Origin of the sequence: Actinoplanes sp. NPDC024001 (assembly GCF_040638955.1) — a bacterium.
Classification (GTDB): Bacteria; Actinomycetota; Actinomycetes; order Mycobacteriales; family Micromonosporaceae; genus Actinoplanes.
In genome coordinates, this window is the sequence record NZ_JBEZZB010000096.1 from 1 (window position 1) to 40,652 (window position 40,652).

Consider the following 40,652-nt stretch of genomic DNA (forward strand, 5'->3'; position numbering starts at 1 on the left):
TCGACGTCATCTGGGCACTGCTGCGCGACGGCCGTGAGTTCCACCCCTCACCGCCGATCACCGCGAACGCGGCTTGACATGGTCATTGAAACTCCCTCGCCGGTTCTCCCTCCAGCGTGATCCGCGTCGATGTCTGTCGGGCAGTGCGGCACGGCCCGTCGGAACGGGCCGAAAGACCTTCGCGGTGCCGCCGGCTCAGGCGCGGGCGCGGGCGCGAACCGGGACCCGGGCCCGCGCCCGGTGCGGGTCACGCATGTCGCGCAGCGACACGCCGAGACCGTAGGTGACGTAGTGGCCGGTCGGGCGGATCTCCAGGACCGCGCAGCCGGCCCGCCGCCCGGGCGGGATCAGCCGGGCCAACCGCGGCACCCGGTCGAGGATCGCGGTGTGGTGGACGGTCGCCACCGCCGGGAAGCTGACGGTCGCCGGGGGAATCGGCGCCAGCAGCGACATGATGCCGCCGCGGCGGATCGGGACGGTGACGGCGATCAGCCCGGCGTCGGTGATGTGCCGGGCCTTCCAGCTGTTCTCCGCGACGGCCACATACATGTGGTCGCCCTGGCAGACGTAGAGCACGCCGCTGGAACGCGGCACGCCGGACGGGGTCACATGGCTGAGGACGGCGAACGACGCGTGGGCGACTGCGGCCCAGACGTCGCGGGCGGTCAGCGCGCTGCGGGTGGACATGGGGCACCTCCTCCTCCATGCCTACCGAGGTGGTGGCGCCGCCCGTAGGGCCGCAGGTCCCGGCCATGGGCCCGGGGCGCCGGGACGGTCGCCTCTGCCGCGTGGCCCCCGCCGGAACCTAGCGTGGCGGTGGAGGGATGTGTGATGAGGACCTGGCATGTCAGTGACGTGATGACCGCGGACGTGATCGCGGTCGGCCCGGATGCGACGTACCGCGAACTGGTGGACCTGCTGGCCGCCCGCAGCATCAACGCGGTGCCGGTCGTGGACGACGATCGGCGAGTTCTCGGCGTGGTCTCTGAATCGGACCTGCTCCGCAAGATCGAATATGTGGGCGCGGACGAGCCGCACTGGTTCGAGCGCCGCCGCCGCGCCCAGCTGCGCAAGGCGGCCGGGCGCACCGCCACCGGCCTGATGACGGCGCCCGCCGTCGTCGCGCTCACCAGCACCAGCGTCCGCAGCGCGGCTCGCCGGATGGACGCGGCCGGCGTCAAACAGCTATCGGTCGAGGACGGCCTGGGCCGGCTGGTCGGCATCGTCACCCGCGGCGACCTGCTCAAGGAACACCTGCGTACGGACCAGCAGATCGCCGCCGACGTGCGGGCCGCGGTGCACGCGATCGTGCTCGCCGAGAACGTCTCGGCCGTCAGCACGCGGGTCGAGCGGGGCGTCGTCACCCTGGCTGGCCGGGTCGAGCGGTGGTCCACCGCGACTCTGGCCGTGCGCTCCGCGCGCCTGGTGCCCGGCGTCGTCGAGGTCCGGGACCGGCTCACCTTCGACTACGACGACCACCGGCTGGCCGACCCGGTGCCGGCCGGCTTCGTCGCCTGAACCGCGACGGACAGCCAGCCGCCGACGAACCGTTCGGACGTCACGTCCGGACGGTTCGTGGCGACGGAGAGGACACGGTATGCCGGACCGGATGGCAAGGTGCTGGCGTGTCACGCCGGCTCGATCCCGGCCGGCGCGGCCCTTGATTTCGTGATGGCCGTGCTGCTCCACACCCTCCGCCCGGTGCTGGTGGTGCCTGACCGTCACTCGCCGCGCCGGCCGCTGATGAGGTAGGCGACCGGACCGACCGGCTGGATGAGCAGAACCGGCCACCAGAGCGCCTTCGGGCCGCGGACGCGGGCCCGGGGACGGCGGGCCAGGTCGACGGCGGCGAAGGTGGTCAGCGCCAGCTCCAGCGGCGCCAGCACCATGACCGCCCGGCGTTGCCAGACGGGCATGTCCTGCCAGGATGTGTGAGCCATGGGAAACCTCCACGAGGCTCCGGACGGTCGCGTCCGCGACCGTCCGGTAGGGATGCCGTTCCGATGGTGTCAGATCAGCCAGGGGTTGCGCTGGACGATGGGCAGTCGGGCCCACTGCCGGCCGAGGCCCCAGGTGTGCCCGGCGTAGGTGAGCGCGGTGACGACGGCGCCGATCGCGTAGATCAGGTGGTAGTCCATCACCGGGTTGGTCGAGTGGGTGGCCTCGCCGGAGGCGTTGGTCTGCGCCGGCGGGAAGTCGGCGAACCACATGAGCACCAGCATCAGCGTGGCGGCGCCGGCGGCGATGCGCATGCCGATGCCGAGGGTGAGCGCGACGCCGATGCCGAGCAGGCCGAGCATGAACAGCCAGTCGGCCCAGGCCTGGCCGGCGATGTCGTTGAAGAAGCCCTGGAAGGGGCCGACCTCGACGCCGGACAGGAAGCCCTTGGTGGGCGAGCCGCCGTTGACCCAGGCGCGTTCGGCGGGGGTGGCGTAGTTCCATCCGAAGGTCTTGTCGAAGAACGCCCACAGGAAGACGAACCCGAGCGAGATCCGCAGGACGGCGAGCGAACGGGCCGCCGTGGTGGTGAGCATCGAACCCGGCGCGGGCGCGTGTTCGAGATGGCTGGCCGCGTCGCGGCCGATGGTAGTCATTGTTTCCTCCTCACTGATGTCTCTCTATGGCTGACTATCCGCCGCGGGACCGGCCGCCACCCGGGCTGTCGGGCCCGAGTGTCCCGGGCCGAACGTCCTTTCACGCGCGCGGACCAACAGCTCTGTGAACCCCGGATCCTTCGCGGTCTGATGGGGAAGACCGCAAAGGAGGTACGCGATGACGCGCACTCGAACCTGGACCGTCGAGATCACCATTGACGAACATGAGGACGAACGGCGTACCCGTGCTGTCGCGGTGTTGCGCACCGAGGCGCGCCCGCAGGTGCGCGGCGAGGGTGTCGCCCGGCGCTCGCCCCGCGACCGGGAGGTGCCCGAGATCGGCGACGAACTGGCCGCCGCACGGGCCCTCGCGGATCTGGCCTACCAGCTGCTCGACGTGACCGCCGGCGACATCGAGGCGGTCGTGCACCGGCCGGTTCACCTGACCAGCTGACCGCGTGCGTTGCGGCGGGGCACCATGCCGGTGCCCCGCCCCGCGGCCGTCCTGGTGCCCTGACCGTCAGCCCTTCGGCGCCTGATCGCGCCGCACCACCAGCACCGGGCAGCCGGCCTGGTGCAGCAGCCGCAGGCCGGTCGAGCCGAGCACGGCTCCGGCGGCCACGCCGCGGCCGTGGCTGCCGATGACGATCAACTGTGCGCTGTGCGAGGCGCCGACCAGCGTCGACGAAGGGCTGTCGTGTGACAGCAGGGTGTCCACCGGCACCGCCGGGTACTTGGCTCGCCACGGCGCGAGCTGGGCGGCCAGGCATTCGCGTTCGACCGCGTCCTGCTGGGCCGTGTCGACGCGCTCGATCGGGATCCGGCCGAGCGGGAGCGCCAGGGCGGGCCGGTGAGAGCGGACGGCCACCAGGGTGGTGCCGCGGTCGTCGGCGGCGGTGAACGCCGCCTCCAGGACGGTGTCGGCGGTCTCGGAGTCGTCCACCCGACCGCGATCGGGCCGGCGACGTCGTCGCGGCCGCGGACCACGACGACCGGGCAGTGCGCGTGCTTGGCCACCCGCTGGCTCACCGAGCCGAGCAGCAGCCCGGCGAACCCGCCGCGGCCACGACTGCCGACGACCAGCAGGGCGGCGTGGCGCGACAGGTCGAGCAGCCGGGCCACCGCGGGCCCGATCAGCACCTGATATCCGACCTCGACACCGGGAGCGATGGCACTGGCCCGCAGGGCCGCGTCGTTGGCGAGCGTCGTGGCCAGCCGGCGGGCCGTCTCGAAGTGGTCACCGCCGACATCGTCACGCGATGCCGTCCAGTCCCAGTCGAGGACGTGGACGACGGACAGCGGTTGCCGTCGGCGTTCGGCTTCCCGGACGGCCCACCGTACGGCGGCGGTGCCGGGCTCGGAGCCGTCGGTGCCGACGACGATGGCCGGGATGTGCATGATTGCCTCCCTTGCGGGTCCTCTCCATCGATCGTCATGCGAGCCGACGGGGGAAATCAGGACGGATGCGGCCGGAAGGCCCGTCACGCGCGGCGCTGGGAACCCACCGCGCTGCGGCGGCCGAGACTGCCGATCAGGTCGATGGCGAGACAGACGAACAGAGCCACGCCCAGCTGTTCCACGGTCCCCACGCGGCGACGTCCGGAGTGCCCTGGATCAGCCAGACGATCAGCCAGATCACCGACATGGCGCACCTCCCGCTTCTCTTTCCACCGTGCCGGCCGACCGAGCCGGGCGGCAGGGCCGTTCGGCACTGATGCCGTCACCAGGTGCGGGCGAACGCTGAAGGAATGGCACAGACGATGACGGCCCCGGCCGAGGTCGACGAACGCCCAGTTCACCCAGCCGCTCGCGGTCCTGCTCATGGTGGCTGCGGTGCTCGCCTGGGCCGGGTTCGGCACGGCCGCGCTCGGCGCATCGGAACTGGCGTTGCCGGCGCTGTTCCCGCCGCTGGTGTGGGGCGTCGACGAGATCTACCGCGCGCGGATGCACCGCCGCGGGACCACCTGCGATCGAGGAGGAATCATGCGAGTCCGTGACATCATGACCAGCGCGGTCCACGTCGTCGCGGCCGACGCGCCCGTGGAGAGCGCGGCCGATCTCATGACCATGCACGCGGTGACCGCCCTGCCCGTACTGGACGGCGACGGCCTGCTCGTCGGCATGGTCAGCGACAGCGACCTGCTGTGGCACCGGGTCCCCGCGGAGCCCACGACGGACGTCCGCGGCCATCCCGACACCGACCCGGCGGCCCGGCCCGGCCTCGTCATGGAGATCATGTCGGAGTATCCGCTGGCCACGACGCCGGGCGCGGATGTCGCCGACGTGGCCCAGGTGATGCTGGACCACGACGTGCGCAGCCTGCCGGTGATGGAGAATCGCACGGTCATCGGCATCGTCAGCCGCCGCGACATCGTGAAGGCGATGGTCCGCGACGATCACGTGCTCACCGCCGACGTGCAGCAACGCCTCGACGAGTACTCCGGGCGCCGGGGCTGGTGGACGGCCACGGTCCAAGCCGGGACCGCCGTGGTCACCGGCCCGTTCCCGAACGAGCAGCAGCGCCGCATCGCCGCCGTGCTGGCCCGTGCCGTTCCCGGCGTGGCCGCCGTCCGGCTGGACCCCAGGCCCGGGACGAACGGCACTGTCACCCGGAGCAAGGCGGTGATGGCATAGAGGTAGAGGCGCCGGCGCGTCGCCGGCGCCCCGGCATTGGTGAAGAGGCGCCGTGATGACCGACCTGAGCAGGTTCCGGGCGGAGACCGAGGCCCGCCGCGCCGCCGGTGAGGTGCGGCACCCGAACCGCTACGGCGAAGTGATCAACCGTTACCTCGGCGCGGTCGACTACCCCGACCCGTACGCCGCCGGGCCGAAGCCGGCTCCGGCGATGCGGCCGCATCCGGTGTATGCCGCCACCGGCGTCGTGCTGGTCGGTGTGGACGACAGCCCGATCAGCTGCGTCGCGGTCGACCACGCCGCGATCGAGGCCGAACTGCACGGCTGGCGGCTGCACATCGTCACCGTGCGGCGCGGCGGCGCCGACCGAGCCGGGGCGGACCTGCTGCGGCGGCTCACCGACCGGGTGCACGCCAGTTCCCCGACGGTGCCGGTCACCAGCCGGCTCATCGCCGCCGCCCACCCTGCCCAGGCGCTGCTCACCGAGGTCGGCGACGCCGGGCTGCTGGTGGTCGGCCACCGGCACGAGGCCACCGCGACCGCGCTCGGCCGCAGTGTCGCTGACCGTGTGGGCCGGCACCACAGCGGGCCCGTCCTGGTGGTCCGGATGCCGGGCTGGCCATCCGGCGCTGAGTTCGGCGCACGGCCGCTGGTAGCTGCCGTCGACGGCTCCGGCCCGTCGCGGGCCGCCGTCGAGTTCGCTCTCGCGGAGGCGCGCAGCCGCGGCTGTGACGTCACCCTGCTGCACCTCGTGGGTGACCGGATGGACCTGGCCCGCCGCCTGGAGACCCGCGACGGCGTGCCGGTGCACCACCGGATTCTCAACGGCGACCCGATGACCGCGCTGGTCGAGGAGTCCAGCCGGGCCGCCGCGGTGGTGGTCGCCCGGCACGCCCACCCGGCGTTGTCCGGCTCACTGCTCGGCTCGGCCGCGCACCTGCTGCCGCACCGGGCGCTGTGCCCGGTGTTCCTGGTCGGTTGAGCCGCCCGCGAGTGGTCTCAGGCCGTCGTGGCAGCGCGGACAGCTACGGGTAGTGGCCACACGCAGCACAGGAGAATGGCCAGGATCGGCACCAGGGACAGGATGGCGAGCGGCTCGGCCCCGTAGATCACGAAACCGCCCCAGTACACCGAGGGCCCGGGGCCGTTGCGATGGGTGTTGGCCAGCAGAGACCCGGTCGAGGTCGGGATGTTGCCGAGACAGGCCGGGGCAAGCATCAGCAGCGTGGCGACGCAGAGCCCGGAGTACGCGCGCTGCCTGCCCCGGCTGTAGCGGCGCATGCGCCTGGAGGTGTAGAGCCCGAGCAGGGCGCCGAGCAGCGCGCCGGCAAGACCGCCGAGAACGGTGTCGCGCAGGTGGCCCGGCGGCTCGGCCCACATCAGGTTGAGTTCCAGGGTGGGCAGGTTGTATCCGTCGGCCTGGGTGAACTGCACGGCGGCGAGGTATCCGCTCCGCGTGCCGGTCACGTCGGCGATCACGGAGGGCGAGGTCGGTGGCCCGTTCCGCTGGACGGTGACCCGGACGTCCTGCCAGCCCTGTGCGCGCATGTGCTGGGTGACGGCGGCGGTGACCTGCTCGGCGCCGGCCTGCGGGGGTACGGTGCCGGTCACGTGGGCCCGGCCGGCCCGGACGCCGGTGCCGCCGTGCAGGGTGTTGTTGCTGTACGGGTTCCAGAAGGTGTGCCGCCCGAAGTGCTCGACGTCGCCGTGGACGGGAACCGGCAGGACCGTGCGGGCGAGTTGCGCCGCGGTGGCCTTGTCCGGCGCCATCGGGTCCACGTCGCGCCAGGCCAGCCACGAGCCGAGCGCGATGCCGCTGAGCCCGCCGAGCACGGCGGCGAAGGCGGCGACCACGAACGCCCGGCGCCCGAACTCGGCGGCGCGCCTGCCCAGGCCAGCCCTCAGCCGGTCGAGCGCCGCACGGGGCGTGCCGGCGGCGAGGGTGGGGAAGATCGGTCGCGGCATGCCGGCCAATATACAGTTGATCGTGCTATCGGCGAAGGCAGGCGTCGATGTCTCCGCCGGCTGCCGTGGGTTCCGCAAACGGCCGTCGGCCACCGCACGGTCCGAGGTTGTTTGCACAACGCTCAGACGATCGTGCGGTGGCCGAAGCTGGTTCTGACGGCGGCCGCCGGGTCAGACGCGGCGGCGGAGCCAGAAGAATCCGAAGCCGGCCAGCAGGGCGGTGATACCGACGTAGAGGGCCAGCTCGATCCACTGGAAGGACCAGTACCGGTTCGCCGGCTGGTAGGTGTACTCGAAGTGCAGGTTCTGTGCGGCCGTGCAGGCGAAACCGTCCGCCAGGTCGCCGGCGTTCGCGAGGCAGGGTTTCGCGTCGTCGCCGGTGTAGGGCGAGCCGTCCGGCTTGTAGAGCGGAGACGCCTCCTCCAGCGGCCAGCCGCCGGGGACGGTGTAACCGCGGATCTCGAAGGTGTTGTCCTGCTTCAGGTTGAGGCCGACCCCGCGGTTCATGACGGAGCTGTCGACGGTGACGGTCTTGGTGACCGGCGGCATCAGGTTCTGCCGCACCATCGTCGGGACCAGCAGCTGCAGGGTCGCGAAGACGGCCAGGGTGATCGCCATCGCCGGGATGGTGCGTCGCACGATCATGCCGACGACCGTGCCGAGGACGAACGCGAACAGGCCGTACCCGATCGGGACGATGTTGCGCGAGTCGAAGCTCAGCGCCGCGAACCGCTCGCCGATCACCTGGTCGTACCGGCTCGCGCTCCAGGTCAGCAGGAGGCTGAACAGGCCGGTCAGCACGGCGCTGGCCAGGCCGATGACGGTGAGCTTGACCGCCAGCCACCGGGTCCGGGTGACGCTCTGGTTCCACGCCAGCCGGTCGGTGCGCTCCTCCAGCTCCCGGGTGACCAGCGGGGCACCCCAGAAGATCCCGATCAGAGCGGGTACGGCGATCAGGGCCGCGCCGACGCCGAGTACCGCGTCGCCGTACTCGGCGCGAAGATCCAGCCGGGCGATGAAGCACGCGTCGGCCGCACAGTTGGCGATCCGGGAGTCGTAGAAGGCGCGGATCTCGTTGCCGAGATAGACGAGGTAGAGCGCGAGCAGCACCAGTGCGCCGCCGGCGGCCAGGGTCTGAGCGCGGAACTGTCGCCAGGTCAGCCAGATCATCGGATTGCTCCCGTCATGAGCGCGGAGGAGATGCTCGCGCCGGGGTTCGTGGCGCGAGTCAGGTAGGCGAGGGTCATGTCTTCCAGGTCGACGGCGGTGCCGCCGGGAACCGGCTCGGGTGAGCGGACGATCATCGAGGTCTCGCCCCGGGTCTGCTCGGTGTGGATCAGCTCGGCGCCGTCCGGGAGCAGGTGCGTGTCGGCCGAACTGCCGGTCAGCCGGTAGTGGATGGCCAGCAGGTCCGAGACGTCACCGGAGATCTGCACCCGGCTGTTGGCGAGCACGATCAGGTGGTCGGCGACCTGCTCCAGGTCACCGAGCAGGTGCGAGGAGAGGATGACGCTGACCTTCAGTTCGTCGACGAAGTCGAGCAGGTCGCGCATGAATCCGCGGCGGGCCAGCGGGTCCAGGGCGGCCACCGGCTCGTCGAGGACGAGCAGGTCGCCGCGCTTGGCCGCGGCGAGGGTCAGGGCGAGCTGGGCGCGCTGACCGCCGGAAAGCGAGCCGGCCTTCTGCTTGAGGTCCAGGCCACGCTGGCGGATCCGCCGCTCGGCGAGCTCGGCGTCCCACTTGGGATTCATCCGGGCGCCCAGCTTCAGGTGGTCGGCCACGCTCAGCCGGGTGTAGATCGGCGCGTCCTGGGCGACGAACCCGACCCGGGCGAGCTGCTCGGCGCTGTCCGCCGGCTGGTGCCCGAGCACCTTGATGCTCCCGCTGGTCGGCGTGATCATGCCGCAGACCAGCCCGAGGAGCGTGGACTTGCCGGCTCCGTTCGGGCCGACCAGGCCGATGATCCGTCCGGCCGGGACGGTGATCGTGCAGTCATCCAGCGCGAGATGACGGCGATACTTCTTGCTGAGGGCTTCCGTCTGGATGACCGGTGTCATCGCTTCCTCCTACGTTCGGTTCCGGACTCGCTTTGTCTGGGTCTCTTTGTACTGAGCGGCCGGTCACAGCACGGTCCGTGGCGCTGTGACCGCACTGTGACTGAAGTCCAATTAGCTTCGAATCGCGCCGGTCGTTGAGACTGGGCGTACAGAAGCCGGAGAGCCGCTGGTGCGGAAAGGGCGTGTGATGCGGGTACTCGTGGTCGAAGACCAACCGGACCTGGCCGACTCGGTGGCCCGGGTGCTGCGGCGGGAGGGTATGGCCGTCGACGTCGTCTACGACGGAGGGTCGGCGCTGGAGCGCACGTCGGTGGTCGATTACGACGTCGTGGTTCTCGACCGGGACCTGCCCGTGGTGCACGGTGACGAGGTGTGCCGCACGCTCATCAACGCCGGGTCGACGAGCCGGGTGCTGATGCTGACCGCCTCCGGCACCGTCGCGAACCGGGTGGAGGGGCTGGGCCTGGGCGCTGATGACTACCTGCCCAAGCCGTTTGCGTACGCGGAGCTGGTGGCCCGGATCCGCGCGGTGGCCCGGCGTTCCCAGCCGGCCGCGCCGCCCGTGCTGGTCCACGGCGACCTGCGCCTGGACCCGGCACAGCGGACCGCCACCCGGGCCGGCGCCCGCCTTCCGCTGAGCCCGAAGGAGTTCGCCGTGCTGGAGTACCTGATGAGTTGCGGCAGCCGGGTGGTGCCCGCCGAGGAGTTGCTCGACCGGGTCTGGGACGAGGCGGCCGACCCGTTCACCACGACGGTGAAGGCCACCATGAACCGGTTGCGGGCCAAGCTCGGCGACCCGCCGCTGATCGAGACGGTGCCCCGCGCCGGATACCGGATCTGACCATGCCGTTCGGACAGCACCCTCTCCGGTTGCGGCTGACGCTGCTCTACTGCCTCGTCTCGGTGATGTCGAGCGCGGTCCTGCTGGGCATCATGTGGGCACTGACCGGCAGTGTCCATCCGGGCGGGGGACCGCCGACGGCTCCCGCGCCGGTCGCCCCGCCCGCCCCGAACCCCTGGGCGAGCGGCGCCCCCACCGCCCCGGGGGCGGCGCCCGTGATCGAGTCCGGTTCCGCGTCGGGTGGGCTGGTCCAGCCCCTGATCGCGTTGGCCATCATGGCGCTGTTCTCGGTGGTCCTCGGTTGGCTGATCGCCGGCCGGGTGCTGCGCCCGGTGCTGACCATGACCCAGCGCCTGCGCCAGATCACCGATCGCAACGTGCACGAACGGCTGGCGATGCCGGGCCGGCGTACCGAGTTGAAGAATCTGGCGGACACCGTCGACGAGTTGCTCGGACGGCTGGAGGCCGCGCTGGACGGGCACAAACGGTTCGTCGCGAACGCCGCCCACGAGATGCGTACGCCGCTGACCGTCGAACGTGCGCTGCTCGAGGAGCCGCTGATCGACCCGGATGCCAGCCTGGAGTCGTTCCGGTCGAACTTCGAGCGGCTGCTGACGATCAGCGAGCAGCGCGGGCAGATGCTCGAGTCGCTGCTCACGCTCTCCACCAGCGAGCACGGCCTCGGCTCGGACGAGGTGGTGGACCTGGCCGGCCTGGTCGAGCTGACGTTGCGCGAGCGGGCGGCGGAGATCGAGCGGCGGGGACTGCGGGTCGAGACCGCGCTCGAGCCGACCCGGGTGCCGGGTGACCAGGTGCTGATCGGCCGGCTGCTGGTCAACCTCTGCGACAACGCGATCCACTACAACGTTCCCGGTGGCACGGTCGAGGTCACCGTGCAGCGCAAGACCGGCCGGGTGGTGCTCGCGGTGGCCAACTCCGGTGAGGTCATCCCGTCCGACCAGGTCGATCGGCTGTTCGAGCCGTTCCAGCGGATGCGCCGGACGGCCGACGACGGGCACCACGGCCTGGGCCTGTCGATCGTGCGCGCGATCGCCCAGGCGCACAGCGCGACGCTCACGGCTTCCCCGCGCCCGGGCGGCGGCCTCGTCGTGGAGGTGGCCTTCTCGCTGCTCGGCGCGGAACCGGTGGACGCCTCCGAGGCGTACTGAAGTTCGCCGGCGGGGTGGGACGAGCCGGGCCGCGCGACGTCGTGCGGCCCGGGGGAGCGTGCTCGTGGACACTCGGCCTCCTGGTCGATGCGCGGATGTGCGACTGCCGCTCCGGCGCGGTTGCACAGCGGAATTCGAGCCAGCATAAGCAGTTCGCCGGAAATGTAGAAAGCGTCGGCGCATTTCCATTGCGGTGGGTGTTCGACTGAGGCATTGGCCGCAGTTGAACACCCACGGTGCGGTTGCGCACCATGACCGGCATTGCGTTTATCGCGTCCCGTCTGTGAGGCTGCGCGACGTAACAAAAACCACGTCGCTCCGTGTTCGGGAGGCATCATGGCGGCACGGCAGATCGCATTCATCGAGATGTACACGAGCGAGCAGAAGACAACTGTCGACTACCTCGGTTCCGCGCTCGGTTTCACCCGGGTGGCTCAGTCGTCGGACGACGAGTCCCACTCGGTTCTGCTCCGTCAGGGGCAGTTGCAGATCGTGGTCACCGCCGGTCAGCGGGCCGTGGCGTTCCTCGACCAGCACGGTGACGGCGTCGCCGACATCGCGTTCGGATGCGACGACGTCGCGGCCACGTACGCCACGGCGGTCGCCGCCGGCGCCACCGATTTCGGCTCGTCCCGGGGTAACCCGGTCGTCTCCGGTTTCGGGCCGGTCCGCCACACGCTGGTTCCGGCGAGCGAGGACGTGCTGCTCCCGCCCGGTCGCGACTGGACGCCGCTGCCCGCCGAGAGGGCGCCGCAGCAGCGGATCAACCTGCTCGACCACGTCGCGATCTGTCTGGAGACGGGCACGCTCGACCAGCACGCCGACTTCTACACCAACGCGTTCGGGATGAGCCGCTACTCGTCGGAGTTCGTCGACGTCGGCGGCAGCTCGATGGACTCGGTCGTCGTCCGCAGCGACTCGGCCGAGGTGACGTTCACCCTGGTGGCGCCCGGTTCGGCGACCGGATCGGGGCAGCTCAACGCGTTCCTTCAGCGCAACGGCGGACCCGGGGTGCAGCATCTGGCGCTGCTGGTCGACGACATCATCACGGCGGTGTCGGAGGCCACCGAGCGGGGTGTCACGTTCCTGCAGACGCCCGGGTCCTACTACGACGGGCTCGGCGAGCGGTTCCCGGAGATGTCCACGGTGATCACCGGGCTGCGTGACACCAACGTGCTGGCCGACCGGGACGAGTGGGGTTATCTGCTGCAGCTGTTCACCCGGTCGCCGTACCCGCGGAACACCATGTTCTACGAGCTCATCCAGCGGCAGGGGGCCCGCGGTTTCGGCAGCGCCAACATCCGGGCGCTCTACGAGGCCGTCGAGCGCGACCGGCTCGCCGCCGCCGCCGACTGAGCCAGTCCCGTCCGTCCGCGCGCCCCATCCGCGCGGCGAACCGCGGCCCGGTCGACGGCGACCGGGCCGCTTCGTATGAAACGTCACCTGTCAAGTCGTGTTCAACTATTCCGTTCCGTTGCGGTTGAACAGTGTGCACACCGTTCGAGTGCTGCCTTGTTCGATTGCCGGTAATGCGTTGGAATTCTGGCCACCGGTTGTGTCCCGCGCGCCTTTTCACGCCCGCTCCGCGGGTGAATTCTTTCCGCTGCGCGACAAGCTTTTAGGGAGATGCGTTGATGATTCGGTTGTCGTATGCGCAGCGGCGCCTGTGGTTCCTCAACCAGATGGAAGGCCCGAACCCGACATACAACAGCGGCGTCACCGTACGATTCCGGGGCGCCATCGACGTCGACGCGCTGAGCGCCGCGCTGCGGGACGTGCTCGGCCGTCACGAGTCGCTGCGGACGGTCTTCGACGTGGTGGACGGGGAACCGTTCCAGCGGATCATCGACCTGCCGGACCTCGACTGGGACGTGCCGGTCGTCGCCACGACCGCCGAGGACCTGTCCGGCGCGATCGCGCGGGCCGAGGCGCACGCGTTCGACCTGGCCTCCGAGATCCCGGTCCGGGCCAGCCTGCTCCACCCCGGCGCGGACGAGTACGTGCTGGTGCTGGTGGTGCACCACATCGCCATCGACGCCTGGTCGCAGGCCCTGCTGTGGCGCGACATCTCCACGGCGTACCGGGCCCGCCTCGCCGGCGAGGCCCCCGGCTGGGAGCCGCTGCCGGTGCAGTACGCCGACTACACGCTGTGGCAGCGCGAGCTGCTCGGCGATGAGTCCGACCCGAAGAGCCTGCTGTCCAAGCAGGTGGCGTACTGGCGCGAGGCGCTCACCGGCGCGCCGGAGGAGCTGGCGCTGCCGACCGACCTGTCCCGACCGGCGGTGGCCTCGCACCGCGGGCACCTGGTGCCGGTCCGGGTGCCGGCCGAGGTGCACCAGCGGCTGCTGGACCTGGCCCGCGCCGAGGGCGCCACCCCGTTCATGGTGTTGCAGGGGGCGCTCGCGGTGCTGCTGTCTCGCTTGGGCGCCGGCACCGACATCCCGATCGGGTTCCCGGTCGCGGGCCGCCACGACGAGGCCCTCGACGACCTGATCGGGTTCTTCGTCAACACGCTGGTGGTGCGGACCGACCTGTCCGGCGACCCGGCGTTCACCGAGGTGCTGCGGCGCGCCCGGCAGGCCGGCCTCGGCGCCATGGCGAACCAGGACGTGCCGTTCGAGCGGCTGGTCGAGGAGCTGGCCCCCACCCGGTCCCTGGCGCGGCACCCGCTGTTCCAGGTGTCGCTGACGCTGCAGAACACGGCCGGTGTGGCACTGGAGTTCCCGGACGTGCACGCCGAGATCGTGCCGAGGGCCACGCCGGTCGCCAAGTTCGACGTCGAAGTGAACATGGTCGAGACGTTCGACGCCGAGGGCCGGCCGGCCGGGCTCGACGGCATGCTCATGATCGCGGCGGATCTGTTCGAGGTGTCGAGCGCGCAGCGGTTGGCGCAGCGGTTCGTGCGGGTGCTGGCGGCGGTGACCGCGGACCCGCAGCTGCGGCTGCGCGCGGTCGATGTCCTGGACGCCGACGAGCGTGAGCAGGTCGTCGTCGAGTGGAACGCGGCGGGCACGGACCCGGTCGACGCCACGGTCGTGGAGTTGATCGAGCGGCAGGTGGCGGCCACCCCTGACGCGGTCGCGGTCGTCGCGGACGGTGTCCAGCTGTCCTACCGGGACCTCGACGCGGCGGCGAACCAGGTGGCCCGGTATCTGCGCGGGCAGGGTGTGGGCGCCGGGTCGATGGTCGCGGTGGCGATGGACCGTGGCGCCGGCCTGGTGGTGGCGCTGCTCGGAATCTGGAAGGCCGGCGCCGCGTATCTGCCGGTGGACCCGCAGTATCCGGTGCAACGGGTCGCTTTCATGCTCGCCGACGCCGATGTGGCGGGCGTGCTGGTGTCGGCGTCGTGTGAGGCGCTGATCGGTGAGGCGTCGGCAGACCGGCCGGTGCCGGTGAGGGTCCTCGACGACCCGGCCACGGTGGCCGAGCTGGCCGGTCTGGACAGCGGGCCGCTGGCGGGTCCCGGTCTGGGTGATCGGGCGTATGTGATTTACACGTCCGGGTCGACGGGTGCGCCCAAGGGGGTGGCGGTCAGCCACCGCAACGTGGCCAGCCTGTTCGCGTCGACGGATCAGGACTTCGCCTTCACGGCGGATGACGTGTGGTCGTGTTTCCACTCGTTCGCGTTCGACTTCTCGGTCTGGGAGTTGTGGGGCGCGCTGGTCCACGGGGCCCGGGTGGTCGTGGTCTCCTACGAGGTTTCCCGGTCGCCGCAGGACTTCGCCCAGCTGATCGGGCGGGAGCGGGTGACGGTGCTCAGTCAGACCCCGTCGGCGTTCTACCAGCTCCTCGCGGTGGACGGCTTCGTGCCGGGCGGGTTGCGGTATGTGGTGTTCGGTGGTGAGGCGCTGGACCCGGCCCAGCTCGACAGTTGGTGGTCGCGGGATCCGGGTGCGGCGCGGCTGGTGAACATGTACGGCATCACCGAGACCACGGTGCACGTCACCTTCCGCGAGCTCGGTGCGGACGACACCAGTAGTGACAGTGTGATCGGCCGGGCCATCCCGGGCTGGCGGGTCTTCGTCCTCGACGACGGTTTGCAGCCGGTCGCGCCGGGTGTGGTCGGTGAGCTGTATGTCGCCGGCGCGGGGGTGGCGGATGGCTACGTGGGCCGTCCGGAGCTGACCGGGCAACGGTTTGTGGCGTCGCCGTTCGGGTCCGGTGAGCGGATGTATCGCACCGGTGACCTGGCGCGGTGGACGGCGGACGGACAACTGGTGTTCGCGGGCCGGGCGGATGAGCAGGTGAAGATCCGCGGGTTCCGGATCGAGCTGGGTGAGATCGAGGCGGTGCTGCGGGCCCATTCTGGGGTCGGTCAGGTCGCGGTGGTGGTGCGTGAGGACACCCCGGGCGACAAGCGCCTGGTCGCCTACGTCGTGCCCGGGGACGGCGAAGTCACCGGGCTGCGGGAGTTCGCGGGCCAGCGGCTGCCGGAGTACATGGTGCCGTCCGCGGTCGTGGTGCTGGACCGGTTGCCGCTGACGGTGAACGGCAAGCTGGACCGCAAGGCGCTGCCGGCACCGGACTACACCACGCAGGCAGGCGCCGGCCGCGGTCCGGCGACCGCGCGGGAGGAGATCCTGTGCGGGGTGTTCGCCGAAACCCTGGGCCTGGAGCGGGTCGGCGTCGACGACGACTTCTTCCGGCTCGGCGGGCACTCGCTGCTCGCCGTACGACTGGCGTCGCGTGTCCGCGCGCTGCTGGATGTGGAACTGCCGCTGCGCGTGCTCTTCGAGACCCCGACCGTGGCCGGGCTGGCAGCGTGGCTGTCCGGCGACGCCACCGGCCGGGTGCGGCCTGCCTTGCGGGCCGGTGAACGCACCGAACGACCGGTGCTGTCGTTCGCGCAGCACCGGCTGTGGTTCCTCGGCCAGATGGAGGGCCCGAGCCCGCTCTACAACATCCCCCTCGTGGTACGGCTCGACGCCGGGCTCGACATCGACGCGTTCGAGGCGGCGCTGCGCGACGTGATCGGCCGCCACGAGTCGCTGCGCACGGTGTTCCCGACCGCCGGCGGCGAGCCGTACCAGAAGGTGCTGGACCCGGCCGCACTCGACTGGGCCCTGCAGGTCCGGACGGTGACCGCGGACGAGCTGCCCGGCGCGGTGGACGAGGCCACCCGGTACGCGTTCGACCTGACCACCGAGGTGCCGATCCGGGCCTCGCTGCTGCGGACCGCGACCGGCGAGACCGTGCTGGTGCTGCTGCTGCACCACATCGCCGGCGACGGCTGGTCGATGGCGCCGCTGAGCCGCGACCTGGCCACGGCGTACGAGGCGCGGCTGCGCGGTGCGGCCCCGGCCTGGGCGCCGCTGCCGGTGCAGTACGCCGACTACACCGACTGGCAACGCGAACTGCTCGGCTCGGACGCCGACCCGGACAGTCTGCTGTCGACCCAGGTCGCCTACTGGCGGGACACGCTGGCCGGCGCGCCGGAGGAGCTGGCGCTCCCGGTCAGCCGCCCTCGTCCCGCGGTGGCCAGCCACCGTGGGCACCGGATCCCGCTGCGAGTGTCCACCCCGGTGCACGAGCGGCTGTCCGAGGTGGCCCGCGCCGAGGGCGTGACCACGTTCATGGTGCTGCAGTCGGCGCTGGCCGTGCTGCTGTCGCGGCTGGGCGCCGGCACCGACATCCCGATCGGGTTCCCGGTCGCCGGCCGCAACGACGAGGCCCTGGACGACCTGGTCGGCTTCTTCATCAACACGCTGGTGCTGCGGACCGACCTGTCCGGTGACCCGACGTTCACCGAGGTGCTCGGCCGGGTCCGGCGGGCCGGCCTGGACGCCCTGGAGCACCAGGACGTGCCGTTCGAGCGGCTGGTCGAGGAACTGGCCCCGAGCCGTTCGACGGCCCGGCACCCGCTGTTCCAGGTCATGCTCACCCTGCAGAACACCGACCGCGGAACGCTGAAGCTGCCCCGCATCGGGGAGACGACCCTCGACAGCGACGGCCCGCAGGCGGCCTCGGCGTCCGCGAAGGTCGACCTGTGGCTGGTCGCCGAGGAGGCCTTCGACGAGCACGGTCACCCCGCCGGGATCTACGGCGCGATGACCGCGTCGGCGGATCTGTTCGACGAGGCGACCGCCCAGCGGCTGGCGGACTGGTACGTGCGCGTGCTGGACGCCGTGACGGCTTCCGCGCACGCGCCGGTGCAGACCGTCCGGGTGATCGACGCCGAGCAGCGCGAGCAGGTCCTGACCGGCTGGAACGACACCGCCGCCGAGCTGCCGGAGCAGTTGCTGCCCGCTCAGTTCGTCGCGCAGGTGGCGCGGACCCCGGACGCGACCGCGCTGGTGGCCGACGGAGTCTCGGTGTCCTACCGGGAACTGGACGCGGACGCGAACCGGCTGGCGCACTACCTGGTGAGCCAGGGCGTCGGCGCGGAGTCCGTGGTCGGTCTCTGCCTGCCCCGCGGCGCGCAGATGATCACGGCGATGGTGGCCGTGTGGAAGGCGGGCGCCGCGTACCTGCCGGTCGACGCGAAGCTGCCGGCGGACCGCATCGCGTTCATGCTGGCCGACAGCCGGGCGGTGCTGCTGCTGGGCACCGAGGAGGTCCTGGACGACCTGCCGGCCGGCCGCGTCCGGATGCTCGCTCTCGACGAGCGGATGGTCGCGGCCATGGTCGCCGCCCAGCCCGACACCGATCCGGCGGTGGCGATGGAGCCGGCCGGTCTGGCGTACGTGATTTATACGTCGGGGTCGACGGGTGTGCCGAAGGGTGTGGCGGTCTCGCACGGTTCGCTGGCGAACTATGTGGTGTCGGTGTCGTCACGGCTGGGTTGGGGTGTGGCCGGGGCGCGGTATGGGTTGTTGCAGCCGCAGGTGACGGATCTGGGTAATACGACGGTGTTCATCAGTTTGGTCTCTGGTGGGCAGTTGCATGTGTTGGACGCGTCGGCGGTGATGGATCCGCGGGCGGTCGCCGATTATCTCGCCGCGCATCGGATTGATTTCGTGAAGGCGGTGCCGTCGCATCTGGCGGCGTTGTCGGCGGGTGCTGGTTTTGAGGCGGTGTTGCCGGCGGGGTCGCTGGTGTTGGGTGGTGAGGCGGCGTCGCCGGAGTGGGTGGATCGGTTGGTGGCGGCGGCCGGGGATCGGCCGGTGTTCAACCATTACGGGCCGACGGAGACCACGATCGGGGTGGCGACGGCGCGGTTGTCCGGTGGTGGTGTGGTGCCGGTCGGTTCGCCGATCGCGAATACCCGGTTGTTCGTGCTGGATGAGGCGTTGCAGCCGGTGCCGGTCGGGGTGGCCGGTGAGTTGTATGTCGCGGGTGTCGGGGTGGCGCGCGGTTATGTGGGTCGTGCGGGGCTGACGGCGGAGCGGTTTGTGGCGTCGCCGTTCGTGGCCGGTGAGCGGATGTATCGCACGGGTGATCTGGCGCGGTGGACCTGTGATGGTGAGGTTGTCTTCCTGGGCCGGGTCGATGAGCAGGTCAAGGTTCGTGGGTTCCGGGTCGAGTTGGGTGAGATCGCTGCGGTGTTGCGGGCGCATCCGCAGGTGGAGCAGGCGGCGGTGGTGGTCCGTGACGAGCGGCTGGTGGCCTATGTCGTGGCGGACGATGATGAGGTCGCCGGGCTGCGGGAGTATGCGGGGCAGCGGCTGCCGGAGTACATGGTGCCCTCGGCGGTGGTGGTGCTGGATCAGTTGCCGCTGACCAGCGCCGGCAAACTCGACCGCCGCGCCCTACCCGCCCCCGACCACTCGACCGCCGTCGGCCGGGGCCCGGCAACCGTGCAGGAGGAGATCCTGTGCGGGGTGTTCGCCGAGATCCTCGGCCTCGACCAGGTCGGCGTCGACGACGACTTCTTCATGCTCGGCGGGCACTCGCTGCTGGCCGTACGCCTGGTGTCGCGGGTCCGCGCCATCCTGGACATCGAACTGCCGCTGCGGGAACTGTTCGCCACGCCGACGGTGGCCGGCCTGGCCGCCTGGCTGACCGGACCAGGGGTGGGCCGGGCCCGAACAGCCCTGCGGGCGGGACAACGACCGGAGCGGCCGGCACTGTCGTTCGCCCAGCAGCGGCTGTGGTTCCTCGGCCAGCTCGACGGCCCCAGCCCGCTGTACAACGTCCCGTTCGTCACCCGGCTCACCAGCGAACTGGACGTCACGGCCCTGGACGCCGCGCTGCGGGACGTGATCGGCCGCCACGAGTCGCTGCGCACGGTGTTCGCGGTGGCCGACGGCGAGCCGTACCAGAAGATCCTGGACCCGGCCGAGCTGGACTGGGCCCTGCGGGTCGAACTGGTGGACCCGGCCGAGCTGGATCGTGCGGTGGCCGAGGCGATCGGCTACACGTTCGACCTCGCGGTCGAGGTGCCGATCCGCGCGCTGCTGTTGCACACCGGCGATGCCGCCGACGGATACACGCTGGTGCTGGTGACCCACCACGTCGCCGGTGACGCCTGGTCGCGGCGGCCGATGGGCCGCGACCTGTCGACGGCGTACCAGGCTCGGCTGCGCGGTGCGGCGCCGGTCTGGGAGCCGCTGCCCGTGCAGTACGCCGACTATGCGATCTGGCAGCGGGAGCTGCTCGGTGCGGCGTCCGACCCGGACAGTGTGCTGTCGAACCAGGTGGAGTACTGGCGGCAGGCGCTGGCCGGCGCGCCGGAGGAACTGGACCTGCCGACCGACCGGCCGCGCCCGGCGGTGGCCTCGCACCGCGGGCACCGGGTGCCGCTGCAGGTGCCGACCGAGGTGCACCAGCGCCTGGCCGAGATGGCCCGCGCCGAGGGTGTCACCACCTTCATGGCGCTGCAGGCGGCCTTCGCGGTGCTGCTGTCGCGGCTGGGCGCCGGCACCGACATCCCGATCGGCTTCCCGGTCGCGGGCCGGCAGGACGAGGCCCTCGACGATCTGGTCGGGTTCTTCGTCAACACCATGGTCTTGCGTACGGACCTGTCCGGCGACCCGACGTTCACCGAAGTTCTGGGCCGGGTGCGGCGGGCGAGCCTGGAGGCGCTGGAGCATCAGGACGTGCCGTTCGAGCGGCTGGTGGAGGAGCTTGCCCCGGTCCGGTCGCTGGCCCGGCACCCGCTGTTCCAGGTCGTGCTGAACGTGCACAACACCGAGCGCGGCACCGTGGACCTTCCGGTGTCCGGGGCGGACGACGCTCCGGGGATGGCGGCCTCGGCCGCCATGGCGCGCTTCGACCTGGAAGTGAACGCCGTCGAGTCGTTCGACGACCAGGGGCACCCGGCGGGGCTGCAGGGTTCGGTGATCGCCGCCGCCGATCTGTTCGACGAGTCGACCGCGCAGCAGGTTGCGAACTGGTTCGGGCGAGTGCTGGCGACGGTGACCGCCGAGGCCGGGACCCGGTTGCTCACGGTCGACCTCCTCGACGCCGAGCTGCGGGAGCAGGTGCTGGTCGGGTGGAACGACACCGAGGCCGAGGTTGCCGACGCTTCCGTGGTGGAGCTGTTCGCTCAGCGAGTGGCGGAGTCGCCGGACGCGGTCGCAGTGATCGCCGACGGTGTCGAGCTGTCCTACCGGGAGTTGGATGCGGCCGCCAACGGTCTGGCACAGCGTCTGGTGGACCACGGCGTCGGCGCGGAGTCGGTCGTCGGTTTGTGCCTGCCGCGTGGTGCGGAGCTGATCATCGCGATCGTGGCGGTGTGGAAGGCCGGCGCCGCGTATGTGCCGGTGGATCCGAGCCTGCCGGCGGACCGGGTGGAGTTCATGCTGGCGGACGCCGGGGTGAGCGTGGTGGTCGGTAACCGCGATGGTTCGGTGGTGCGGCTGGATGATGTGCAGCCCTCGGACGTGCCGGTGGCGGTGCCGGTGGACGCGGCCGGTCTGGCCTACGTGATCTACACGTCCGGGTCGACCGGTGTGCCTAAGGGTGTGGCGGTCACGCATGGCTCGCTGGCGAATCTGGTGTCGGTGTTCGGGCCGTTGCTGGGCGCGGCGCCGGGTGTGGAGATGTTGCAGTTCGCGGCGTTCAGCTTCGACGCGTCGGTCCTGGACGTGGCGGTGGCGCTGGCGTGCGGTGCGACGTTGGTGATCGCCAGTGCTGAGCAGCGGGAGCAGCCGAAGTTGCTGCGGGAGCTGACCGGGTTGCGGGCGGCCAGTGTGGTGCCGTCGCTGCTGGAGGTGCTGGAGCCGGCCGACCTGGCGTCCGTCGAGGCTTTGGTGGTCGGTTCCGAAGCGGTCAGCGAGGCGGTGGCCCGAGCCTGGGCGCCGGGTCGCCGGATGGTGCACGCCTACGGGCCGACCGAGACCACGGTCATCGTCGCCACCCACGTCGTGGACGGCCGGGACGGTCAGCTGCCGATCGGTGGACCGATCGCGAACACCCGCCTTTATGTCCTCGACGAGCGACTGTCGCCGGTGCCGCCGGGTGTGGCCGGTGAGCTGTATGTGGCCGGGTCAGCGTTGGCGCGCGGGTATGTGGGCAGGCCGGGTCTGACCGGTGAGCGGTTTGTCGCGTGTCCGTTCGCTTCGGGTGAGCGGATGTATCGCACTGGTGACCTGGTCAAGCGGGCGGCGGACGGGCAGCTGTTGTTCGTCGGCCGCGCGGACGAGCAGGTCAAGATTCGCGGGTTCCGGATCGAGCCCGGCGAGATCGAGGCGGTGCTGCAGGCACATCCGCAGGTCGCGCAGGTGGCGGTGATCGCCCGCGAGGACGTGCCGGGTGACAAGCGGCTGGTCGCCTACGTGGTGCCGGTCGACGGCGAGGTTGCCGGGCTACGGGAGTTCGCGGGTCAGCGGCTGCCGGAGTACATGGTGCCGTCCGCGGTGGTGGTCCTGGACCGGCTCCCGTTGACCGCCAACGACAAGCTGGACCGGCGTGCACTGCCGGCACCGGAGTACGCGACGGGTTCCGGCCGGGCCCCGGCGACCGTGCAGGAGGAGATCCTCTGCTCGGTGTTCGCCGACGTCCTCGGCCTGGACTCGGTCGGCGTCGACGACGACTTCTTCCGCCTCGGCGGGCACTCGCTGCTGGCGGTGCGGCTGGTGTCCCGGGTCCGGGCACTGCTCGGCGTCGAGCTTCCCCTGCAGGTCCTGTTCGACGCCCCGACCGTGGCCGGCCTGGCGGCCTGGCTGGCCGGGGCGAACGCCGGCCGGGCCCGACTCGCCCTGCGGGCGGGGGAGCGGACGGAACGGCCGGTGCTGTCGTTCGGACAGCAGCGGCTGTGGTTCCTCAACCAGCTCGAAGGCCCCAGCCCGCTGTACAACCTGCCGGCAGTGGTCCGGCTGGACGCCGGCGTGGACCCCGCGGCACTGGACGCGGCGCTGCGCGACGTGATCGGACGCCACGAGTCGCTGCGGACCGTGTTCGCGGTGGCCGACGGCACGCCGTACCAGAAGGTCCTGGACCCGGCAGAGCTGGACTGGACCCTGCAGCTCCAGGCGGTCAGCGCCGGCGACCTGGACCGGGCGGTGAGCGAGGCGACCCGGTACACGTTCGACTTCGCCACCGAGGTGCCGATCCGGGCATGGCTGTTCCGGACCGATGCCGACGAGTCGGTCCTCGTGCTGGTCGTACACCACATCGCCGCTGACGGCTGGTCGATGGCCCCGTTCGGCCGGGACCTGTCGGCCGCCTACGAGGCGCGGCTGCGCGGCGAGGCGCCGGTCTGGGAGCCGCTGCCGGTGCAGTACGCCGACTATGCGGTGTGGCAGCGGGAGCTGCTGGGCTCGGAATCGGATCCGCAGAGTCTGCTGTCGGCGCAGGTCAAGTATTGGCGGGAGGCGTTGGCCGGTATCCCGGAGGAGCTTGCTCTGCCGGCTGATCGGCAGCGTCCCGCGGTCGCTTCGCATCGCGGGTATCAGGTGCCGTTGCAGGTGCCGGCCGAGGTGCACCAGCGCCTCGCCGAGCTGGCCCGGGCCGAGGGTGTGACCACGTTCATGGTGTTGCAGGCCGCGCTTGCGGTGCTGCTGTCGCGGCTCGGCGCGGGCACCGACATCCCGATCGGCTCGGCGGTCGCCGGCCGCAACGACGAGGCCCTCGACGACCTGGTCGGGTTCTTCGTCAACACCCTCGTCATCCGCACCGATCTGGCCGGAGACCCGGAGTTCCGGCAGGTGCTGGCCCGGGTGCGGGAGACCACGCTCGGGGCGCTGGCGCACCAGGACGTGCCGTTCGAGCGGCTGGTCGAAGAGTTGGCGCCGGTCCGGTCGATGGCGCGGCACCCGCTGTTCCAGGTGCTCCTGACGCTGCAGAACGTCGAACGCGGCACGGTCACCCTGCCGCAGGCCGACGCCGGCGCCGGGCGGCTGTCGACCGGCGCGGACAGCGCGACCGTACGGTTCGACCTGGACGTCACGGCCGTCGAGTCCTTCGACGAGCAGGGCCGTCCGGCGGGTCTCGGCGGGCAGGTCACGGTGTCCGCGGATCTGTTCGACGAGTCGACCGCGCAGCGGATCGCCGAGTGGTTCGCTCGGGTGCTGGCGACGGTGACCGCTGAGGCGGGGACCCGTCTGCGTGACGTCGACCTGCTCGATGCCGGGCAGCGTGATCGGGTGCTGGCCGGGTGGAACGACACCGCCGCTGAGATCACCGCCGGGACGACGGTGGCGCTGTTCGAGCGGCAGGTGGCGGCGACTCCGGACGCGGTCGCGGTGGTCGCCGACGGTGTCGAGCTGTCATATCGCGAGCTGGATGCGGCGGCGAACCGGGTGGCCCGGTACCTGGCCGGTCAAGGTGTCGGCGTCGAGTCGGTGGTCGCGGTCGTGATGGACCGCGGCGTCGACCTGGTGGCCTCACTGCTGGGTGTGTGGAAGGCGGGCGCGGCGTATCTGCCGATCGATCCGCAGCAGCCGGCTCAGCGCATCGAGTTCATGCTGGCCGACAGCGGCGCGGCACAGGTGCTGACGGCACGCCCCGACGATGCGGGGATCGATGACAGCCCGCTGTCCGACAGCGAGCGGCACGGCCGCCTGACGGCGGACAGCGCGGCGTACGTGATCTACACGTCCGGGTCGACCGGCACGCCGAAGGGCGTCGTCGTCCCGCACCGCGGCGCGGTGAACCTGGGACTGATGCACAGCCGGACATGGGGCATCGGTCCGGACGCCCGCGTCCTGCAGTTCGCCTCCATCGGCTTCGACGCCGCCACCTGGGAACTCCTGATGGCGCTGTGCTGCGGCGGCGCGCTCGTCGTGGCCCCGGCGCAAGAACTGAAGCCGGGTTCGGGTCTCGAAGAGGTCCTGCTCCGGCACGCGGTGACACATGTGACGTTGCCGCCGGCGGTGCTCGGTGTGATGGATCCCGCGGTGCTGTCGCGGGTGGGCACGGTGGTGTCGGCCGGTGAGTCGCTGGACCGGGCGGTGGTGGATCGGTGGGCGCCGGGCCGGAGTCTGGTGAACGCGTACGGTCCGACCGAGACGTCGGTGTGCGCGACGATGTCGGCGCCGCTCGAGGTGGGCCAGGTTCCGACGGTGGGTGGGCCGATCGCCAACACCCGGGTGTACGTGCTGGACGACGCGCTGCGGCCGGTGCCGCCCGGCGTCGCCGGAGAACTGTACGTCGCGGGCTCGTCGCTGGCGCGCGGCTATGCCGGCCGAGCGGGGCTGACAGCGGAGCGCTTCGTGGCGTCCCCGTTCAGCGCCGGCGAGCGGATGTACCGCACCGGTGACGTCGTCAGGTGGACCACCGACGGGCAGCTGATGTTCACCGGCCGCGCCGACGACCAGGTCAAGGTGCGCGGCTTCCGGATCGAGCCCGGCGAGATCGAAGCGGTTCTGCTGGCGCATCCCGACGTGCTGCGGGCCGCGGTGCTGGTCCGGGAGGACGTTCCGGGCGACCGGCGCCTGGTCGCCTATGTGGTGCCGGTGATCAGTGAGGTCGCCGGGCTGCGGGAGTTCGCGGGCCAGCGGCTGCCGGAGTACATGGTGCCCTCGGCTGTCGTGGTCCTGGACCGGCTGCCGCTGACGGTCAACGGCAAGCTCGACCGCAAGGCGCTGCCCGCGCCGGAATACGAGGCGGGTACGGGCCGGGCCCCGGCGACCGCACAGGAGCAGATCCTGTGTGACGTCTTCGCCGAGCTGCTGGGTCTGGACCGGGTCGGCGTCGACGACGACTTCTTCCGCCTCGGCGGGCACTCGCTGCTCGCCGTGCGGCTGGTCGAACAGCTGCGCGCCCGGGGTATCGCGGTGTCGGTGCGGGCCCTGTTCGAAACCCCCACACCGGCCGGGCTGGCCGCGGCGGGAGCCGGTGGAACCGGCGCGATCGTCGTCCCGGACAACCTGATCCCCGAGGGCGCGGACCGGATCACCCCGGACATGCTGCCGCTGGTGACGCTCTCCGAGACCGAGATTGATCGGGTCGTCGCCGGTGTCGACGGTGGCGCGGCCAACGTGGCCGACGTCTATCCGCTCGCGCCGCTGCAGGAGGGTCTGCTGTTCCACCACCTGATGGCCGAGGGCGGCGAGGACCCGTACGTATCGGTTTCGGTCATGCGGTTCGACTCCCGGGAGCGGCTCGACGGCTTCGTGCGGGCGTTGCAGCAGGTCGTCGACCGGCACGACATCTACCGCACCGGGCTGGTGTGGGACGGGCTGCCCGAACCGGTCCAGGTGGTCCGGCGCAACGCCACGGTGCCGGTCACGACGGTCGTCCTCGACGGCGCGCACCCGAACCCGGCGAAGCAGCTGATCGAGCTGGTCGGCACGGCGATGGACCTGAACCGGCCGCCGTTGATGGACGTGCACGTGGCCCAGGCCGGCGACGGCTGGCTGGGACTGCTGCGAATGCACCACACGATCCTCGACCACCAGGGCATGGAGGTTCTCCAGCGCGAGGTGCAGGCCACCCTCGACGGGCGCAGCGACGAGCTGGCGCCGGCGCTGCCGTTCCGCAACTTCGTGGCGCAGGCGCGCAGTGTGCCGCGGGAGGAGCACGAGCGGTTCTTCGCCGAGCTGCTCGGTGACGTGACGGAGCCGACCGCGCCGTACGGGCTGATGGACGTTCGCGGTGACGGCACTGAGTCGTCGGCCGTCACGATGCCGATGCCGCAGCAGGCCGCGGACCGGCTGCGGGACGTCGCACGTGAGCTGGGCGTAAGCACGGCGACGGTGCTGCACGTGGCGTGGGCGCGGGTGGTGTCGGTGCTCTCCGGCCGCGACGACGTGGTCTTCGGCACCGTGCTGTTCGGCCGGATGAACGCCGGGGCGGGCGCCGATCGGGTGGTGGGTCCGTTCATCAACACGCTGCCGGTGCGGGTGCGTACCGGCAGGACCGGGGTGCGGGCCGCGGTCGAGCAGATGCGGGCCCAGCTGGCCGCGCTGCTGGAGCACGAGCACGCGCCGCTGGCGGTGGCGCAGCAGGCGAGCGGGATCGCGGAGAACTCGCCGCTGTTCACGTCGCTGTTCAACTACCGGCACATCGCGCAGGGCCCCGCAGGCTCCGACGCCCGACCGGCGCCGGACGGCATCCAGGGAGTGTTCGCCAAGGAGCGGACGAACTACCCGCTGACCGTGTCGATCAACGACCAGGACGCCGGTGGCCTCTCGGTGAGCGTCGAGGTGGCCGGCGGAGTCGACCCGCACACGGTGGGGCAGCTGCTCTGCACGGCGGTCGACGAGCTGGTCGCCGCTCTGACGGATGGTCCGGAGACTCCGGTCGGTGCCGTGCGGGTGCTGAATGCGGACCTGCGAGAGCAGGCGCTGGCCGGGTGGAACGACACCGCGGCCGAGGTGGCCGACGCGTCGGTGGTGGACCTGTTCGCCCGGCAGGTGGCAACGACCCCGGACGCGGTCGCGCTGGTATTCGACGGTGCCGAGATGTCCTACCGCGAACTGGACGCGGCCGCCAACGGCCTGGCGCAGCACCTGGTGGACCACGGCGTCGGCGCGGAGTCGGTCGTCGGTTTGTGCCTGCCGCGTGGTGCGGAGCTGATTATCGCGATCGTGGCGGTGTGGAAGGCCGGCGCCGCGTATGTGCCGGTGGATCCGAGCCTGCCGGCGGACCGGGCGGAGTTCATGCTGGCGGACGCCGGCGTGAGCGTCGTCCTGGCCAGCCGTGACGTGCCGGTCAGCGCCTCCGGTGTGTCGGTGATCTGGCTCGACGAGGCGCAGCCCTCCGACTCCGCGGTTGCCGCGTCGGTGGACGCTGCCGGTCTGGCCTACGTGATTTACACGTCCGGGTCGACCGGCGTGCCGAAGGGCGTAGCGGTCACCCACGGCTCACTCACGAACCTGGTGTCGGTCTTCGGGCCGCTGCTGGGCGCCGCACCCGGGGTGCAGATGCTGCAGTTCGCGGCGTTCAGCTTCGACGCGTCGGTCCTGGACGTGGCGGTGGCGTTGGCGTCGGGTGCGACGTTGGTGATCGCCAGTGCTGAGCAGCGGGAGCAGCCGAAGTTGCTGCGGGAGCTGACCGGGTTGCGGGCGGCGAGTGTGGTGCCGTCGCTGCTGGAGGTGCTGGACCCGATTGATCTGGTGTCGGTGGAGTCGCTGGTGGTCGGCTCCGAGGCGGTCAGCGAGGCGGTGGCCCGAGCCTGGGCGCCGGGCCGGCGGATGGTGCACGCGTATGGGCCGACCGAGACGACGGTGATCGTCGCGACCCATGTGGTGGATGGTCGGGATGGTCAGTTGCCGATCGGTGGGCCGATCGCGAACACCCGTCTGTATGTGCTGGATGAGGCGTTGGAGCCGGTCCCGGTCGGGGTGACGGGTGAGCTTTACATTGCCGGGTCCGCGCTGGCGCGCGGCTATGTGGGCCGTCCGGGTCTGACCGGTGAGCGGTTTGTCGCCTGTCCGTTCGCTTCGGGTGAGCGGATGTATCGCACTGGTGACCTGGTCAAGCGGGCGGCGGACGGGCAGCTGCTGTTCGTCGGCCGCGCGGACGAGCAGGTCAAGATCCGTGGGTTCCGGATCGAGCCCGGCGAGATCGAGGCGGTGCTGCAGGCACATCCGCAGGTCGCGCAGGTGGCGGTGATCGCCCGCGAGGACGTGCCGGGCGACAAGCGCCTGGTCGCCTACGTGGTGCCCGTCGACGGTGAAGTGTCCGGGCTGCGGGAGTTCGCCGGGCAGCGGTTGCCGGAGTACATGGTGCCGTCCGCGGTGGTGACGCTGGACCGGCTGCCGCTGACCGCTAACGACAAGTTGGACCGGCGGGCACTGCCGGCACCGGAGTACGCGACGGGTTCGGGTCGGGCTCCGTCGTCGGTGCAGGAGGAGATCCTCTGCTCGGTGTTCGCCGACGTCCTCGGCCTCGACCAGGTCGGCGTCGACGACGACTTCTTCCGCCTCGGCGGGCACTCCCTGCTCGCCGTGCGGCTGGTGTCGCGGGTGCGAGCCGTGCTCGGCGTCGAACTGCCGCTGCGGGTGCTCTTCGAGACGCCCACGGTCGCGGCCGTGGCGTCCTGGCTGGCCGGGGCGACTCCCGGCCGGGCCCGCCTGGCGCTGCGGGCGGGGGAGCGGACGGAACGTCCGGTGCTGTCGTTCGCGCAGCAGCGACTGTGGTTCCTCGGCCAACTGGAAGGCCCGAGCCCGCTCTACAACATCCCGGCGGTCCTCCGGCTCGGCGGCGACCTCGACGTGGACGCCCTGGACGCCGCGCTGCGCGACGTGATCGGCCGCCACGAGTCGCTGCGCACGGTGTTCGCGGTGGCCGACGGCGAGCCCTACCAGAAGATCCTCGACCCGGCGGAGCTGAACTGGTCGCTGGACGTTCGCCGGACAAGCGCGGACGACCTGGACGACGCGGTGGCCGAAGCGACCCGGATCGCGTTCGACCTGGCCACCGAGGTGCCGATCCGAGCACTGCTGTTCCGTACCGATGCGGACGAGTCCGTGCTGGTCCTCGTGGTGCATCACATCGCGAGTGACGGCTGGTCGATGGCGCCGCTGGGCCGGGACCTGTCGGCCGCCTACGAGGCGCGGCTGCGCGGCGAGGCCCCGACCTGGGAGCCGCTGCCGGTGCAATATGCGGACTACGCGGTGTGGCAGCGCGAGCTGCTGGGCTCGGAATCGGACCCGGACAGCTTGCTGTCGGCGCAGGTGTCGTACTGGCGCAACGCCCTGGCCGGTGCGCCCGAAGAGCTGACGCTGCCGACCGATCGGCCGCGGCCGGCGGTGGCCTCGCACCGCGGGCACCAGCTGCCGTTGCAGGTGCCCGCCGAGGTGCACCAGCGCCTCGCCGAGATCGCCCGCGCCGAGGGTGTCACCACCTTCATGGTCCTGCAGGCGGCCTTCGCGGTGCTCCTCTCCCGGCTGGGCGCCGGCACCGACATCCCGATCGGCTTCCCGGTCGCGGGCCGGCAGGACGAGGCCCTCGACGATCTGGTCGGGTTCTTCGTCAACACCATGGTCTTGCGTACGGACCTGTCCGGCGACCCGACGTTCACCGAGGTTCTGGGCCGGGTGCGGCAGACCAGCCTGGAGGCGCTGGAGCATCAGGACGTGCCGTTCGAGCGGCTGGTGGAGGAACTCGCCCCGGTCCGGTCGATGTCGCGTCACCCGCTGTTCCAGGTGATGCTGACCCTGCAGAACCTGGAACGCGGCACGGTCAGCCTTCCGCAGGCCACCACCACCGGAAATGGTCAGCGGCCCGCTGGTGCGGTCAGCGTCGACTCGCGGTTCGACCTCGAGGTGACCGCGGTCGAGGCCTTCGACGCCGAGGGCCGGCCGGCCGGGCTGCACGGCACCGTGGTGGCGTCGGCCGACCTGTTCGACGAGTCCACCACGCAGCGAGTCGCCGAGTGGTTCGTGCGGGTGCTCGAAGCGGTGACCACCGCGACCGGGACCCGTCTGCGCGAGGTCGACCTCCTCAGCGCGGACCTGCGGGAGCAGGTGCTGCTCGGGTGGAACGACACCGCGGCCGAGGTGGCCGATGCCGCGGTGGTCGAGCTGTTCGCCCAGCACGTGGCGGCATCGCCGGACGCGATTGCGGTGGTTTCCGACGGTGTCGAGCTGTCGTATCGCGATGTGGACGCGGCGGCCAACGACCTCGCGTGTCACCTGGTGGCTCAGGGAATCGGCGCGGAGTCGGTGGTCGGGCTCTTCCTGCCCAGAGGTGCTGAGCTGGTGACCGCGATCGTGGCGGTGTGGAAGGCCGGCGCTGCGTATCTGCCGGTGGACCCGGGCCTGCCGGCGGATCGGGTGGAGTTCATGCTGGCCGATGCCGGGGTGAGCGTGGTGGTCGCTCACGGCGATGGCCCGGCTGGTGTGTCGGTGGTGCGGCTCGACGAGGTGCAGCCGTCGGATGCGGCGGTTGCGGTGCCGGTGGACGCGGCCGGTCTGGCGTATGTGATCTACACGTCGGGGTCGACGGGTGTGCCGAAGGGTGTGGCGGTCTCGCAGGGTTCGCTGGCGAATCTGGTGTCGGTGTTCGGGCCGTTGTTGGGTGCGGCGCCGGGTGTGCGGATGTTGCAGTTCGCGTCGTTCAGTTTCGATGCGTCGGTGTTCGATGTGGCGGTGGCGTTGGCGTCGGGTGCGACGTTGGTGATCGCCGGTGCCGAGCAGCGGGAGCAGCCGAAGCTGCTGCGTGAGCTGGACGGACTGCGGGCGGCAAGTGTGGTGCCGTCGCTGCTGGAGGTGCTGGATCCGGCGGATCTGGCGTCGGTGGAGACGCTGGTGGTCGGTGCCGAGGCGATCAGTGAGGTGACGGCCCGGGCGTGGTCGGCCGGCCGGCGGTTGGTGAATACGTATGGGCCGACCGAGGCGACGGTGATGGTCGCGGCCGGCCTGGTCGACGGGCAGCGGCAGGGGCCGGTCCCGGCGGGCTCGCCGATCGCGAACACCCGCTTCTACGTCCTGGACGGTGGACTGTCGCCGGTGCCGCCGGGGGTGGCCGGTGAGTTGTATATCGCCGGGGCCGGGTTGGCGCGCGGCTATGTGGGCCGGCCGGGTCTGACCGGTGAGCGGTTCGTGGCGTGTCCGTCGGGTTCGGGCGAGCGGATGTATCGCACCGGTGACCTGGTGAAGTGGACCGCGGACGGGCAGTTGATGTTCGCCGGCCGCGCCGACGAGCAGGTCAAGATCCGCGGGTTCCGGATCGAGCCGGGTGAGGTTGAGGCGGTGCTGCGGGCGCATCCGCAGGTCGCTCAGGTGGCGGTGGTCGCCCGCGAGGACGTTCCGGGTGACAAGCGGCTGGTCGCCTATGTGGTGCCGGTCGATGGTGAGGTTGCCGGGCTGCGCGAGTTCGCCGGGCAGCGGCTGCCGGAGTACATGGTGCCCTCGGCTGTCGTGGTGCTGGACCGGCTGCCGCTGACGGTGAACGGCAAGCTGGACCGCAAGGCGCTGCCGGCACCTCAGTACGAAGCGGGCACGGGCCGGGCACCGGCAACTGTGCAGGAGCAGATCCTGTGCGAGGTGTTCGCCGAGCTGCTGGGTCTGGACCGGGTCGGTGTCGACGACGACTTCTTCCGCCTCGGCGGGCACTCACTGCTCGCGGTGCGGCTGGTCGAGGAACTGCGCGGCCGCGGCGTCACGGTGTCGGTGCGGGCGCTGTTCGAGACCCCGACACCGGCCGGGCTCGCCGCCGCCACCGGAACGGACGCGATCGTCGTCCCGGACAACCTCATCCCCGAGGGCGCGCAGCACATCACGGCGGACATGCTGCCGCTGGTCCAGTTCACCGACGCTGACGTGGAGCGCGTCGTCGCCGGTGTCGACGGTGGCGCGGCCAACGTGGCCGACGTCTATCCGCTCGCGCCGCTGCAGGAGGGTCTGCTGTTCCACCACCTCATGGCCGAGGGTGGTGCTGACCCGTACGTGCCGGTGTGGGTGTTCGAGTTCGACAGCCGGGAGCGGCTTGACGGGTTCACCCGGGCGTTGCAGCAGGTTGTCGATCGGCATGACATCTACCGCACCGGTGTGGTGTGGGACGGGCTGCCCGAGCCGGTCCAGGTGGTCTGGCGCACCGTGGTGCTGCCGGTGACCATCCATGTGCTGGAAGCCGGCCACCCGGATCCGGCCGAGCAGCTGATCGAGCTGGTCGGCTCGGCGATGGACCTGAACCGGCCGCCGCTGATGGACGTGCACGCCGCCCAGGTCGGCGACGGCTGGCTGGCGCTGGTCCGGATGCACCACATGCTCCAGGACCACCACGGCATGGACGTGCTCCAGCAGGAAGTGCAGGCCACCCTCGACGGGCGGGCGCACGAGCTGGCGCCGGCGCTGCCGTTCCGCAACTTCGTCGCCCAGGCGCGCAGCGTGCCGCGGGAGGAACACGAGCGGTTCTTCACCGAGCTGCTCGGCGACGTCACCGAGCCGACCGCGCCGTACGGGCTGATGGACGTCAGCGGCGACGACAGCGAGTCGGTGGCCACCACGATGCCCGTGCCCACCGAGGTCGTGGACCGGCTGCGGGACGTGGCGCGTGAGCTCGGCGTCAGCTCGGCGACCGTGCTGCATGTCGCGTGGGCCCGGGTGCTGTCGGTGCTGTCCGGCCGCAACGACGTGGTGTTCGGCACGACCCTGTTCGGCCGGATGAACGGCGGGGCGGGCGCGGACCGGGTGGTGGGTCCGTTCATCAACACGCTGCCGGTGCGGGTGCGTACCGATGGGGTGGGGGTTCGTGCCGCGGTCGAGCAGATGCGGGCGCAACTGGCCGCATTGCTGGAGCATGAGCATGCGCCGCTCGCGGTGGCGCAGCAGGCCAGCGGGATCGCGGAGAACACGCCGCTGTTCACCTCGCTGTTCAACTACCGGCACATCGCGCAGGGCACTGCCGGGCCGGACGCCGGCCGGGCGCCCGAGGGCATCCGCAGCCTCGTCACGAAGGAGCGGACGAACTATCCGCTGGCCGTGTCGGTCAACGACCTGGACGCCAGGGGACTCTCGCTGACCGTGCTCGCGGTCACCGCGATCGACCCGGACGCGGTGGGCCGGTTGCTGTGCACGGCGGTCGACAACCTGGTCAGCGCGCTGGCCGACAGCCTGCACGAGCACCCGGAAACGCCGGTGGACAGCGTGCCGGTGCTCGACGCCGGCCTGCGGCAGCAGGTGCTGCTCGGATGGAACGACACCGCGGTCGCGACCCCGGCCGAGACCGTGGCGGAGCTGTTCCACCGGCAGGTGGCGGCGACTCCGGACGCGGTGGCCGTGGTCGAGGACGGCGTCGAGACGTCGTACCGGGAGCTGGACGCGGCGGCGAACCGGCTGGCGCACTACCTGATCAGCCAGGGCGTCGGCGCGGAGTCCGTGGTCGGGCTGTGCCTGCCCCGCAGCGTCGAGATGGTCACCGCGATCCTGGCCGTGTGGAAGGCGGGGGCGGGATACCTGCCCATCGACCCGCAACTGCCGGCCGACCGGATCGCGTTCATGCTCGCCGACTGCCGGGTGGCGCTGCTGCTGGGCACCGAGGAGGTGCTGGACGACCTGCCGGCCGGCCGGGTGCGGATGGTCGCCCTCGACGACCGGATGGTCACGGCAATGGTCACCGCCCAGCCGGACACCGACCCGGCCGTGCCGGCCGACCTGTCCGGGCTGGCCTACGTGATCTACACGTCCGGGTCGACCGGAACGCCGAAGGGTGTGGCGGTCACGCACGGCGGGCTGACGAACTATCTGGTCTGGGCCGTCGACGCCTACCGGATGGTGCCCGGTGGCGGCGGCGCGCCGCTGCACTCCTCCCTGGCGTTCGATCTGACCGTCACGAGCGTGCTGGCGCCGCTGGTGTCGGGATCGGCGGTGGTGGTCAGCCGCGCCGGCGACGCCGACGGACTGGCCACGCTGCTGTCCGAGCGCGGCGGCTTCGGGCTGGTGAAGGTCGTCCCCGCGCATCTGCCGCTGCTGGTCGCGTCACTGCCCGACGAGCAGGTGGCGGCAGCGGGGCGGACCTGGGTGGTGGGCGGCGAGGCGCTGCCCGGCGCCTCGGTGCGGGCCTGGCTGGAGCGTGCGCCCGGATCGGTCGTGGTCAACGAGTACGGCCCGACCGAGACGGTGGTCGGCTGCTGCGTGTTCGAGGTGGCGGCCGGTGACGAGGTCGGTGACACGGTGCCGATCGGCCGGCCGATCGCCAACACCCAGCTGTACGTCCTCGACGAGCGCCTGCAGCCGGTGCCCCCGGGAGTGGCCGGCGAGCTGTACATCGCCGGCGCCGGTGTCGCCCGGGGATACGTGGGCCGGGCGGCACTGACGGCGGAGCGGTTCGTGGCGTCGCCGTTCGAGTCCGCGGAAACGGCCGGCAGCCGGATGTACCGCACCGGCGACGTCGCCCAGTGGACCGCCGACGGGCAGCTGCTGTTCCTCGGCCGCGTCGACGAGCAGGTGAAGGTTCGCGGGTTCCGGATCGAGCCCGGTGAGATCGAAGCGGCTCTCAGCGCGCACCCGAACGTGGACCAGGCCGCGGTGATCGTCCGGGAGGACACGCCGGGTGACCGGCGGCTGGTCGCCTACGTGGTGCCGGCCGAAGCGGACACCGAGGTCACCGGCCTTCCCGAATTCGTGGGACAGCGGCTGCCGGACTACATGGTGCCGTCCGCGGTGGTGGTGCTGGACCGGTTGCCGCTGACGAGGAACGGCAAGCTGGACCGGCGGGCGCTGCCGGCGCCGGAGCACGCCGCCGGCACGGGCGCCGGCCGGGCCCCGATCACCGTGCAGGAGGAGATCCTGTGCGGGGTGTTCGCGGAGGTCCTGGGCCTGGAGCGGGTCGGTGTCGACGACGACTTCTTCCGCCTCGGCGGGCACTCACTGCTCGCGGTGCGGCTGTCGTCGCGGGTGCGGGCGGTGCTCGGCGTCGAACTGCCGATGCGGGCGCTGTTCGACACCCCGACCGTGGCGGGGCTGGCGGCGTGGCTGGCCGGCGGCGACGCCGGCCGGGCGCGGCTGGCGCTGCGAGCCGGGGAACGCGCGGAGCGGCCGGTGCTGTCGTTCGCGCAGCAGCGGCTGTGGTTCCTCGGTCAGCTGGAGGGTCCGAGTCCGCTGTACAACATCCCGACCGTGGTCCGGCTCGGCGCCGACCTCGACGTGGACGCCCTGGACGCCGCGTTGCGGGACGTCATCGGCCGCCACGAGTCGCTGCGGACGGTGTTCGCGGTGGCGGGCGGAGAGCCGTACCAGAAGATTCTGGATCGTGACGAGGTGGCCTCGGTCCTCGAGGTCCGTGCGGTGGGCGCCGACGAGCTGGGCCGGGCGGTGGCTGAGGCGACCGAGTACGCGTTCGACCTCGCGACCGAGATACCGATCCGGGCGTGGCTACTCGAGAACGGCGCCGGCGAGTCCGTCTTCGTGCTGGTGGTGCACCACATCGCCAGTGACGGCTGGTCCACGGCTCCGCTGACCCGGGACCTGTCGACGGCGTACGAGGCGCGGCTGCGCGGCGCGGCGCCGGTCTGGGAGCCGCTGCCGGTGCAGTACGCCGACTACGCGGCCTGGCAACGGGCGCTGCTCGGGTCGGACTCCGACCCGGACAGCCTGCTGTCGACCCAGGTCGGGTACTGGCGGGACCGGCTGGCCGGCGCGCCGGAGGAGCTCACGCTGCCGGTGGACCGGTCGCGTCCCGCGGTGGCCTCGCACCGGGGGCACCAGGTGCCGTTGCAGGTGCCGGCCGAGGTGCACCAGCGCCTCGCCGAGCTGGCCCGGGCCGAGGGTGTCACCACGTTCATGGTGCTGCAGGCCGCGCTCGCGGTGTCGCTGTCGCGGCTGGGTGCGGGCACCGACATCCCGATCGGATCGGCGGTCGCCGGTCGTACCGATGAGGCCCTGCACGATCTGGTCGGGTTCTTCGTCAACACCCTCGTCATCCGCACCGATCTGTCCGGCGACCCGGAGTTCCGGCAGGTGCTGGCCCGGGTGCGGGAGACGACGCTCGGGGCGCTGGCCCATCAGGACGTGCCGTTCGAGCGGCTGGTCGAGGAACTCGCGCCGAGCCGCTCGCTGGCCCGGCACCCACTGTTCCAGGTCGTGCTGACCGTGCAGAACACCGAGCGCGGCGCGCTGAACCTGCCCCGGGCAGGCTCGGGCGCAGCGCCGGGAACGGGCATCGAGACGACCATGGCGGCCCGGTTCGACCTGGACCTGGTGATCGCCGAGACGTTCGACGGGGACGGCCGGCCGGAGGGTCTGCGCGGTGGGCTGATCGCGTCGGACGACCTCTTCGACCGGGCGACCACCGAGCGGCTCGTGACCGTTCTGCAGCGGGTGCTGGCGGCCGTGGTGGCGGCGCCGGAGGTGCGGCTCGGCGCGATCGAGGTCTTGGATGCTGACGAGCGTGCCCGGGTGCTGTCCGAGTGGAACGTTCCGACCTTCGGTGTGCCGGAGGGCACGGTGGTGGAGCGGGTCGCGCAGCGGGTGGCGGCGACGCCGGATGCGGTCGCGGTCGTGGCCGACGGGGTGTCGCTGACCTATCGGGAGCTGGACGCTCGGGCGAATGGTCTGGCCCGACATCTTGCCGGTCTGGGTATCACGCCCGGCTCGGCGGTGGGTGTGGTCTTGGAGCGTGGCGCTGATGTGGTGGTGTCGCTGCTCGCAATCATGAAGGCCGGCGCCGCCTATGTGCCGGTCGACCCGCGATCGCCGGCGCAGCGAGTCGGCGCGGTGCTGGCCGATGCGCACGCCGCGGTGGTCGTCACCTCGGCCGTCTGCGCGCCGCTGGTCCCTGAAGCGGTGCCGACGGTGCTGCTGGACAACCTGACGGACCTGTCGACCGAGCCGTTCGCGGTGACGGTGTCCCCGGACTCGGCGGCCTACATGATCTACACGTCGGGGTCGACCGGCACGCCGAAGGGTGTGGTGGTCACTCACCGCAACGTGCTGGGTCTGCTCGACGCGGCCCGCGACTCCTTCGAGCTGGCCGCGACGGATGTGTGGGCGTGTTTCCACTCGTTCGCGTTCGACGTGTCGGTGTGGGAACTGTGGGGTGCCCTGGTCCACGGGGCCCGGGTCGTGGTGGTGTCCTACGAGGTCTCCCGGTCGCCGCAGGACTTCGCTCAGCTGATCGAGCGTGAGCAGGTGACGGTGCTGAGTCAGACGCCGTCGGCGTTCTACCAGCTGCTGACCGCGGCCCCGACGCCGATCGGCCGGGTCCGGCTGGTGGTGTTCGCGGGCGAGGCGTTGGAACCCGCCCGGGTGTACGGCTGGCTGACCGAGGGTGGTCCGCAGCTGATCAACATGTATGGGATCACCGAGACCACGGTTCACTCGACGATCTGGCAGCTCACCGGCGCCGAGGCCGGCAGTGTGGTCGGTCGCGGTCTGGCCGGCACGTCACTGTTCGTCCTTGACGAGCATTTGCAGCCGGTGCCGCCGGGCGTGGTCGGCGAGCTGTATGTCGCCGGTGTGCAGGTTTCCCGTGGCTACATGGGTCAGCCTGGTCTGTCGGCGAGCCGGTTTGTGGCGTCGCCGTTCGGGGTCAGTGAGCGGATGTATCGCTCGGGTGACCTGGCGAAGTGGTCGGCGGACGGGCAGTTGGTGTTCGCCGGCCGCGCGGACCAGCAGGTGAAGATCCGTGGTTTCCGGATCGAGCCGGGTGAGGTCGAGGCGGTGCTGCAGGACCATCCGGAGGTGGAGCAGGTCGCGGTGGTGGCCCGGGAGGATGTGCCGGGCGATAAGCGGCTGGTCGCCTACGTGGTGCCTGACGTTGCGGGGCTGCGGGAGTTCGCGGCTCAGCGGCTGCCGGAGTACATGGTTCCCTCGGCGATCGTGGCCTTGGACCGGTTGCCGTTGACGGTCAACGGCAAGCTGGACCGGCGGGCACTGCCGGCGCCGGAGTACGAGGCTGGTGCGGGCCGGGCCCCGGCCACCGCGCGAGAGGAGATCCTGTGCGCGGTGTTCGCCGAGGTGCTGGGCCTGGAGCGGGTCGGCGTCGACGACGACTTCTTCCGCCTCGGCGGGCACTCCCTGCTCGCCGTGCGGCTGGTCGAGGAACTGCGCGCCCGCGATGTCGCAGTGTCGGTGCGGGCACTGTTCGAGACGCCGACGCCGGCCGGGCTCGCCGCGGCCACCGCGGTCGACGCCGTCGAGGTCCCGGACAACCTGATCCCCGAGGGCACGGACCGGATCACCCCGGACATGCTGCCGCTGGTCGAGCTGTCCCAGGCCGAGATCGACCGGGTGGTCGCCGGCGTCGAGGGCGGCGCGGCGAACGTGGCCGACGTCTATCCCCTCGCGCCGCTGCAGGAAGGCCTCCTGTTCCACCACCTGATGGCCGAGGGCGGCGAGGATCCGTACGTCCTGACGTGGGTGTTCGAGTTCGACACCCGCGCCCGGCTCGACGGCTTCGCGCAGGCGTTGCAGCAGGTCGTCGACCGGCACGACATCTACCGCACCGGCGTGGTGTGGGAGGACCTGCGCGAGCCGGTCCAGGTGGTCTGGCGCAACGCCACGGTGCCGGTCACGACCCATGAGCTCGAGGCGGGCCACCCGGACCCGGCGAAGCAGCTGACCGACCTGGTCGGCTCGACGATGGACCTGCGCCGCCCGCCGCTGATGAGCGTGCACGCCGCCCAGGTCGGCGACGGCTGGCTCGGACTGGTCCGCATGCACCACATGCTCCAGGACCACCAGGGCATGGACGTCCTGATGGCGGAGATGTGGGCGATCCTGACCGGGAACACCCAGGATCTGGCGCCCGCGTTGCCGTTCCGCAACTTCGTGGCGCAGGCGCGCAGCGTGCCGCGGGAGGAGCACGAGCGGTTCTTCACCGAGCTGCTCGGCGACGTCACCGAGCCGACGGCGCCGTACGGACTGATGAACGTCCGCGGTGACGGCAAGGAATCGTCCTCGGTCCTGGTGCCGGTGCCGCACGACGTGGTGGACCGGCTGCGCGAGGTGTCCCGCGAGTTGGGCGTGAGCACCGCGACGGTGCTGCACGTGGCGTGGGCCCGGGTGGTGTCGGTGCTGTCCGGCCGCGACGACGTGGTGTTCGGCACCGTCCTGTTCGGCCGGATGAACGCCGGTGAGGGCGCTGACCGGGTGGTCGGCCCCTTCATGAACACGCTGCCGGTGCGGGTGCGTACCGGCCGGGTCGGCGCCCGCGCCGCCGTCGAGCAGATGCGGGCACAGCTGGCCGCGCTGCTGGAACACGAACACGCCTCGCTGGCGGTGGCGCAGCAGGCCAGCGGCGTCGCCGACAACGCGCCGCTGTTCACGTCGCTGTTCAACTACCGGCACCTGGCGCAGGGGCCGGCCGTGCAGGACACCGAGCCCAGCCGCGGGCCGGAGGGCATCCGGAGCGTCGTGGCCCGGGAGCGGACCAACTACCCGCTGACCCTGTCGGTCAACGACCCGGGCACCGGCGACCTGACGCTGACCGTGGAGGTGGCCGAACCGGTCGACCCGCACGCGGTGGGCCGGCTGCTGTGCACCACCGTCGACAACCTGGTCACCGCGCTCAACGACAACCCCGAAACCCCGATCGACACCGTACGAGTCCTCGAACCCGACCTGCGGAAGCGGGTGGTGTCTGAATGGAACGACACGGCGGTCGAGGTGGTGGATGCCTCGGTGGTGGAGTTGTTCGAGCGGCAGGTGGCGGCGACGCCGGATGCGGTCGCGGTGATCGCGGATGGGGTGGAGTGGTCGTATCGACAGTTGGATGCGGCGGCGAACCGGGTGGCGCGGTATCTGATCGGTCAGGGCATCGGTGCTGAGTCGGTGGTCGCGGTGGTGATGGACCGCGGCGTCGAGGTGGTGGCGTCACTGCTGGGGGTGTGGAAGACGGGGGCGGCGTATCTGCCGATCGATCCGGATCTGCCGGCGCAGCGGATCGAGTTCATGGTGGCCGACAGCGGTGCCGCGCATGTGCTCAGCTCGCCGGTCGGTGATGACGACCGTCCACTGTCCGGCCGTCAGACGGCGGACAGCGCGGCGTACGTCATCTACACGTCCGGATCCACCGGCACGCCGAAGGGTGTGGTGGTGCCGGTCGGAGCCCTGGTCAACTTCCTGACCGACATGTGCGCCCGGGTCGCGATGACCCCGGCGGACCGGCTGCTGGCGGTGACCACGGTCGGGTTCGACATCGCCGCGCTGGAGTTGTTCGTGCCGCTGCTCAGCGGCGCCGCAGTGGTGGTGGCCAGCCGCGATGTGGTGCACGACCCGGCACGGCTGCGGGCGCTGGTCGACCGGAGCGGGGTGACGGTGATGCAGGCGACGCCCACGTTGTGGCAGGCCCTGCTCGCCGAGCAGCCGGATCTGGTCGCCGGGTTGACGGTGCTGGTCGGTGGTGAGGCGTTGCCGCCGGAGGTCGCGCGGGCGCTGACCGTGGGTGCGCGGCGGGTGACGAACGTGTACGGGCCGACGGAGACCACGATCTGGTCGACGGCGTCGGAGGTGGTGGATGCCGGTGTGGTGTCGATTGGCCGGCCGATCGCGAACACGCAGGTGTTCGTGCTGGACGGGTTCCTGCAGCCGGTTCCGCCGGGTGTGGCGGGTGACCTGTATATCGCGGGTGCGGGTGTGGCGCGTGGGTATGCGGGCCGGGCCGGGTTGACGGCGCACCGGTTTGTGGCGTCGCCGTTCGCGTTCGGTGAGCGGATGTATCGGACCGGGGATGTGGCGCG

General features: G+C 71.4%; 16 protein-coding genes and 1 pseudogene. 8 read left to right on the top strand and 9 right to left on the bottom strand.

Annotated features, from left to right (window positions below; genetic code table 11):
* Positions 1-195: 195 nt before the first annotated feature.
* A complete protein-coding gene (locus AB0F81_RS31435; RefSeq protein ID WP_360203076.1) occupies positions 196-687 on the bottom strand; it encodes a hypothetical protein in 492 nt (163 codons plus the stop codon).
* Between the two features lie 144 nt (positions 688-831).
* Here AB0F81_RS31435 and AB0F81_RS31440 point away from each other — a divergent pair, with 144 nt between their 5' ends.
* A complete protein-coding gene (locus AB0F81_RS31440) occupies positions 832-1,518 on the top strand; it encodes a CBS domain-containing protein (protein ID WP_360203078.1) in 687 nt (228 codons plus the stop codon).
* A gap of 203 nt (positions 1,519-1,721) precedes the next feature.
* On the opposite strand, the gene AB0F81_RS31445 is transcribed toward AB0F81_RS31440, so the two are convergent.
* Positions 1,722-1,940 carry a PLD nuclease N-terminal domain-containing protein gene (locus tag AB0F81_RS31445; protein ID WP_360203080.1) on the bottom strand — a complete coding sequence of 73 codons (219 nt, stop codon included), beginning with the start codon at positions 1,938-1,940 and terminating at the stop codon, positions 1,722-1,724.
* A gap of 69 nt (positions 1,941-2,009) precedes the next feature.
* Positions 2,010-2,534, bottom strand: a complete 525-nt coding sequence (locus tag AB0F81_RS31450; RefSeq protein ID WP_360203101.1) for a hypothetical protein — start codon at positions 2,532-2,534, stop codon at positions 2,010-2,012.
* 238 nt (positions 2,535-2,772) lie between these two features.
* On the opposite strand from AB0F81_RS31450, the gene AB0F81_RS31455 reads away from it, so the two are divergent.
* Positions 2,773-3,048 carry a dsRBD fold-containing protein gene (locus AB0F81_RS31455; protein ID WP_360203082.1) on the top strand — a complete coding sequence of 92 codons (276 nt, stop codon included), beginning with the start codon at positions 2,773-2,775 and terminating at the stop codon, positions 3,046-3,048.
* A 66-nt stretch (positions 3,049-3,114) separates the two neighbouring features.
* On the opposite strand, the gene AB0F81_RS31460 is transcribed toward AB0F81_RS31455, so the two are convergent.
* The 3 genes and pseudogenes from AB0F81_RS31460 to AB0F81_RS31470 form a co-directional block, all read right to left on the bottom strand.
* The gene (locus AB0F81_RS31460) at positions 3,115-3,537 is read right to left on the bottom strand and encodes a universal stress protein (protein ID WP_360203084.1); all 423 of its coding nucleotides are present in this window, start codon (positions 3,535-3,537) and stop codon (positions 3,115-3,117) included.
* A gap of 95 nt (positions 3,538-3,632) precedes the next feature.
* Positions 3,633-3,992: pseudogene (locus AB0F81_RS31465) on the bottom strand (universal stress protein); the annotation flags it as partial.
* Positions 3,993-4,075: 83 nt separating this feature from the next.
* The gene (locus AB0F81_RS31470) at positions 4,076-4,417 is read right to left on the bottom strand and encodes a hypothetical protein (RefSeq protein WP_360203085.1); all 342 of its coding nucleotides are present in this window, start codon (positions 4,415-4,417) and stop codon (positions 4,076-4,078) included.
* Here AB0F81_RS31470 and AB0F81_RS31475 point away from each other — a divergent pair.
* Both AB0F81_RS31475 and AB0F81_RS31480 read left to right on the top strand, forming a co-directional pair.
* Positions 4,416-5,228 carry a CBS domain-containing protein gene (locus tag AB0F81_RS31475; RefSeq protein ID WP_360203086.1) on the top strand — a complete coding sequence of 271 codons (813 nt, stop codon included), beginning with the start codon at positions 4,416-4,418 and terminating at the stop codon, positions 5,226-5,228. The two genes, AB0F81_RS31470 and AB0F81_RS31475, sit on opposite strands and share 2 nt — an antisense overlap.
* A 55-nt stretch (positions 5,229-5,283) precedes the next feature.
* Positions 5,284-6,210, top strand: coding sequence for a universal stress protein (locus AB0F81_RS31480; RefSeq protein WP_360203103.1), 927 nt, complete (start codon positions 5,284-5,286; stop codon positions 6,208-6,210).
* A gap of 17 nt (positions 6,211-6,227) precedes the next feature.
* On the opposite strand, the gene AB0F81_RS31485 is transcribed toward AB0F81_RS31480, so the two are convergent.
* The 3 genes from AB0F81_RS31485 to AB0F81_RS31495 all read right to left on the bottom strand — a co-directional run bounded on the left by AB0F81_RS31485 (position 6,228) and on the right by AB0F81_RS31495 (position 9,250).
* Positions 6,228-7,193, bottom strand: coding sequence for a hypothetical protein (locus tag AB0F81_RS31485; RefSeq protein WP_360203088.1), 966 nt, complete (start codon positions 7,191-7,193; stop codon positions 6,228-6,230).
* A gap of 171 nt (positions 7,194-7,364) precedes the next feature.
* Complete coding sequence (locus AB0F81_RS31490; protein WP_360203090.1) at positions 7,365-8,363, bottom strand: transmembrane transport protein; 999 nt, start codon at positions 8,361-8,363, stop codon at positions 7,365-7,367.
* Positions 8,360-9,250 (bottom strand): ABC transporter ATP-binding protein, encoded by an 891-nt coding sequence (locus AB0F81_RS31495; RefSeq protein WP_360203092.1) that lies wholly within the window; start codon positions 9,248-9,250, stop codon positions 8,360-8,362. Before AB0F81_RS31495 ends, AB0F81_RS31490 begins: the two co-directional genes overlap by 4 nt.
* A 187-nt stretch (positions 9,251-9,437) precedes the next feature.
* Here AB0F81_RS31495 and AB0F81_RS31500 point away from each other — a divergent pair, with 187 nt between their 5' ends.
* From AB0F81_RS31500 to AB0F81_RS31515, 4 genes are all read left to right on the top strand, one after another.
* Entirely contained in the window at positions 9,438-10,091 is a 654-nt protein-coding gene (locus tag AB0F81_RS31500; protein ID WP_360203094.1) for a response regulator transcription factor, read from the top strand.
* Positions 10,092-10,120: 29 nt separating this feature from the next.
* Positions 10,121-11,260 (top strand): HAMP domain-containing sensor histidine kinase, encoded by a 1,140-nt coding sequence (locus AB0F81_RS31505; protein WP_360203095.1) that lies wholly within the window; start codon positions 10,121-10,123, stop codon positions 11,258-11,260.
* Between the two features lie 336 nt (positions 11,261-11,596).
* Positions 11,597-12,616, top strand: a complete 1,020-nt coding sequence (gene hppD / locus AB0F81_RS31510; RefSeq protein WP_360203097.1) for a 4-hydroxyphenylpyruvate dioxygenase — start codon at positions 11,597-11,599, stop codon at positions 12,614-12,616.
* Between the two features lie 278 nt (positions 12,617-12,894).
* Positions 12,895-40,652 (top strand): non-ribosomal peptide synthase/polyketide synthase (locus AB0F81_RS31515; RefSeq protein ID WP_360203099.1); only part of this gene is annotated, 27,758 nt, incomplete at its 3' end.

Excerpts from the sequence above, each read along its gene's own strand:
- AB0F81_RS31500 (WP_360203094.1), top strand. The coding sequence starts at position 9,438 with ATGCGGGTACTCGTGGTCGAAGACCAACCGGACCTGGCCGACTCGGTG.
- AB0F81_RS31485 (WP_360203088.1), bottom strand. The coding sequence starts at position 7,193 with ATGCCGCGACCGATCTTCCCCACCCTCGCCGCCGGCACGCCCCGTGCG.
- AB0F81_RS31475 (WP_360203086.1), top strand. The coding sequence starts at position 4,416 with ATGGTGGCTGCGGTGCTCGCCTGGGCCGGGTTCGGCACGGCCGCGCTC.
- AB0F81_RS31490 (WP_360203090.1), bottom strand. The coding sequence starts at position 8,363 with ATGATCTGGCTGACCTGGCGACAGTTCCGCGCTCAGACCCTGGCCGCC.
- AB0F81_RS31480 (WP_360203103.1), top strand. The coding sequence starts at position 5,284 with ATGACCGACCTGAGCAGGTTCCGGGCGGAGACCGAGGCCCGCCGCGCC.
- hppD (WP_360203097.1), top strand. The coding sequence starts at position 11,597 with ATGGCGGCACGGCAGATCGCATTCATCGAGATGTACACGAGCGAGCAG.
- AB0F81_RS31455 (WP_360203082.1), top strand. The coding sequence starts at position 2,773 with ATGACGCGCACTCGAACCTGGACCGTCGAGATCACCATTGACGAACAT.
- AB0F81_RS31435 (WP_360203076.1), bottom strand. The coding sequence starts at position 687 with ATGTCCACCCGCAGCGCGCTGACCGCCCGCGACGTCTGGGCCGCAGTC.
- AB0F81_RS31440 (WP_360203078.1), top strand. The coding sequence starts at position 832 with ATGAGGACCTGGCATGTCAGTGACGTGATGACCGCGGACGTGATCGCG.
- AB0F81_RS31470 (WP_360203085.1), bottom strand. The coding sequence starts at position 4,417 with ATGAGCAGGACCGCGAGCGGCTGGGTGAACTGGGCGTTCGTCGACCTC.
- AB0F81_RS31445 (WP_360203080.1), bottom strand. The coding sequence starts at position 1,940 with ATGGCTCACACATCCTGGCAGGACATGCCCGTCTGGCAACGCCGGGCG.
- AB0F81_RS31495 (WP_360203092.1), bottom strand. The coding sequence starts at position 9,250 with ATGACACCGGTCATCCAGACGGAAGCCCTCAGCAAGAAGTATCGCCGT.
- AB0F81_RS31450 (WP_360203101.1), bottom strand. The coding sequence starts at position 2,534 with ATGCTCACCACCACGGCGGCCCGTTCGCTCGCCGTCCTGCGGATCTCG.